Here is a 57671-nt window from a genome sequence, read left to right on the forward strand (position 1 = left end):
CGACCCTTACCGAGCATTTCAAGACCCACAAGAAAGACAACCACGGTCGCCGTGGCCTTTTGAAAATGGTCGCCCTGCGCCGCAAGCTGCTGGACTACACCAAAGCCAAAGATGAAGCCCGCTATCAGGACCTTATCAAGCGCCTTGGCATCCGCCGCTAAACGCACGGGTCGGTTACGATTTGAAACGCTCGCCACTCTGGCGGGCGTTTTGCGTTTTTGCAGTGGCGTCCGGTTCGGGTCCAAGAACGACGTAGGCGCGCATGCGCCATGCCCGACCTCGGGAGGGCCTCTGCACTTGGGAGTGTAGATGTTTCAATGCCGAACCCCCGTTCCAAGCGCTGCGCCTGTTGCGGGGATGCCCTCCCATGGGGGAGGTCGGGCATGGCGCATGCGCGCCGGGTTGCAATCAAAGGCGCGCCCCACTGATACAGCAAATTGCAACTTCGCCTTCATTACACCCCTCCCCCTTCCCAAACCCTGCAATCCGGTATATGGCGCAGCCATCTGAGACGTGATGCTTGATCCCGACATCGTGCAAAGGACAGGGATCGGCGGCAATGGGGCCGCCATGCAATAGGGCACTTGGAACGCCAAGATTGGCCCGGATAGGAAACGATAGATGTTTAACGAAGTGAAAAAATCCATTCAGTGGGGCGAAGAAACGCTGACACTGGAAACGGGCAAGGTTGCCCGTCAGGCAGATGGTTCCGTAATCGCCACATACGGCGAAACCTCTGTCATGGCCAACGTGACGTTCGCCAAACAGCAAAAGCCGGGGCAGGACTTCTTCCCGCTGACCGTGCACTACAACGAAAAGTATTACGCCGCCGGTAAAATCCCCGGTGGCTTCTTCAAGCGCGAAGCGCGTCCGACCGAAAAGGAAACGCTGACAAGCCGCCTGATCGACCGTCCGATCCGCCCGCTGTTCGTCGAAGGCTTCAAGAACGAAGTGCTGGTGATCTGCACCGTGCTGAGCCACGACCTTGTCAACGATCCCGATATGGTCGCGATGATCGCGGCCTCGGCCGCGCTGACAATCTCGGGCGCGCCCTTCATGGGCCCGATTGCCGCTTGCCGCGTTGGTTTCGAGGATGGCGAATACATCCTGAACCCTGAAATCGACGACATGCACAAGCTGCGCGAAAACCCCGATCAGCGCCTTGATCTGGTTGTGGCCGGCACCAAAGACGCCGTGATGATGGTTGAATCCGAAGCCTACGAACTGACCGAGGAAGAAATGCTCGGCGCGGTGAAATTCGCCCACGACCAAATCCAGCCCGTCATCGACCTGATCATTGATCTGGCCGAAGACTGCGCCAAAGAGCCATTTGATTTCCAGGCCCCCGATTACGGCGATCTGTCCGCCGCGGTCAAAAAGGCCGGCGAAAAGGCTATGCGCGCCGCATTCGCGATCACCGACAAGCAAGAGCGCACAACTGCTGTTGCCGAGGCCCGCGAGACCATCAAGGCCGCGCTGACCGAAGAGCAGCTGGCTGACGAAAACCTTGGGTCGGCCATGAAAAAGCTCGAAGCCAGCGTGCTGCGCGGTGACGTTGTGAAGAACGGCAAGCGTATCGACGGGCGTGCCCTTGATACGATCCGCCCGATCGTCAGCGAAGTGGGCATCCTGCCCCGCACCCACGGGTCGGCCCTGTTCACACGCGGCGAAACCCAAGGTCTGGTTGTGACCACTTTGGGTACCGGCGACGACGAACAGATGATCGACGCGCTGCACGGGACCTACAAGTCGAACTTCATGCTGCACTATAACTTCCCGCCCTATTCGGTTGGCGAAGTTGGCCGCTTTGGGTTCACGGGCCGCCGCGAAATCGGTCACGGCAAACTGGCATGGCGCGCCCTTCAGGCCGTTCTGCCCGCCGCCACCGATTTCCCCTATACGGTCCGCGTTGTGTCGGAAATCACCGAATCCAACGGCTCCTCGTCAATGGCATCCGTCTGCGGCGGTTCGCTGTCGATGATGGACGCTGGCGTGCCGCTCAAGGCACCGGTTGCCGGTGTCGCCATGGGCCTGATCCTCGAAGATGACGGTTCCTATGCGGTCCTGTCGGATATCCTTGGTGACGAAGACCACCTTGGCGACATGGACTTCAAGGTCGCTGGCACCGAAAACGGCATCACCTCCTTGCAGATGGATATCAAGGTCGCGGGCATCACGCCCGAAATCATGGAAAAGGCACTGGCACAGGCCAAGGCCGGCCGTCTGCACATCCTGGATGAAATGGGCAAGGCCCTCACCTCGGCCAGCGATTTCTCTGTTCACGCCCCGCGCATCGAAACGATGCAGGTGCCCACCGACAAGATCCGCGAAGTGATCGGGTCGGGCGGCAAGGTGATCCGCGAGATCGTCGAAGTGTCCGGCGCCAAGGTCGACATCAACGACGAAGGCATCATCAAGATCGCATCGCCAAACGGCGACTCGATCAAGAAAGCCTACGACATGATCTGGTCGATCGTTGCCGAACCCGAAGAAGGCAAAATCTACAAAGGCAACGTCGTAAAGATCGTCGACTTTGGTGCCTTCGTGAACTTCTTTGGCAAAAAGGACGGCCTTGTGCACGTCTCCCAGATCGAAAACCGCCGCCTGAACCACCCGTCCGATGTCCTGAAGGAAGGTCAGGACGTCTGGGTCAAGCTGCTGGGCTTTGATGATCGCGGCAAGGTGCGCCTGTCGATGAAAGTCGTCGATCAGGAAACCGGCGAAGAAGCGAAAGAAGAAAAGAAGGACGAGGAGTAATCTTTCAACTCTTTGGAAAATCAAATGGCCCCGATGGAAACATCGGGGCCTTTTTTACAACGGGCAGTCCGGTTTTGACCAATGTTGTGATTTGCCGTCACGCTTCAATCTGGCGCAGTTCCGCATCAATTCCCCATGACGCAGCGCAAAAAATCGGTCCTGATCCCTGCAACCGCTCGCAAAAGGGCGGAGAACCTGAAGGGACAGAACCATGAAAAAACCACTGGCCGAGTTTATCGGCACATTCACACTCGTGCTTTTTGGCTGCGGCGCAGCTGTGATCGCGGGGGCCGAGATCGGCTTTACCGGCATCAGCTTTGCCTTTGGCCTTGCTTTGATCGGGACGGCCTACGGCATCGGTGCCGTATCGGGCTGCCACATCAACCCCGCTGTCAGCCTTGGCGCCGTAGCGGCTGGCCGCATGACCATCGCCGAGGCAATCCCCTATATGATCGCGCAGGTCGCCGGTGCCGTTGTCGCCGCATTGGTGCTTATGATCATCGCATCTGGCACTGCGGGCTATGAAGGCGGGCTTGGCCAAAACGGCTGGGGCGAAGGCTATCTGGGTGAATACAACATGGTCGCGGCATTCGTGTTCGAGGTCGTCGCGACATTCATCTTCATGGTCGTGATCCTAGGCGCTACGGGCAAAGGCGCACCGGCTGGCATGGCCGGCCTCGCCATTGGTCTGACGCTGGTTGTGATCCACCTTGTCGGCATCAACGTGACAGGTGTTTCGGTGAACCCTGCACGGTCGATCGGGCCGGCATTGTTCGCAGGTGGCGCAGCACTTGGTCAGCTTTGGCTGTTCATCGTCGCGCCCATCATCGGCGCTGTGGCCGCCGGGCTACTGTTCAAGTCCGGCCTGCTTGACGCCGAGGACTAGAACTTGCACGCGCGCCGCAGGCTTTCTAGGTTTGCGGCGCGTTTCTTTTTAGGGGTATTTCATGCTGACTCGCCGTCATTTCATTCAAACCGGTGCCGCCACGGCCGCGATCACCGCAACACCTGTTTTTTCACAAGACGCCGCAACGCATGTCGTTCCAGAAGAATACATGCCCCGCATCGTCAATATTTCCAACGACTTTGCGCCCGGTGAAATCCACGTCGATCCCGGGGCCTTTGCCCTTTACTGGACACTGCCCGAAGGTCAGGCGATCCGCTATACGGTCGGCATAGGTCGCGCGGGCCTTTATGAGCGTGGCGATTTTACCATTGGCGCCAAGAAAGAGTGGCCAAGCTGGACCCCCACCCCCGACATGATCGAGCGTAACCCCGGTGCCTATGCCCGCTTTGAGGACGGCATGCCCGGTGGCCCCAGCAACCCGCTTGGTGCCCGCGCGCTGTATCTGTTTTCCCCCGGCATCGGTGACACGTTCCTGCGCATCCACGGCACGCCACAGCCTTGGACAATCGCCAGCGCCGTATCCAATGGATGCGTGCGGCTGGTCAACTCGCACATCGGACATTTGTATGAACAGGTGCCGATTGGCGCGCGCGCGGTTCTACACTGACGCCAAGCTGTCCTTGATCAACCGGCCGTCCTCCATCCCAAGGATCCGGTCCGCCATATCCAGAATGCGGTTGTCATGGGTCACCATCACCGTGGTCGTGCCACGCGCGCGGCCCAACGCCTTGAGCATCCGCACGACATTCACGCCACTGTCCTTGTCCAGCGCGGCCGTGGGTTCATCCGCAAAGATGATGTCGGGGTTGCCCACAAGCGCGCGCGCCACGGCAACCCGCTGTTTCTGACCGCCCGACAGGTTTTGCGGCAGATAGGTCATCCTGTCGCCCAAACCCACCAGCTCCAGCGCCTTGCGTGCCGCCTGCGTATAGGTCGGCCCGCGCAACCCGTGCACCTGCAATCCCATCAATACGTTCTGTTCAGCCGTCAGGCTTTCATGCAAGTTATGGGCCTGAAAAATGAATCCCAGGCGCTTGCGCAGCATTTCGTTTGTGGCCTTGGGCGCGCCGTTCAACTCGTGGCCCAGCAAACGCACTGATCCGTCCTGCACATCACGCAAGCAACCGGCCAGCGTCAGGATTGTCGTCTTGCCCGATCCCGACGGCCCCATCAGGATCGTCAGACCACCCCGCGCGATATTCAGGTCGAAATCATATATCGCCTGTTTGCGCGCCTCGCCCGTCCCGAACCAGTGGTTCAGCCCAGCGATCTGCAACACATCATCACCCATACCGCCCCCTAGAACAGATCGGCCGGATCGGCCGCGGCCAGTTTGCGTGTCGCCAATGCCCCCGACAGCGCGCAGGCCGCAAGCGTGCCAAAAAACACCTGAAACGCCATCGTGCCCGTCAACACAATCGGAAGCGTCGTGACCTCGCGCATCGCCGACAATAACCCGTAACCGATGATTGATCCCGGTATGAACCCAAAGACAGCCAGTATCAGCGCCTCCTCCAACACGACCCCAAGAAAGAACATCTGCCCGTATCCCATCGCCTTGAAGGTTGCGTATTCACGCATGTGATCGGCCACATCCGTGGACAGCACCTGATAAACGATGACGATCCCCACCAGGATGCCAATGACCACGCCGAACCCGAAAATGATCCCCGTCGGGCGCTGCGTGCTTTGATAGGTGATGTCCTCCTGAATGGCGGCGCCATAACTTCGGATGCGCAAGCTTTTGTCGGATATTTCACCACGCAGGCGTTCAGCCACAATCGCCGGGTCAGCCCCGCTTGCCACGTGCAGAAAGATGTGGTCCGGCGCACCCGCGCTTCGCCCACCCGACAGCCCCAGAAACGATTGGTCTGACATAATCATGTGGCCGTCACTCGCAAAACCGCCGCCCCCTTGAAAGGTATCGAACAGGGTCACGGTCTGGCCTGAAACCTCGAACGTTTGTGGCGTTTGCGGGCGAATACCTGCGGAAACATCAGGTGGCAAACCGCGCGTATTCATGTCAATGATAGCGCCGTTTTGCAGACGCAGCGGCGCAAGCTTGCGCTGCAAATCTTGCGAAAGAAACCCATCGTTGTTCGGATCAATCCCGAACGCCAGCAGCCCCAGGGTCAGGTCAGGCTGCTGCCAGTTCATCATGCCGATATAAACGGGCGTGGCGGCGATGACGTCGGGGTCGGCAAGGGCTTGAAACATCCACTGGCGCGCGACATTGCCGCCCTCGGTCAGCGCATTCGCATCCTGCGCGGAAATCATGATATCGGCGTTGAAAAAGTCATAAGGCCGCAGCGTTGCGGTTGCCATGGATGATGCCAAGCCAAGTTGCACAAACACAAGCACGTTGGCAAAGGCGACACCCGCAATCGCCGCTGCCAACCGCCCCTTGGAATGGGTCAGTTGCAGCCAGCCAATCGGCAAACGCCCGAACAGCGCGGCAAGCAGGCGGCTCATTGCATGGCTCGCGTGTCGATCCGTGCGATCACTTCAAGGTTGGTGTAACGGGCAGCAACCGCCGAGGCATCAGCGTCCAGTTCCACCAGCACCGTGACAACCCGCGCATCCGTGTTTGCCGCCGTTTCGTCCGACAGCACCGACTGGCGGCCAACCGTAAGGCCGATGCTGACGACCTGCCCTGACAGGGTGCGCTGGATCGCTTCGGCCACCAGTTCCACGGGCTGGCCAACCTCGACCATCGAAATGCGATCCTGATAAATCTCGACCTCGGCCATCATCACATCGGTGTCACCCATGGTCAGGATGCCGTCGCCGGGGGGTTTTTCACCGGCGCGGACATGCACGTCAAGCACCACACCATCAATCGGCGCGACGACCTCGGCGCGCGACAAATCTCGGCGTGCGCTGGCCAGATCACTGCGCGCGGCGTCCAGGTTGCGCTCGGCAACCAGAACATCCGGCTGCGCGTCAACATCGGCGCTTTCAAAACGGGCAAGCGTGGCGCGGGCGCGATCTACCGCACGATCTGCCTGCTGGCTGGCCGACTGCACCACATCAAGGGCGGCCTGCGTTGTCACACCCCGCTGAAACAGCTCTTGCGTGCGAGCCAGTTCCGATTGCGCCTCAAGCGCGGCAATCTCCGCCTGTTCAAGGCTGGCGCGGGCCTCATCAGTAGATATTTGCACGCCCTGACGGGTCTGAAGCAGGCTCGCAGCGCGCACCGCCACCGTGGCCTCGGCGCGCACGACTGCACTTTGCAACTGCGCCGCATTATCCAGCAGCGCAACCAGATCACCGGCCGCCACACGGTCGCCCTCGGCCACAAGAACCTGCGCAACGCGGGCGTCACCAGCGCCGTATGGCGGCGCAACGGTTGAAATGTCGCCACGCGGCATCAGGCGGGCAAGGCCGATGACATCGGTCACTTGCAGGGTCTGCATCACATCGTCGGGCAGGGTGATTTCCGGTGGTAGCGCGATTGGTGCGCTGGTCCCTGCCCCCGGTTGCAGGCCTGTCACCTCAAAGAACTTCTGCAGGCCCGGAGGTTGAAAATACATGCCAATGACCGCACCCAGAAACAGCAACGCCGGAATCGCCAGAAAACGTAGATACCGCCAGCGGCTTGGCTTGGGCGTTGCAGGCGGCGTGTCGCCCTGGCTGTCGTCGCGACGCACCACCAGATCGGGCAGGTCGGCGGATGCGCTGGGTTTACTGTCTTCCATCTAAACCATCCTGTTTAGTTTCATCCACACTACGCCTGCGTCATTGATTGTCCAGTGGTCCCAACGAAAAAGGCCCCGCAAGAACGGGGCCTTTCGTCGCAATCAGAGCTGCTTAGGACGGCAGCTTGGCCATCCGCAAATAGGGCAGCTTTGCATCAATCGACCCGTATTTTGCAATCGCATCGGCGTCTGAAACGGTGGTTGGCACGACAACGTCCTGCCCGACCTGCCAGTTTGCAGGGGTCGCCACGTTTTCACGCGCCGCCGTTTGCAACCCGTCAAGCGCGCGCAGCACTTCGGCAAAGTTGCGGCCCACGTTCATCGGATATGTCATCGACAGCTTCAGCTTTTTGTCAGGGCCGACGATAAAGACAACGCGTACGGTGGCGCTATCGGCAGGGGTGCGGCCATCGGGCAAATAGGCTTCGGCGGGCAGCATATCAAATGCCTTGGCAACCTTCAGGTCTTCGTCGGCAATGATCGGAAAACCGGCCTTGGCACCGCCGACCAACTCGATGTCAATCTTCCATTCCTTGTGTTCGGCAACGCCGTCCACGGAAATCCCCATCACCTTGGTGTCACGCTTGGCCCATTCATCGGCCAGTTGCGCGACAGCACCGAATTCAGTGGTGCAGACAGGGGTAAAATCCTTGGGGTGCGAAAACAGGATCGCCCATTTATCGCCGATCCATTCGTGCAGATCGAACGTGCCTTGGTCGGTTTCCACGGCCAGATTCGGGATCGTGTCGTTGATACGCAAGCTCATGTCGCAACTCCTTGTGCCAATGTCGCGGCCACTCGTATCGGCCGCCTTCCCAACCTATATAAGGGGGCGAAACGCACACTTCTACCGCCGCTTGCACCTTGATTTGCGCAGTGACAGTGTGTCGCAAATTCCATGGGAGGATCGTCATGATCGACAACCGCAAATTCTACATCAACGGCGCATGGGTGGACCCCGCCAAAGCCAATGATTTCAACGTCATCAACCCCTCGAACGAGGAAGTCTGCGCGACCATCTCCTTGGGTGATCAGGCCGACACAGACGCCGCCGTGGCCGCCGCCCGCGCCGCCTTTGACGATTGGGCCTTTACCCCAAAGGAAGATCGCATCGCCCTGATCAAGCGCCTGCTTGAGGTTTACAACGACCGTCAGGAAGAAATGGCGCAGGCCATGTCGATGGAAATGGGCGCCCCGATTTCCATGAGTCGCACCAATCAGGTTGGCGCCGGCAGCTGGCACCTTGAAGGGTTCCTCAAGGCATTTGACAAGTTCGAATTCGAGCGTGATTTCACCGCCACCGAAAAGACCCTGCTGGAACCCATCGGCGTTTGCGCGCTGATCACCCCGTGGAACTGGCCGATGAACCAGATCGTCCTCAAGGCGATCCCGGCCATGGCCGTGGGCTGCACTGTGGTGCTGAAGCCATCGGAAATTGCCCCGCTGTCAGGCCTGCTGTTTGCGGATTTCTGCGATCAGGCCGGTTTCCCCAAGGGCGTGTTCAACCTTGTTAACGGGGATGGCGTGGGTGTCGGCACGCAGCTTTCGACCCACCCCGAGGTCGACATGGTCAGCTTTACCGGATCGTCACGCGCCGGCATCGCCATTTCCAAGGCAGCGGCCGATACCCTGAAGCGCGTCAGCCTTGAACTGGGCGGCAAAGGCGCGAACATCCTGTTCGCCGATGCAGGCGAAAAGGCCATGCAATACAGCGCCGACCGGTGTTTCCGCAATTCCGGCCAGTCCTGCAACGCCCCGACCCGCCTGCTGGTCGAACGTTCCGTCTATGACCGCACCGTCGAGGTCGTGAGCGAAGCCGCGAAAAACACCCGCGTAGGCCCCGCCAGCGAAGAAGGCCAGCACATCGGACCCGTTGTCTCCGAGGCGCAATTCAACAAGATCCAAGGGCTGATCGAAGTCGGCATGAACGAGGCCCGACTGACCGCCGGTGGACTTGGCCGCCCCGACGGGCTGAACCGTGGTTTTTACGTCAGGCCCACGGTCTTTGCCGATGTGGACAACACCATGACCATCGCGCGCGAGGAAATCTTTGGCCCCGTCCTGTCGGTCATCCCCTTTGATACCGAGGCCGAGGCGATCGCGATTGCCAACGACACACCCTATGGTCTGACCAACTACATCCAGACCCCCGACGACGAAAAGCGCCAGCGCGTCGCACGGCGTCTGCGGTCGGGCATGGTGGAAACCAACGGTCAGGGCTTTGCCCAGGGCTCGCCCTTTGGTGGTTACAAACAATCGGGCAACGGGCGCGAAGGCGGCACTTTCGGGCTCGAGGATTTCCTTGAAGTCAAAGCCGTCAGTGCCTGGGTCTCCAAGTAAGCCACACCACTTGATCGCAACGGGCGCGGGGGAAACCCTGCGCCCGTTTTCATTGATGCGATGCAAGACGGGTGATCGGCGACACGCGGGTTGGCGTTGGAACCTTGCCGCTTTGGCGCTTTATGGTGGCCGTGTTCATCTTCCGGTCCCGCAACACGCATGGCGCGCAAATCGCCGACCCGTCGGGGCGGACCGTCGGTCACCCGGCGCCTGCGGCTTGATTCCGGGCGGAATGTTTCACCCTAAAACGGTGCCTTCGCCGTGATCCGCATCCCCTTGCCCCCGTCAGGATGGCGGAATTGCAAGGTTTCGGAATGCAGCATCATCCGGTCATGGTCACGCGCCGCGCCGGTGGCATAGAATGGATCACCCAAAATCGGATGGCCCAGCGCCAGCATATGCACCCGCAACTGGTGGGACCGTCCGGTTTTCGGCATCAACCGCACCCGCGTTTCCCCACCCCCGCGGCGCACCACGCGCCAGTCGGTCTGCGCCGGTTTGCCCGTCTCATGGCAGACCATTTGCAGCGGGCGGTTCGGCCAGTCCACGATCATCGGCAGATCGACCGTGCCGGTCTTTTCCGCCATCTCGCCCCAGACGCGTGCGACATAGGTTTTTTGGGTTTGGCGTTTTTCAAACTGCAGGCCCAGATGGCGCTGTGCATGGCGGGTCGCGGCAAAGATCATCACACCCGATGTGTCGCGGTCCAGCCGATGCACCAGCAGCGCCGTCGGAAACACCGCTTGCACGCGCGTGAGCAGGCAATCGGCCAGATGTTCACCCTTGCCCGGCACCGACAAAAGACCGGCGGGTTTATCGACCAGAATAACCTCTTGATCCTCGTGTAGGATCACCAGCGGGTCGGTCGGGGGATCGTAGTCACTACTGCTCATGGTCTGCGCCGGAACACCGATAGCAGATAGATCGCCACTGCCGCCCAGATCATCGGGAAGGCAATCGCGCGGGCGCGTCCGAACGGTTCGTCAAACAGGAACACCGCCACCAGAAAGATCATCGTCGGCGCGATATATTGCAGGATGGCGATGGTCGTCAGGCGCAGGCGTTTCGCCCCGTTTGCATAAAGCAACAACGGCACCGCCGTGACCACGCCACATCCCAAAAGCAACCAAAGATCGCTGACCGATGCGGCGAAATGGCTAGCACCTGTGCTTTCCAGCCAGCCCCAATAGACCAGTGCAGGAAACAGCAGGATCAACACCTCTAACAGAAACCCCTGATTGGGGCCGATCGGCAGCGCCTTTTTGCATAGCGCATAAAGCCCCCAAGACAGCGTCAGCCCCAGCGCCACAACCGGCAAACCACCTCGATCATAGGTCAGCACCAGCACCGCGCAGGCGGCCAGCGCGATAGCGACCAGTTGCAGGCGTGTCAGACGTTCGCCCAGAAACACCGCGCCCAGAAACATGCTGAACAGCGGGTTGATGTAATAGCCAAGTGCCGCCTCAAGCGCCTGCCCATTGCCAATCGCCCAAACGTAGATCCCCCAGTTGACGGAAATCAGACCCGCCGTCAAACACCCCAAAAGGATCGTGCGTGGCGACGTCAGTGCGGCGCGAATATCGGCCGTGCGGCCCAGAATGATCAATACCGCTGCCGCAATCGGCACCGACCAGATCACGCGATGCGCGACAACTTCGCTGGGTGGAATATGCGCCACCAGCTTCATGTAAAGCGGCAGAAATCCCCACAGCACATAGGCCGACATGGCAAAGGCCAGACCAGCGGGGCTGTCACCGCTTTGCACGGGTAAGGAGGCGTTGGGATGTCTCATAGCCTCTCATATCAGCGGTAAGGTGGGTTTCAACCCACCTTACGCCTTCACCCGCTCCGATTTGGGATCATACATCGGGCGCAACGATGCTTGGGCGTGCACACGTGTGCCCATCACGTCAATCTCGTAGGCGCTCGCCAGCACGTCCGCAGCACTTTCGCCCTTGGATGGCACATAGCCAAGCCCCATCGCACCGCCCAGATGGTGGCCATAAGCTCCCGACGACAGATAGCCGACAATCTCCCCGTCCCGCAGGATCGGTTCGTTGTGATAAAGCAGCGGTTCAGGGTCCGTGAGGCGGAACTGCACCATCCGCGCGTTCAGCCCCGCGTCCTTTTTGCGCAGCACCGCATCGCGCCCGATAAACGCCGGCTTGTCGGTTTTCACGGCAAAGCCAAGACCTGCCTCAAGCACATGATCCTCGCTCGTGATGTCATGACCAAAGTGGCGGAAACCCTTCTCGATCCGGCACGTATCCATCATGTGCATCCCGCAGAGTTTCGCGCCCAAATCCTGCCCCGCGCCGTGCAGCACCTCGAACACATGCGCGGCCATATCGGCGCTTATGTAAACCTCCCAGCCCAGCTCGCCCACATAGGTCACGCGATGCACGCGGGCGCGGGCCATGCCGATGTCGATGTCCTGCACCGTGCCAAAGGGGTTCACATCGTTGCCGAAATCGGCGGGCGATACGGCTTGTAACAGCCGCCGTGCGTTCGGGCCCATGACAGCCAGCACACCTTCGCCCGCTGTCACATCGGTAATGACCACGTTGAAATCACCCGTGTTACGGCGCATCCATGTTTCATCGGCCAGCCGCGTGGCCGCGGGTGTCACGACCAGATAGGCCGTTTCGGTCAGACGCGTCACGGTCACATCCGCCTCGATCCCGGCGCGGGAATTGAGGAATTGCGTATAGACGATCTTGCCCACCGGCACGTCAAATTCGCCACCACCGATATGGTTCAGAAATGCCGTGGCATCGCGCCCTTCAACGCGGATTTTCCCGAACGACGACATGTCATAGATGCCGACATTTTCACGCACCGCGCGGTGTTCGGCGGCGACATTGTCAAAGAAATTCTGCCGCTTCCAGCTATAAGCGTAAGCTGGGTCTTGACCCAGGTTACTGAACCAGTTTGCACGCTCCCACCCCGCGATTTCGCCCATGACGGCGCCCTGATCCAGCAGGTGCTGATGAAACGGCGTGCGGCGAATGCCGCGCGCCGTGGCCTTTTGCCGATAGGGGAAATGATCGGCGTAAAGCAGACCCAGCGTTTCCTTTGAGCGTTCAAACAGATAGGTCCTGCTGCCCTGAAACGGCTGCATCCGGCTGATATCCACATCCCCCAGATCAAACGGTTTTTCGCCCGTATCCATCCATTGCGCCAGCGCCATACCCGCGCCACCCGCCGACTGGATGCCGATAGAATTGAAACCGGCGGCGACCCAGACATTGTCCATTTCGGGCGCAAGCCCAAGGTGATAGGCATCGTCCGGTGTAAAGGATTCAGGCCCGTTAAAGAACGTGTGAATCCCCGCGTCGGCCAGCATCGGCATCCGGTTCACGGCGTGTTCAAGGATCGGCTCAAAGTGGTCGAAATCCTCGGGCAGTTGGTCGAACTCGAAATCAACGGGGATGCCGTCCATCGCCCAAGGTTTCGCATCGGGTTCAAACGCCCCCAGCAGAATCTTGCCCGCGTCCTCCTTGTAGTAGGCGCACTCATCGGGCACCCGCAGCACCGGCATTTGCGTCAGGCCAGTGATGGATTCGGTCACGATATAAAAGTGTTCGCAGGCGTGCAGCGGCACATTGGTGTTAAGCATCCGGCCTACTTCGTGGCCCCACATCCCCGCGCAGTTCACCACATGATCACAGACGATATGGCCCTGCGCGTCACCGCTTTCCCAATCAACGCCGGTGATGCGCCGCCTGTCGCGCGTGACACCCGTGGCCTTGGTGCGTTCCGCCACCACAGCGCCGTTCTGGCGCGCGCCCTTGGCCAGTGCCAGCGCAATATTGGCCGGATCGCCCTGCCCGTCCTTGTCCAGATAAACGCCCGCCGTGACACCTTCGATATTCAGATGCGGATACATCGCCTTGACCTCGTCCGGCGAAATCTCGGCAACATCAACACCAAAGGCACGTGCCATCGCGGCGGATCGGAAAATCTCCTCGCGGCGTTCATCCGTCAGGGCAACCGTGATCGACCCGCAGCGCTTGAACCCGGTGGCAACGCCGGTTTCAGCTTCAAGGTTTCCATAAAGCTCTTGGCTATACTTCGCCAGCTTCGTCATATTCGCCGTCGCGCGCAGTTGCGCGATCAACCCGGCCGCATGCCATGTCGTGCCACTGGTCAGCTGTTTGCGTTCCAGCAACACGATATCTTTCCAGCCCTGTTTGGCCAGATGATAGGCCACGGAACAGCCAATGACGCCGCCACCAATGATGACAACGCGGGCGTGGGCGGGAAGCGTCATGCCCTGATCCTTTCATTCGCAGGGTCCCAAAGCGGCTGATCTTCCTGCACAACCGCGCGGCACGCCTCGCCGAATATGTTGACTTGTAGTTCCATGCCTGCCACGGCCAGATCAGCCCGCACCATGCCCAGCGCGATGGATGCGCCAACACGGTGGCCATAGGCGCCTGACGTGGTTTCGCCCACAACTTCACCATCATGCCAAAGGGTCGACATATAGGGCGCGTCGCAATCGCCGGCATCAACGATCAGCGTCACAAACCGTTTCGCCACGCCGCGCTGGTGTTCGGCCATGATGGCCGCCTTGCCGGGAAAATCCTGCGGCTTGTCCAGCTTGATGAACCGGTCCAGCCCGCCTTCAAGCAGGGAATAGTCCGTCGACAAGTCACCCTTCCACGCGCGATAGCCCTTTTCGATCCGCAAGGAGTTCAGCGCGTACATACCGAACGGTTTCGCCCCCGCAGCCGTCAGCGCATCCCACATCGCGGGTGCATCATCGGGCGCACAGTGAATTTCCCAGCCCAATTCACCGGCAAAGGACACACGCAAAAGGGCAGCATCTTTGCCTGCGACCTTGCCGTCATGGCTAGTTGTCAGCCACCCTTGCGTCAGGTCATGATCCGTCAGTGGCCCTAGGATAGCGCGCGCGCGCGGTCCCGTGACCAGCAGGCACTCCGCGTCCTGCGTATGATCCGTCACGCTGATCCCGTCTGGCGCACCGGCGACCAGCACATCGAAATCATGCCATTGCGCCACCGCAGCAGTGATCAACCCCACCTCGTCATCCGAATGCACCATCACCGACATCTCCGTCAGGATGCGGCCACGGTCGTCAGGGAAATAGGCCAGTCCAACCCGCCCCGGTTTGGGCAGGGCCGAAGCCGTCAGGCGATCCACCCATGCGCGCGCGCCCTTTCCCGCGACCTTGAAGCGCGAAAAGCCGGTGATCGGGATAATCCCGCAGTGATCGCGCACCGCCTCGCATTCTTCGCGCACGCGGTCCTCCCACGGGCCTTTGCGGGTCCATGTGTGGGTTGCCTCCTCGGAAGTATCATCACCGGATTGCGCGAACCAGTTGGCGCGCTCCCACCCGTTATAGGGGCCAAACACCGCACCTGCATCGGCAAGACGGCTGTGCAACGTGCCTTGTTTCTTGTCGCGCCCCGCGGGCCATTCATGCTGCGGGAAATGCATGGCGTATTCGTGGCCATACACTTCCATCGCCTTTTTGTTGCAGTAGTCCTGATCCGTGTAATCGGTGTAGCGGCGCGGATCGCAGGCCCACATGTCCCACTCGGTCTGGCCTTCGATGATCCATTCGGCCATGACCTTGCCCGCGCCGCCCCCTTGGGTAATGCCAAACGTAAACACACACGCCTCGTAGGCATTGGGCACACCGGGCATCGGCCCCATCAGCGGCAACCCGTCTGGCGCATAGGGGATCGGGCCGTTGATCACGCGACCAACGCCAGCGGTGCCCAACAGCGGGACGCGGGCCATTGCATCCTCGATATACCACTCCAGCCGCTCCAGATCGTCGGGATAAAGCTGAAAGCTGAAATCCTCGGGCATCGGATCGTCCGGCGTCATCCAGTGGCCCTTGCAGTTGCGTTCATAGGGGCCAAGGTTCAGCCCGTTCTTGTCCTGGCGCAGATAGTAGGACGAATCCACGTCGCGCAGCAGCGGCACCTTGCGGCCCTGTTCCTTGGTCCAGGCGGCCAGTTCGGGGATTTCCTCGGTCAGGAAATACTGGTGGCTCATCGTGGCCATGGGAACCGTGCGCCCGCCATAAGGCTTGAACCATTCGCCCACGCGCTGCGCATAATATCCGGCGGCGTTCACCACCTTTTCGCAGCGGATATCACCCTTGTCCGTATGCACGATCCATTCATCGCCGTCACGGGAAACACCGGTCGCAGGGCAGAACCGTTCAATCCGCGCGCCCAGATTGCGCGCGCCCTTGGCCAATGCCTGCGTCAACTGCGCGGGATCAATATCACCATCATCAGGGTCCCAAAGACCGCCTGCCAGATCATGCGTTTCAATGAATGGATAGCGCTCCTTGATGTCGGACAGGTCCATCATCTCAAGGCTTAGGCCCTGATAATTGCCCATGGATTTCGCGCGTTCGAATTCCATCATCCGGTTCTTGTCATGGGCCAGCCGGACCGACCCGGTGACATGGTAATTCATCGGATAATCCACCGCATCCGCCAGCCCCGCATAAAGGCCCAGCGAATAGCGCTGCATATTCATGACCGCCCAGGACGTGCTGAACGACGGGCAATTGCCCGCCGCGTGCCACGTGGACCCGGCCGTCAGTTCGTTCTTTTCCAGCAACACGCAATCGGTCCACCCTGCCAGCGCAAGATGATACAGCGTCGATGTGCCGACGACACCGCCGCCAATGATGACCACACGGGCCGTTGTCGGGAATTCAGCCATTCTCTTGCTCCTCCTGGGGGGTGCTGTCCGTGATGTCGTAGTAATCGCCCTTGTCGGCGGTAAAGATGTGGCGCTCAAGATGCAGGCCCGTGGGACCATCCAGCGCCCCAAGGGCCACGCCGATGTCCGGCTCTCCGTGGCCCTTCCAGAACAGGAACGACCCGCATGTCGGGCAAAATCCGCGCTTGGCCGCATCGCTGGCGGCATACCAGCGCACGTCACCCGAAACGGTCAGATCGTCATCCATCACCTGCACGGCGGCCCAGTAATGGCCCGACATTTTCCGACACTGTGAACAATGGCAGGCAGCCGGATCACGCGCCGCGCCTTTGGCGACAAACGTCACATTTCCACACAAACAGGAACCTTGCAGCATGTTGACTCCTTAATAGACCGGCGGGGCGATGACCCAGATCGCGACACAGGGTTCGTCATATGGATTGATCCAGCGGAACGGCTCGCCGCGCACCCGAAAGCTGTCGCCCCTGGCCAGATGAAACACGCGCCCGTCAATCCAAAGATCAAGACGGCCGCTGATGATATAGCCGACCTCCTGGGTGGCGCGGGTGACGGGCGCATTGATGTCCGAATGGGGTTCAAAGGTGGAATGCACTACCTCGAAATCATCCGTGAGGTCCGGCGACAGCAATTCTTCAACCAGTCCCGCCGTGCGCGACCCGATCGGGCGGCGCGCATTCCGGCGCACGATATAGCCCTGCTCGTCCACGGGCGCAGCTGACCGGAACAGACTGCTGACGGATACATCTACCGCCGCCGCAATATGGCGCAGATCGGTGATCGATGGTTCGGACAAGTCGCGCTCCACCTGACTTAGCCACCCAACCGACCGGCCAAGTTGATCCGCCAGTTCCGCCAGCGTCAGCCCGCGTGCGCGACGCAACGCGCGCAGATCAGCACCCAGTGTGCGTTGGTCGGCAGGAAGATCATGCAGCATCAAACGCTCGTGAAAAAATCAGGTCATTTTTCACGCTGCCATGATTCCATGAAATCGCAAAGCAATATTTCACGGACCGCTGAAAACATCCCGCAAGATTGCCGCCAACGCATCGGCATCCACCTGCGTAAAGGCATCCGGCTGATCACTGTCGATATCAAACACGGCGATGACCTGCCCGGCGCTGTCAAAAACCGGCAGAACCAGTTCCGACCGCGTGGAATTGGCACAGGCGATATGGCCGGGAAAGGCATCAACATCCGACACCAACTGCACCTGCCCCGTGCGCGCCGCCGCACCACAAACCCCGCGGGAAAACGGAATCTGCAAGCAACCGTGCCCGCCTTGGTAGGGGCCGATTTTCAACATCTGCGGCCCCGTCACACGATAAAACCCGGTCCAGTCAAAGCGTGCATCGCTGTGATGCACCTCGCAGGTCACTGTCGCCATCAAGGCAACCGGATCGTCCTCGCCCTCGGTCAGGCTGGCGATGGTTTTGGACAGTGTCGCGTAATCAGGCATGGGCTTAACCTTTGACGGGTTTGGGATTCCGAATTTTTTTGAACACAAGACGGGCAAAGGCGCAATTGAAACGAATAGCCACAAAAGCGCCACGACTCGATCACACAGCCGCCCGAAACCAAGCGCATCCTGTTTCTTGTAGCTGCATAGGCTTCTCCCGGCGGCGCGTGAACAGCCCCCACCCAGTGCGGGCCGTCGGGATACTTCCCCTTTTGCGATCCCACGCATAGGATCGCCAGAAAACAGGGGGCTATATGCGCAATTTCCAACAACCCGGACGATCCGCCGTTTTTGCCAGCAATGGCATGTGCGCCACGTCTCATCCGCTGGCAGCCAAGGTTGCCGTGCAAATCCTTGAAGCAGGCGGCAACGCGATGGATGCCGCGATTGCGGGCGCGGTCTTGCTGGGAATATGCGAGCCGCAATCAACGGGCATCGGCGGCGACTGCTTTGCGCTGATTTCCCCACCTGACAGTGACGACATTATCGCGATGAACGGATCGGGCCGTGCACCTTCGGGCTATGATGCGGATGCCTTACGCGCGGCAGGTCATACCACTGTCCCACTCTATGATGTGGCCGCCGTTACCTTGCCCGGCGCGGTCGATGCAATCTGCCGCCTGTCCAAGGATTGGGGGCGGATCGGGCTGGCCTCGGCGCTCGCCCCCGCGATCTATTATGCAGAATCAGGCGTGCCAATCGCGCCTCGTGTTGCGCGTGATTATGCCCAAGAACACAGCGTGTTGCAGGGCGTGGCCAAGGACGCTTACCTTTGGAACGGCAAGCCGCCAAGCAGCGGCCAAGTGTTCCGCGCGCCCATGCAAGCCGAGGTTTTGCGCCGTGTCGCCACCGAGGGGCGTGCCGGGTTTTACGAAGGCGAAGTGGCCGAGGATCTGGTGAAATCGCTTCAGGCCATGGGCAGTAGCCACACGCTGGATGATTTTGCAAACGTGGCTTGCGATTACACAACACCCGTCAGTGGCGGCTACGCAGGGCTCGAACTGGTTGAACACCCGCCAAACGGCCAAGGTGCCACCGCGATCCTGATCCTGAATATCCTGTCACAGTTTGATCTGGCGGCAATGGACCCGCTGGGTAGCCAGCGCCTGCATATCGAGGCCGAAGCGACCAAGCTTGCCTATGACGCGCGCAACCGCTTTATCGCCGACCCCGATCACACCACCCGCGTCGATCACCTGCTGTCGATGGACACGGCCAAATCACTAGCCGCCCTGATTGATCCCAAACGCGCCCTTGCTGGCGACCTAAAGGGGGCCGAGGCCGTGCACAAAGACACCGTCTATATCACCGTCGTCGATCGTGATCGCATGGCCGTGTCCTTCATCTATTCGATCTTTCACAGCTTCGGGTCGGGGCTGGCCAGCGACAAATTCGGCATCCTGTTCCAGAACCGTGGCGCAGGCTTCACCCTTGAAAAGGGCCACCCGAACGAGGCGGGCGCGGGCAAGCGCCCGATGCACACCATTATTCCTGGAATACTGCGCAAAGACGGGCAAACAATCATGCCGTTTGGCGTCATGGGCGGGGCCTATCAGTCAACCGGCCACGCACGGTTCGTCAGCAACATCACCAATTTCGGAATGGACCTGCAGGCCGCGATTGATGCGCCGCGCGCGTTTGCCGATGGTGATGTGTTGAATGTCGAAACCGGATACGGGGATAACGTGATGCAGGAACTGGCCGATCTTGGTCACAACGTGCAGCGGCCCGCAGGCCCGATTGGCGGCGCGCAGGCGATCCGGATTCACGATGATGTTCTGGAAGGCGCCAGTGATCCGCGCAAGGATGGCTGCGCCCTGGGCTATTAATTCAACTGGAACTGCAGCGGATAGCCGCCGTCTTCAAACGGGCCGAACAGATCGTCCAGATCGGGGTGATCTACGGGTTCGCCGGAATAATCGGCAACAAGGTTCTGTTCGGACACATAGGCCACGTAATAAGACTGATCATTCTCGGCGAGCAGGTGATAGAACGGCTGATCTTTTTCAGGGCGCGCTTCTTCGGGGATGGCCTCGTACCATTCGTCGGTGTTTGCAAACATCGCGTCCACGTCAAACACCACCCCGCGAAAGGGGTGCTTGCGATGGCGGACAACCTGCCCAAGATGATATTTCGCGCGCGATTTCAGCATTAGATACAGCTCCCGTCCCGTTACTAGACGTTTGAACCGTCCCCTGTCCACGCCCGCGCGGTGTATTTCCGGGAAACAGTCTGTGAACACAACCCCAACAGTGCGCCAATCATCGCGCGCATGTTATGACAACCCTGTTTCCAGACAGCTTTTGTTCAGCTAGAATACGCGTAATAAAAACAAAACAAGCGAGAGGCAGATGAGCAAACTCTTTCGCGCGATGATACTACTGGTCTTGGTGGCTGGCTGCGGCAGCAGGGAATTCTCTGCCCCGCGCGAGATCGATAACGCCTGTAGTATCGTGCGCCAGCATCCCGATTACTTGCGCGCATTCCGCGCGACAGAACGCAATTGGGGCGTGCCGATCCCCACCCTGATGGCCATGATCTATCAAGAGAGCAAATTCATCGGCAATAACCGTCCGCCACACCAATATGCGCTGGGTGTGATCCCGACGGGGCGGCAATCCTCGGCCTATGGATACTCCCAAGCGCTTGACGGCACATGGGAAGAATACCAGCGCCAGCATGGCGGGCGCAGTTCGCGCCGCGATGATATCGGTGATGCGACCGATTTCATGGGTTGGTATATGGCGCAAACGGTCACGGAAACCGGCGTGCCCCTTTCCGATACGCGCAACCAATACCTCGCCTATCACGAAGGGCGCACGGGCTATAACCGCGGGTCTTACAACAGCAAGGCATGGCTAGTGCGGATCGCTGGCGAAGTCGCCGACCGCGCCGTGATGTATGACGCGCAACTGCGCAGCTGCAACCGCCGCTAGGGTTCGGAGAATGCGAAAAGGGGCGTCCGGTCGGGCGCCCCTTTCTTGTTACCACTTATCCGATGAAACCGGTCTAGGCGCGGCTCAAGGTAATCGCACCCCACCTCTGCGCTTTCCTAGTTCTGCCAGGCCCGCATTTCAGCCTGAATGTTGAACAGGATGTCACGGATATTGCCGCCTTTGGCCAGATCGCCCAGAATCACCGTTGTCTGGCCACCCACATCATCCGTGATCACCCACTGGCGCAATTCAACCGGATCACCGGTGAACACCAGCTGGATATTGCCGTATTCGGGGTGATCGGGGTCTTGGGCGGTCACGGTCGTGGTCGTGCCGTCACTGGTGTGGCCCGTCACCATGCTTGCGCGGGTCAGATCGACGTTGCGTGCCAGAATAATATTCAATGGCGTCTGATTGAGCGGATACCGGTCCGGCCCGTCATTCGAGCGCGCATCGAAAATCGCAACCTGACCGCCGCCAGCCACAACCAGCGACTGTTCGGGCGGCGCATATTCAAACCGCACCCGTCCGGGGCGCTTGATATAGATCGTGCCCGTCGAAATCGTGCCGTCCCCGTTGATCTGGGTGAACTCGCCCGTCGCCGTCTGCAACTGGTTGAGATACTGCGAGATCGCCCCCAGCGACAACTGCTGCGCTTGGGACGGTGCGGCAAGTGCGGCCAATCCAAGCGGCACAAGCAAGAAAAGAAGGCGTAACTGTTTCATAGACCCTACCTAAGTCGTTCGGGGCATCATTGCATCCCATCAGATAGGGGGAAAGATGGCGCATTACCCCCCGCTAGGCGATATCACGCCGGATGTTATGGGATAGCGATGGGTGCACGCGCCGAAAAACGGGGCCGCAGTGGCCCCGTCCTCTGAACGCTTACTGGCGTTCCGGAATCAGTATCTCGCGCTTGCCCACGTGGTTGGCTGGCGACACGATCCCTTCTTCTTCCATCTGTTCGACCAGTCGCGCGGCCTTGTTATAGCCGATCGCCAGTTTGCGCTGGATATAGCTGGTGGAACACTTGCGATCCTTGGCGACAATGGCCACGGCCGTGTCATAGAGCGCGTCCTCGCCATCGGTGTTGCCACCCAGCCCAAGCACCAGATCAATGCTGCTTTCGGTGTCTTCGTCCGGGCCTTCAACCACGCCGGACATGTATTCGGGCGGGCCGAACCCCTTGAGGTAATTGACGATTTCCTCGACTTCTTCGTCGCTACAGAACGGGCCGTGGACGCGGGTAATTTTCGCACCACCCGCCATATAAAGCATGTCACCCATGCCCAGCAGTTGTTCGGCACCTTGTTCACCAAGGATGGTGCGGCTGTCGATCTTGGACGTCACTTGAAACGAAATCCGCGTGGGGAAGTTCGCCTTGATCGTGCCGGTGATCACATCAACGGACGGGCGCTGTGTGGCCATGATCAGGTGGATACCCGATGCGCGCGCCATCTGCGCGAGGCGCTGGATACAGGCCTCGATCTCCTTGCCGGCAACCATCATCAAATCGGCCATCTCGTCAACGATCACGACGATATAGGGCATCGCCTCGGGGGCGAATTCTTCGGTTTCAAAGATCGGATCACCTGTGTCGTCATCAAATCCGGTTTGGACCGTGCGGCTGAACATCTCGTTCTTGGCCAGCGCATCGCGCACGCGGCCGTTATAGCCTTCGATGTTGCGCACACCCATCTTGGACATCTTGCGATAGCGTTCTTCCATCTCGCCCACGGTCCACTTCAACGCGACCACGGCCTTTTTCGGGTCGGTCACAACGGGGGACAGCAAATGCGGAATGCCATCATAAACCGACAGTTCCAGCATCTTGGGGTCAATCATGATCAGGCGGCATTCTTCGGGCGTCAGTTTGTAGAGCAGCGACAGGATCATGGTGTTGATCGCCACGGATTTACCCGAACCGGTCGTCCCTGCAATCAGCAGGTGGGGCATCTTGGCAAGGTTGGCGACAATCGGATCGCCGCCAATATCCTTACCCAAAGCCAGCGGCAGGCGCATGTTGCTATCGCCAAAGTCGCGGGCGGCTAGAATTTCGCGCAACACAACCATTTCACGGTTTTCGTTGGGCAATTCGATACCAATCACCGACCGACCGGGCACCGTGGACACACGTGCAGAAAGGGCCGACATCGAGCGCGCGATATCATCGGCCAGACCGATCACGCGTGACGCTTTCAAACCGGGTGCAGGCTCAAGCTCATACATCGTCACAACGGGGCCGGGGCGCACCGACACGATCTCGCCCTTGACGCCGTAATCATCCAGCACGCTTTCCAGCATCCGCGCATTTTCCTCAAGCGCATCATCAGACAGGTGATGGCGTTCCACCGTGTCAGGGCTGGTCAGCAGGCCAAGCGGCGGAATTTCATATTCAACCTGCTTTTCCTCGAATTGTAGGGCGGGCTGCGCTTCGGCTTTGGCCTTCTGGCTGGGCTGCACAGGCTTTTTCACCGGATGCTGCACAACCTTGCGGGCTTCTGGCGCGGCGAAAACCGGCTGCGCGGCAACAGACATTTCGGGGGCCGCCTCGAAGTCATCCTCGATCACATCCGTATCCATCGGCGCTTCGGCAAACGCGGCCATGACGGGGGGTTCCGCAGGCAGACCTTCGGGCGTGCGGTTGGTATCAAGCAACAGCGGATCCGGGCCACGGCGACGCGCAAGCGTGGGTTCGACACGGCCAACGGGGGCGGCAGGTTGCGGTGCAGCCTGCATCGGCTGGCGCACACGGCTGCGGATCACGTCACTGATCTTGCTCTTGATCCGGTCTTCGTCATGCGGTTGTTCGTCCAGATTAACACTAAGACGCGGTTCGACCAGCTCAGGTTCGGGCATGGTTTCGCGCTTGCGCAGCGAGGGCATCAACCCGCCCAGCAAACCACCCGATTGCGGTTCAGCGGCGCGTTCCGGGGCGGCCAAGGGCGCGTCCCGTGTCGGCATTGCGGGCGCGGCACGCACCACAGCGGCCACGCGGGCCGCTTCGCTTTTCGGATCAGGCACAGCGCGGTATGCAGCGGCTTCTTCTTCGGCTTCGGCGCGTTCGGCGGCAGCCTGCGCACGGCGGGCCTGCACGCTTGCATAGGTCCCTTGGGCGGCGCGCATCGATGCAGACGCCCCCTGCCCCAACAGGCGCAACAACAACGCATAAAGCATGATGAAACCGATCAACAGGAACCGGCCCAGCACCTTGATCTCGCGCCAGGTAAAGCCCAGCACAAACGCACCCAGCGCAACAACCGACACGCCGCTGATGAACGACATCAGCTTGACACCGAATGCGGCACTAAACGGCACCACGGTCAGGGCCATCGCCAGAACCGTATCACCAAACAGACCACCCAAACCAAAGCTGTGATCCCACCCGGCACCCGGCGCCAAAGTCGCGGCATAAACGGCCAGCACGGCAACTGCGATCGGTGCGAAAATCAAGCGGCCCAGCGCGCGTTCTTCGCCGTGATGCAACGCCAAACGTGCACCCCAAGCAACCAGCGTCACCGGTATGCCCCAGGCGCCCCAGCCAACAATCATGAATATCGGCGCAGCCACGGATGCCCCGAAACGGCCCAGCCAGTTCTGCACAGGCGCATCGGTGGCCGACATCCAGTTGGGATCATCGGGGTGATACGACACGATCATCATTGCGGCCAACACACCCAGCACGATCAGCCCAAGCCCCAGCAGTTCCTTGCCACGCTTTTCGATGGCCGCCTGCATGTTGCTGTCCAGCAATGGGTCGCGCTGTCGTGTCTGATAAGCCATGTTTTCGTGCCTCGCCTTAAACGTACAAACAGTCGCGGATCTGGGTCAGACCGCGCTGCATTTCTTGTGTTGGGGCCACCATCGCAACCCGAATGAATCCCGCGCCGGGGTTATGTCCCCCGACGTCGCGGCTTAGATATGCGCCGGGCAAAACCCGCACGCCTGTTTCTTTCCAAAGCCGCAGTGCTGCATCCTCGCCGTCATCAACGGGTAACCACAGAAAGAACCCCGCTTCGGGGCTGGAATAGCCATCAATGTGGCCCATAATCTTGTCGGCCACCTTGTATTTCTCGCCATAAAGCGCACGGTTTTCGATCACATGCGCCTCGTCGGCCCAAACCTTTTCGGCCACGCGCTGCAAGGGCAGCGGCAAGGGCGCGCCCGCATAGGCGCGCAACTGCCGCATCCGCGCGATACTTTGCACGCCACCAGCAGCAAAGCCAGACCGCAAACCGGGCAGGTTTGAGCGTTTTGACAGGGAATGAAACACCACGACCCGCTCCGGATCAGCGCCCATCTTGGCCGCAACTTCCAGCGCACCGGCAGGCGGGGCATCGCGGTAAATCTCGGAGTAGCATTCATCCGCAAAAATGCGGAAATCATGCTTTTCAGCCAGCGCAATCAGATCACGCCAGTAATCTTCGCCTGCGACAGCGCCCTGCGGATTGGACGGGCTACAGATATAAGCGATCGCCGTGCGATCCAGAATTTCAGTGTCTAATGCACCGTAATCGGGCAAGTTCCCGCTGTCCGGCGTGGCGGCCACATAAACAGGCTCGGCCCCCACAGACAGGGCTGCAACCGCATAAACCTGATAAAACGGATTCGGTGTCAGGACTACAGGGCGCTGACCATTCTTCGTTTCGGGGCACAGCGCCATCGCCGCATTATAAAGCCCCTCGCGGGTGCCGTTCAGCGCGATAATCTGGTCGGGTGCGACACTCACACCGTAACGTGTGTTCAGCCAGCCAGCGATAACCGCCAACAGCTCGGGCGAGCCTTCATTTGGCGGGTATTTCGCAAATTCACCGACGTGTTTGGCAAGGATATCACCAACCCAGACAGGAAAATCATGCTGCGGTTCACCGATCGTCATGGCAATGGGATCGCCGCCCGGTTCATGGACGTCAAGCAAAGCCCGCAAACGCGGGAACGCATAGGCCGGTAGGTTCGAAAACCGCTCGGGGTACAACATCGCTGCCTCTGGTTACGGGATCATTTGTGTCCCGCTTTTGTTCAAAGTAGCGCGCAACGCAGGGCGCTGTCCAGAAAAACACCGCGATATTTAGGGGTTGCAGGGTGCGATTGTGTCTTTTGGGTCAGGCGGTCAGGCCAAAACAGCCGCGACCGCAGCGCCAAGGCGCAGCAAACGCGCCTCTGAATCCGGCGCCGTATTCAGCATAAGACCCGTGCCCGGCTGGCCTGTTGGCACCGTTAACGCTGCCAATCCCATCAGGTTCGCCACCCGCGTGTTGCGCAAAGTCAGCAGGTTTTGCGCCTTGTAAAACGCGTCATCGCTGGTCAAACGGTCCAGATTGGGAGGCATATTTGCCGCTGTCGGGCAAATCACGGCATCAAACCCCGCTGTCGCCTTTGCATAGGCCGCGCGGATCGCATGCAGCCGCGTCCAGGCGTGCAAATAGTCGTGCGCCAGCACATCACGCCCCGCCCGGACACGTTCCAGAATCTGCGCAAACATCTTTTCGGGTGCGCCTTCAACCCGTTCGCGCCAGTTCGCATAGGCATCCGTGGTATAAAGAATGGCCGACAAATCAAAGGCTTCGATCAATTCAGGCACTTGGGCACGCACAATATCAACACCTGCGTCCTGCAACCGTTCAATCGCGCTTTGGTATGCGGCGGCGGGTTCTGGCGCGATGTCATCCATCACAATCGTGTCCAGCGCCACGAACCGCGCACCGGTCAGGTTCGCCCCTCGCAAATCGGCAGGTTTCGCCCCCTCAAGCACGGCCAGCATCATCGTCGTATCCTCGACCGTGCGGCAAAGCGGCCCTACTGTGTCGAACGTCAGGCACAGCGGCACGACACCTTGCAACGACAACCGCCCATGGGTGGTTTTCAGCCCCACCAGATCGTTCCAAGCGGCCGGAATCCGCACCGACCCGCCCGTATCCGACCCGACCGCCGCTGCCGCCAGCCCAAACGCAACCGAGGCCGCCGCACCCGACGACGACCCGCCCGGCACCGCGTCCGCATCGTTAACGCAAGGCGGGGTCGCGGTGATCGGGTTATACCCCAACCCGGAAAACGCGATTTCCGACATGTGGGTCTTGCCCAGACACACAAGGCCCGCCGCCGTTGCATTGCGCAACACCACGGCGTCCCTGTCCGGCACACGCCCTGCCATCAGCGCCGTGCCTGCCTCGGTTGCGACACCTGCCGTGTCAAACAGGTCTTTCCAAGACACCGGCACGCCATCAAGCACCGACAGCCGCTGACCGGCCTTCGCCCGAACAGCCGCTGCCCGCGCTTCGGCCCGTGCGCGATCATGCGTCACCCGCGCATAGATACGGTCGCGCAAAGGGTGGGCGTCAATCGCATCCAGATAGGTGTCGGTCAGCGCCACAGCATCAATTTCACCCGCGCCAATCCCGCGGCCCAAATCCGCCGCCGACATCCACAACCAGTCTTGCATAAAAGCCCCCGTTTTGCTGCAGGGTAGCGGCCAAGCAGCGCATGGACAATCCCGCGCGCGGCGTCTTATGCAGGGGCATGACACATGACACAGATATCGCGATCGTGGGTGGCGGGCTGAACGGGCCCGCCCTCGCGCTTGCCCTTGCCCAAAGCGGTTTTCGCGTCACCGTGATTGACGCGCTGCCACTTGATACGCGGCAGAACCCCGGTTTTGACGGGCGCGCCTATGCGCTTGCGCTTGCCTCGCAGCGATTGCTGAAAAACCTTGGCGTTTGGGGGGCTGTCGCCGGTCACGCCCAACCCATGTTGGAAATCAAGGTCACTGACGGGCGCGCGGGCGAAGGGCCAAGCCCGTGGATGCTACATTTCGATCATGCCGAAATCGAAGAAGGGCCGATGGGCTATATGGTCGAGGACCGTCATTTGCGCCGCGCCTTCCTTGATGCGCTGGCAGCTGATAACCGGATCACGCAGATCGCCAGCGAAACCGTGGTCGCACAACACATTGACGCAACGGGCGTCAAAGTCACGCTCGCATCGGGCAAAACGCTGACCGCTGCCTTGCTGATCGGATCAGACGGGCGGCGCAGCGGGACGGCTGAACGTGCCGGAATCACGCGCACGGGATGGAGTTATGGGCAAACTGGTGTTGTCTGCGCTGTCGCCCATGAAAAACCCCACGGCGGTATCGCGCACCAGTTCTTCATGCCGCATGGCCCTCTGGCGATCTTGCCGCTCACGGGCAATCGCAGTTCGATCGTCTGGAGCGAAACCGACGCCCGTGCCGCAGAATTGACCGCGATGGATGATGCCGGTTTTCTGAACGCCCTGCGCCCTGCCTTTGGCAGTTTCCTTGCTGAAATCTCGCTCGCGGGGGCGCGGTTCAGCTATCCGTTGAACCTGACGCTTGCCGACCATTTCATCGCCGACCGCGTGGCGCTGGTGGGTGACGCCGCCCACGGGATGCACCCGATTGCAGGCCAGGGGCTGAACGCAGGGCTGCGTGATGTGGCCGCGCTGGCCGAGGTGCTGTCAGACGCCCGCGCGCGCGGCGAAGACATCGGCGGCGCGCAGGTCATGCAGCGCTACCAGCAATGGCGGCGGTTCGACACGGCCACGCTTGCCGTGGCCACGGACACGTTCAACCGTCTGTTTTCAAACGACAACCCGCTGCTGCGCGGGATCCGCGACATCGGCATGGGCGTCGTCAACGCCATCCCCTCGGCGCGACGCTCCTTTATCCGCGAGGCAGCAGGCCTTAGCGGCGACTTGCCCCGCTTGATGAAAACCTGACGGCCCTGACCCGCGCCATCCGGCGCGAACCTAGGCCCCGGTTACGCGCGGATGCGCGTGCTCGTGGCCTGCGCCGGTTTGGGGCGCACGACAACGGCAGGGGTTTCGGACCGGTCCCAATACACTGGATTGTTCAGGATATCAGGTGGCAATCTGTCATGGCAGAACCTGCGCCGCCGCTGCATCTTGATTTCCACAAGGGCATCAAGCCCCACAGGATTCAACTGCCCCGACAGATACCCTGCGCGCAATTCATCTTCACGCAGTTTCAGCCGCCGTATTTGGGCACGGACCTGAGACAGTTCATCAGCAGGATATAGATTCTGGATCATGGCAACCTCCGCCCCGATCATGGGGGCAAAGTGGTTAACCGCTTGCTAATCCAGCTCGCGCGCTTCATCGACCAGCATTACGGGGATACCGCCGCGGATCGGATAGGCCAGATGCGCGGCTTTGGACATCAGCTCCTGGCTTTCAGCATCATAGGTCAGCGGCCCGTGGGTCTGCGGGCAGACCAGCGCCTCAAGCATTTTGGGGTCGAACGCGCGCGTGTCTGTCATTGCATGATCTCCTCGTGGTCGCCACCACGCATCGCAAATTCGATCAGCGTGAACAAGGTTTCGCGGCGGGTCGACAAGGATGGCGCTTCCAAAAGGGCCTGTTTGTCCTCGGGGTCAAACGGGCAAAGCATGGACAGGGAATTGATCAGCAATTCGTCGTCCGCCTCTTTCATACTGTCCCAATCGGTCGACAGCCCGCGCTCTTCAAAGAACCGCTCCAGCAGGTCCATCAGCTTGGCGCGATCAAAGTCGGGGTCTTTTTCGTCCGGCCCCAGATCACGGCCAAATCCGTCCCAGGACACATCGCAACGGCGATAGGGCGTAAATCCTTCCACCGCTTGCTGGATGCGAAACCGCGATATGCCCGACAGGGTGATCATATAGCGCCCATCCTCGGTTTCCGAAAACGCGGTGACGCGGCCCGCGCAACCGATGCCATGCAGCTTGCCGGCACCCTGCGGCCCGTCAAAGGGCTGCACCATCCCGATCAGGCGCGCAGGCGTTTTCAGCACATCGTCCAGCATCGCCAGATAACGGGGCTCGAACAGATGCAGCGGCAGGCGCGAGCGCGGCAAAAGTAGCGCGCCGGGCAATGGAAACACCGGAATCGTTTCGGGTAGGTCAATCTCTGTGATCATGTCCCTAACCTAGCCTGCAAAACCCGTCAGGCAAATATCATCGACGACAGTTTGCGCCGCCCGTTCAACGCGACCGGATCGGTGGGTTTCAGCGCATCGAAGATCGTGAACAATTGCGTTTTGGCAGCCGCATCATTCCAATCGCGGTCCCGGCGGAACAGTTCCAGCAATTCTGCGACCGCGCCTTCAACGTCACCGGATGCATGCAACGCCGTTGCCAGATCGAACCGCGCTTGATGATCATCCTCGTTCGCAGCGACCGCCGCGCGCAAATCGTCCAGCGGGCCAGCGTTGGCCGCCTGACGCGCCAGATCAATCTGGGCATGGGCCGCTTCGATTTCGGGCGCTTTGGAAATCTCGGCGGGCGCACCGTTCAACACGGCCTCGGCCTGATCTACCTGATCCAGTGCGATATGCGCGCGGGCAAGCCCGGCAAAGGCCGCGGCGTTATTGGCATCTTCTTCCAGAATCGCGGCAAAGGTTTCGACAGCATCGGCCGCTTCACCTTCGGCCAGCATCGTTTCGGCAGCTTCCAGCGCGTCGGCCAAACCGTTGTCCTCTTCGCCGCCAAGATCGGCGACCTTATTCACAAAGGCCTCGATCTCGGAAGGGGGCAGCGCGCCTTGAAACCCGTCAACCGGCTGGCCCTGATAAAACGCGTAAACGGTGGGAATAGACTGGACCTGCAACTGGCCTGCGACCTGTTGGTTCTGATCCACATCGACCTTCACCATCTTCACGCGCCCGCCTGCTTTGGTCACTGCCGCCTCAAGCGCGGGGCCAAGTGTCTTGCACGGCCCACACCACGGCGCCCAGAAGTCGACGATCACCGGTACTTCTTTACTGGCTTCGATCACGTCCTGCATGAACGTGGCATCGCCGCCGTCTTTGATCAGGTCTGTTGCTGGCGCATCCGCGCGCGTATCACCAAGGTTGAGCATATCCGCCCCCATCAATTGCTGTGTTGCGCCCTATATGGGCTGTGATGACCCAAAGGCCAAGGGGCAGGCTTTACCCAATTCGAATGGCGACATACCCTTGCGTAAAACAGGGGGGTCCGATGCCGACACTTTTGACTTTCGGCGACAGCAATACGCACGGCCAAGTGCCGTTCCGCGACACACGCGACTATCAGCGATTTGATGCGCTAACCCGCTGGCCCGCATTAGCAGCCCGTGCCCTTGGTGAAGACTGGACCCTGATCGAGGAAGGCTTGCCGGGCCGCACAACCGCAATGCCCGACCCGGTTATGGGCGCGCATATGGACGGGCGCGAGGGCTTGAAAATGGCGCTGGCCAGCCACGGCCCGATCGACTGGCTGACGATCATGTTGGGGACCAACGACAGCAAGGCGCGCTTTGGTGCATCGGCCGAAACAATCGCGGCCGGCTTTGCTGCGCTGGTCGATATCGCGACCCAAGAAGACATCCGGCAACGCCATGGCGGCTTTGATATTCTGCTGATCTGCCCGCCTACTTGTGTCGAGGCGGGCCTGCCTCGAGGATGAATTCATCGGCTGCGAAGCGAAATCGGGCGCACTTGCGCCCCTGCTGGCAGTCTATGCCAAAACGCGCGGCCTGCGTTTTCTGGACGCGGGCGGGCATATCGCAGTCAGCCCGTCAGACGGTGTGCATTTCGAACCTGAAAGCCACGCGGTATTGGCCCAAGCGGTGGCCGCGGCGATTGCTTAAAGGTCAAACGTCGCGAAAACCGGCGCGTGGTCGCTGGGTTGCTGCCATCCGCGCACATCGCGCAAGACGCGGCTGGAATGGGCCGCATTGGCAATATCCGGCGTGGCCCAAACATGATCAAGGCGGCGGCCCTTGTCGGCCCCGTCCCAATCGGCGGCGCGATAGGACCACCAGCTATAAAGGTTGCCCTGCGGAATATCCTGACGGGTGATATCAACCCATTTGCCCGCGTCCTGCGTCTGGGCAAGGTGTTCAACCTCGACCGGCGTGTGGCTGACGATTTTCAGCAGCTTCTTGTGATCCCAGACGTCATCTTCGCGCGGGGCAATGTTCAAGTCCCCGACAAGAATGGACTTTTCCGGCGCGTTCGCGTGGAAATGGTCGCGCATTTCCGTCAGGTAATCCAGTTTCTGCCCGAACTTGTCGTTGATCTCGCGGTCAGGCTTGTCACCGCCTGCAGGGACGTAGAAGTTATGCACCGTCACGCCGTTTTCCAGTCGTCCCGCGATGTGGCGGGCATGGCCAAGCGAGGCAAAATCCTCGGCCCCGACTTCTTCAATCGGCAGCTTCGAGAGGATCGCAACACCGTTATACCCCTTTTGGCCCCGCGCGACATAATGGGTATAGCCCAGCGCAGCAAACGCTTCCAAAGGCATCTTCTCCACCGGACTCTTGCACTCCTGCAAGCACAACACATCGGGCATTTCCTCGGTCATCAACCGCGCCACCAACCCCTCGCGCAGACGCACCGAATTGATGTTCCAGGTGGCAAGGGTGAATGACATCGGGAGGCTCCTGATTGGGTTTCGCGCGAAGCATAGCAGCGGGATTGGGGAGTGAAAGGGTGAGGGGGGAGGATTCTACTGAATGGCCGCTTTGAGCCCAACCTTCCCATTCGTCAGGACGCAGCGAATGGCTGCAAAAGATGGGCGGGTAGCTGGCAGCATACTTACTTCGCTTGAACCGAGTCATCAGCCAAATACGCATGCAACCCATCTAGCAACGCGCTCCATCCGTGCTTCCGACCCTCCGCACCGTCACTTGGAGGAATAACGCACATCTGTTCTTTGTAGTTTAATCGAGTTCCGCCGCCTTCGTCTTCAAAAAGAACCGTCGCAAGTGAAACCGTGTGGACCGTTCCGTTCATGGCCATGGAGTAAGCGTAGACGATGCGGGACTTTTCCTTGATCTCGAAAAACGTCGCTTCTTTCGTGTGTTCGCCCATGTCATTGCTGAAAGCTCCGCGTTCGACACCCCCGACACGAAAGTCCATCTCGGTGAGGCCATTCCCGAACCATTTGGACTTCATCTCGCGATCAGCCCATGCCGCCCAGACGTGGTCACGGCAATTCGGATAAATGCGTTCTATTTCAAAGCTGTCTGCACGTTGCTGTTCATCAGTCATTCCAGGTCTCCGTTTTGAGGAATTCTCCGAGGCGATCCAATTCGCTTTCGACACGGGCACGATGCAGACTTGCCCAGTCTTCAACCTGCGCCAAGGCATTCGGTCTGAGTGCAACGGTTCTCACACGGCCCTTTTTTATTGAGCGAACGACCCCCGCCGCTTCCAGCACCTTGAGGTGCTTCATGAACGACTGACGCGTCATTCCGTGCGGTTCGGCCAAGGATGAGACCGAAGCAGGGCCCTCAAGCAGTTGGGACACAACAGCCAAACGTGTTGGGTCAGAGAGCGCCCCGAAGATGGTAGGGAGGTGTGACGAATAGGTAGCCATGAGGCTGCATAACGCGAGCCTTTCTGAGAGTCAATAAAGGTAGCCAACTAGCTGCGTATTAGCAAAGCGGACCTTCCGCGGATGACGGCTTTGTCCCGCAAAGCGGACACCCAGGGCAGAAAAAAGCCCCAGCCAAAAGGCCGGGGCGAAGTCCAACAGGGAGGTCGGTGATTTACCCCATCACCACGGGGAACGCTTACTTGATAGGATACACCCGCATACCGCGATTTGATCCAGATCAAGCAACCAGACGATATCCGCCGCTTTCCGTCACAAGCAGGCGGGCGTTCGACGGATCGGGTTCGATTTTCTGACGCAGGCGGTAGATGTGGGTTTCCAGCGTGTGGGTTGTCACACCCGCATTATACCCCCAGACCTCGTGGAGCAGAATGTCGCGGGCCACAACACCTTCGGTCGCGCGATACAGGAACTTGAGGATATTCGTCTCTTTTTCCGTCAGGCGGATTTTCCTGTCCTCGTCCGTCAGCAGCATCTTTTGCGCCGGTTTGAAGGTATATGGCCCAAGCTGGAATACCGCATCTTCGGACTGTTCATGGGTGCGCAGCTGCGCGCGGATACGGGCCAAAAGAACGGGGAATTTGAAGGGCTTGGTGACATAATCATTGGCACCAGCATCAAGGCCCAGAATGGTGTCGCTGTCGCTATCATGGCCCGTCAGCATCAGGATCGGGCACTTCACGCCCTGTTTGCGCATCAGGCGGCACAATTCGCGGCCATCCGTGTCGGGCAGACCCACATCAAGGATCACAAGATCATACAGCGCCTCTTTGGCGCGGCTCATCGCTTCGGAACCGTTTCCAGCCTCGAAGACATCGAAATCTTCGGTGATGATCAACTGTTCGCTCAGCGCCTCGCGCAGGTCCTCGTCATCATCGACGAGCAGGATTTTCTTGAGTTGTGCCATGACAGCCTCCGGGTTTGTTGCATTACAGATGTGCCCAAGACACGGTTCGGGCAAGTGATGCTGCAAAACACTCACGCCCTCGTGTGGCAAATGCGGCAAATGTTTCACTTTGTGGCAAAATCCACTATCTGAAAGGCGAACAGGTTACGGAATAGCATGACATTTGCGCCCGACATCACAGAACGCCTTGCCCGCGCCCGTGCTGATTTGCGTATGGGCGTGCCGGTTGTCTTGCATGCGGCGAATGGGGCGGGTGCCGTCGTGCTGGCGGCTGAAACGCTTGATGCGGCGCGTTTGGCGCAGATTCGTGCCCTGGGTGATGGCGTTCTTGCGATCACATCATGGCGCGCTGAAACCCTGCGCGCGCGGGCCTATGACGGCGATGTCGCCCGGGTTGTCCTGCCACCTGATGTTGCACTGAACTGGGTGCGTGCGGTGGCCGACCCTGCGGACGATCTGAAATCACCGATGAAAGGCCCGCTGCGCAGCCAGCGTGATGGCACGGCCGATCTGCACCGCGCGGCGATTGCATTGGCCAAGGCGGCGCGCCTTTTGCCCGCGGCGGTGATTGCCCCTCTTACCGATACGGGCGCATTTGCAGCCGAACACGATCTGACCCGTCTGCCCGTCGAAGCGGCCCTGAACACCGCCCTTAGCCCCCTGAACCCCGTGATCAGCGCCCGCCTGCCGCTTGAGGTGTCCGAGGCAGGTCGCTTGCATATTTTCCGCCCCGATGACGGGGCCGAAGAACATTATGCGATCGAGATCGGTAGCCCGGATCGCGGCCAGCCCGTGCTGTCGCGTTTGCATTCGGCCTGCTTTACCGGTGATCTGCTGGGCAGCCTCAAATGCGACTGTGGCCCGCAACTGCGCGGTGCGCTGGCGCAGATGGGGGCCGAAGGCGCAGGTGTTTTGCTTTATCTGAATCAGGAAGGACGCGGGATTGGTCTTGCCAACAAGATGCGCGCCTATTCCTTGCAGGATCAGGGGTTTGATACGGTTGAGGCCAATCACCGTCTGGGATTCGAGGACGACGAGCGGGATTTTCGTATTGGCGCGGAAATCCTGAAACGGATGGGGTTTGCCAGTGTCCGCCTTCTTACCAATAACCCCGCCAAGGTCGCGCGGATGGAAGAAACCGGCATCAATGTCGTGGAACGTGTGCCGCTGAAAGTTGGTGAAAACCGCCACAACCATCACTATCTTGCGACAAAGGCCGCCAAATCAGGGCATTTGCTTTAGGATTTGGCGAACCGCAGCAGGATCGCCCCTGCCAGCGTCACAAAGGTGGACGCCACTTTGGCCAGATCCAGCCGTTCCTTCATAAAGAACACACCGATCAGCAGCGCAAAGATGATGCTGGTTTCCCGCAGGGCCGTGACCAGTGCGATGGGTGCTTGCGTGAACCCCCAGACCACCAGCGAATAGGCAGCGAAGGATGCAAAGCCACCCAGGACGAATGTGCGCGCGCCTTCGGTTGGTAATCGCGACAACACACCGGGGCGCTGCCAGCGCAAGTAGATCGCGAACACGACTGCGTTCAGCAGGGCCAGCACGCTGTAGAACCCAACAGCGGTCCCAGCGACACGCGCGCCCATGCCATCCACCAGTGAATAGCCGGCGATGAAACAGCCCGTCACCACGGCAAGTGCGGCGGCCTTGGGATTGCGCGCACCGTTCTGACCGCGCACCAGTCCAAGACTAAGGATACCAATACCGATCAACAGCACCGCCAGAGTTTCGGCCCCGCCCAGATGCACGTTCAAGAACAGCACCGACACGGCGGCAACGATCAACGGCGCGATGCCGCGCGCAATGGGGTAAACCTGGGTCAGATCGCCGATCTTGTAGGAATTGATCAAAAACACCTGATAACCAAAGTGCAAAACCATCCCGCCCGCCAGATAAGGCAGACTGGCAACCGTGGGCAGCGGCACAAAGCACAGGGCAACCAGTGCAAAGGGGGAGTGGCCGATGATCACGGCGGCCATGCTAAGTGTCTTGTCCTTGCCACCCTTGGCCATGGCATTCCACGATGCGTGCAGCACGGCGGCCAGAAGAACAGCAAGGATCACAGGTGTTGTCATCATGCCAGTTGCGCAAATCTGCGGCTGATTGGCAATCTATTGATTGGGATCAAGGTGCAAGCCCGACAATTGCACCATGCTTGACCAAACTGGAGGAGCTGCAATGACGACCCACAATAATCGCAAGGCCGAGCTGGAAAAGCGTCGCGCCGAACTGCACCAACGCATGATCGAGGCTGACGCCGAGCTTGATTCCCACACGAGCAAGGATTGGGAGGACAGCGCCACCGAACGCGAACAGGACGAGGTGTTCGAGGGGATCGGCCACGCGGCACAAGCTGAAATCGCGCAGATTGACGCCGCTTTGGCGCGACTTGCGAGCGGCGAATACGGTCATTGCGTCAAGTGCGGCACCAAAATCAGTGACCTGCGGCTTGATCTGCTGCCCGCAACCCCGTTCTGCAAGGATTGCGCCACCTGACGCCCCGTGCGTAATCTTGGCGCTATGACACCTTTCGATATGATCGTGACGCCGACCCATCTGCGCTTTCTGGGGCGTCGATTTCCCTGCACATGGGGCAAAGGCGGCATTTCCGATCACAAGAAAGAAGGCGATGGCGCAACACCGCGCGGGCAACACCGCCTGGTGGGGATGCTGTATCGGCCTGACCGGCTGGCGAAACCAAGCGATTGGGCCGTGCCGATCCGACCGGGCGATCGCTGGTCGGATGATGTGACCGACCCTTCTTATAATATGATGGTGCGCGCACCACACGATTTCAGCCACGAAAGGCTGGATCGCGCAGACCCGCTTTACGATCTGGTGATCCTGACCGATTGGAACTGGCCCTATGCGGTCAAAGGGCGCGGCTCGGCCATATTCATCCACCAGTGGCGGCGCGCAGGCTATCCAACCGAAGGCTGCATCGGGTTGCGGCGCGCCGATCTGCACTGGATCGCACCGCGAATCCGACACCGGACACGGCTGATCGTGCTTTAGGTCGCCACCCGTTCCCCGAAAATCGCCGAACCGACACGGATATGGGTGGCCCCCAGCGCAATCGCGCGTTCGAAATCGCTGCTCATCCCCATGGACAGACCTTTCAGCCCGTTGCGCGCGGCGATCTTGGCCAGCAAGGCGAAATGCAGCGAGGGTTCTTCATCGACGGGCGGAATGCACATCAATCCGCGCACGGGCAGGTCCATCGCCAGTGATTCCTGAATGAACCCATCGGCATCGGCGGGCAAAACGCCTGCCTTTTGCGTTTCCTCGCCGGTATTCACCTGCACGAACAAATCGGGGCATGTGCCCAACTCCTGTGCGAGCCGCGCCATCGTTTTGGCCAACTTGGGGCGGTCCAGCGTGTGGATGGCTTGGGCCAGTTCCATTGCCTGACGGGCCTTGTTGGTTTGTAGCGGGCCAATCAGATGCAGTTCGATCCCGTCATAACGCTCGCGAAAGGCGGGCCATTTGCCTGCGGCCTCTTGCACACGATTCTCGCCGAACACGCGGTGGCCTTCGTCCAGAATCGCCTGCACGCGTTCATTGGGCTGCACCTTGGACACAGCAATCAGGGTGGTTGACCCCGCAGCACGGGCGCTGGCGGCTTCTTGCTTGGCAACTTTGTCGCGTATCTCTGTCAGGGACATTCCCAGCCTCCTGTTATCGTTCGGGTTTTCCTTGTTCCCTTGGACATAAGGGGCAATCTGGCCGCTGTCATGGGCAAAACCGCCCAAATTGGTGTGTGGCACTGATGCATCATTTTTTTCGGACTGCCCGGAAATAGGCGCAATTGACTTGAGTGAACGGCCCGATGGGCGCAAAGACATCCTCAATGCTGGGCTATCTGGCATTCTGAGAATGCACAACACGAGGGAATATATCCATGAAAAGCATCCTTCTCGCCTCGACTGCCGTAATCGCCCTGGCTGGCGCTGCTGCAGCTGAAGTGTCCTTCGGTGGCGAAGCCACTCTGGGCTACAACGACAACACAACAACCGGTAACGACGGTTTCTATTGGGAAGCCAACGTTGCTGTGACCCTGTCGCAGGAACTGGACAACGGTCTGACCGCATCCGCAACCTTCGACTTCGACATTCTGGAAGACACTTCCGGCGGCTACACACTGGGTAAATACCTGGTTGCTGGCGGCTACGTCCTGTCGCTGGAATCCGAAACAGCTGGCCTGTTCTTCGGTGACACCGACCAGGCTGCTCAGACTCGCTGGGTTTCGGCTGGTGACATGGTCAACGACAATTTCTCCGAATCTGACGGCGAAATCGTTCTGCGCGGCGACATGTCGTTCGCAGGTTGGGACGCTTCCGTGTCCTACATCTGGGACGAAGCTGCTGACGGTGGCGACGATACACTCGACCAACTGTCGATCGGTGTTGCCGGTATGGTGGGTAACTTCACTGTTGCTCTGGCCTACCAGGCAGAAGACACAGACGTTGGCACAGCTTCCGGCGACTTCAACCCTGACGAAATCTTTGGTCTGTCGGTTGGCACATCGTTCGGCGGCGCAGACGTGACTTTCGCTTACGCTTCCAACAACACCATCAGCGAAGACTTCGATCGGTATCGAAGTTGCTTACCCAGTTGGTCCTGTGACCCTCGGCGCATACTTCGTATCCGAAGGCGGCGCACTGGTTGCTGACGGCTACGGTATCTCTGCTGAATACGCAGACGGCCCAATCGCTGTTTCCGTGAACTACGAAGTTCTGGACGATGGCCTTGCTGCAAACACAACTGCAGAAGACTGGTCGATCGAAGGTTCGTATGACGTAGGCAACGGCCTGACCGTTCTGGCCGGTGTTGCTGATGCAGGCGAAGACTTCTACGTAGCCGGTTCTTACGATCTGGGCGGCGGCGCGACACTTCTCGTGTCCTATGCTGACGACCAAGACACAGACTCCGGTGACGAAGTTGGCGATCCTGAGTATCAGGTCGGCACAACTGTCGAGGTTTCCTTCGAGTTCTAATCGAACCCCGAAGTTATCCTAAAGAGAGAGCGGTCCTTCGGGGCCGCTCTTTTCTTTTGGGCATATGACAGGCTATGCATGACGGGAAAATGAGGGGCAGGCAAACCTATGGCGATGATGAACAAACCCGCACTGGATCAGGCGTTCAAACGCGCAGCCGCCGCCCACAAGGCCGGCAATCTGGCCGAAGCAAAAGCCGGGTTCGAGCGCATAATCAAGGCCGTGCCGAACATGGCGCAGGCAAGGTTTCAACTGGCACGTATTCTGCTGGAAGCGGATGACGCAAAAGGTGCGGTTATCCATCTTGAAGCGGCCCGCAAGTCCGCCCCGAAACAGCCACCGGTCTGGCAACTTAGCGCGATAGCGCTTGGCGTACTTGGAGACACCGCGCGGATTGACAAATTCAACGCCGAACTGCGCGCCGCGCCCATCCCCGCCACCGTCAAATCCGATATCGCGGCAAAGATGAAATCCGACCGCCCCGCAGAATTCGGTGGTGCCCCCAAGGCAGAAATGGATGCGTTGATCGCAGCACTGGTGCGCCGGGATGGCGATCAGGCATTCGACATCGCGCAACGACTTGATACGGCGCACCCCGGCAACGCCCTGATCCTGAACGCCCTTGCAACGGCTTATGAATTGAAAGGTGACGCAACCGCCGCTGACGTCATTTTCCGCAAGGCCATTCGCACCGATCCCTATGCTGCCACCGTGCGCACCAATTACGCCCGCTACCTAAGCGAGCGCGAGCAGTTTCTGCCTGCGTCCCAACACCTTGAGCGGGCAACGCAACTTCAGCCCGACAACCCCAAACTGCTGATCATGTGGGCTGTTGCCCTTTGCGAAATCAAACAAGCCCGCCAGGCCGAGGAGGCCGCACACAAGGCAATTGAGCTGAGTGGCGGCGACCCCGAGGCCAAGCTTGCCCTTGCCCGCGCACAATCACTGAACCAAAAGCCTGACGCGGCGGTTGCCCTGTTCAACGAACTTGTCGCGGCAAATGCCTGCATGCCACGCGCATTGATTCAACGGGCCAACCATTATCAACACAGCGGTGATTTCGAAGCGTCCAACACCGATTATCTGGCCGCCCTCGCGCAAAAGCCCGATATGACGGAACTGTTCTATCAGATTGCCGTAGGGCGGAAATTTGCAGCTGATGATCCCGTCATTCCGATTCTGGAAGACCGTGCAAAAGCCGCATCACCCGATGGAATCGACGTAAATATCGCGTTTGCACTCAGCAAGATCTACGAAGACACCAAGCAATATGATCGGGTTTTCACCTACCTCAATGCGGCAAACGCGACGCTGGATGAGGCATGGAATCCGGACCGATATGGCAATTTTGAAAACCACGTCCACGAAATCGCGCTAAAGGTTGACCTTCAAAAGGTCGCAGCTAACTCGCCCAATCGTGCCAACCCCATTCTGGTAACAGGCTTGCCAAGGTCAGGAACGACGTTGACCGAACAGATCCTTGCGGCCCATTCCACGATGACAGGTGTCGGAGAGGCGCTCTGGTCACGCGCGGCCTTGCATCCTGTCATGGCCAGCAAGGCCGCTGCGGACTGGACGGAGAACGATCTGACCGCGGCCCTGAATACACTGGGCAGCGAATATGAACGGATGGCGCGCCAAGACTTTCCAAATGCCGGCCGCATGGTGGACAAGGCACTTGGAAACCACGAACAAATCGGCCTGTTGCGCGCGGCGATGCCCGATGCCCGCATTGTCGTTCTCAAGCGTGATCCAAGGGACAATCTGCTATCGATCTACAAGAACCGCTTTGCCGCAGGCAGCCTGAAATACAACACAGACATGCGTGCCCTTGCCCATTACTATTCCCGTTTCCTCAAGTGGCTGGATTACTGGCAAGACCTGTGGCCCGACAGTTTCCATGTCCTGGATTACGACAAACTGACCGCTGATCCCGAAGGTGAAGCGCGCAAACTTCTTGCCTATTGCGATCTGCCTTGGGAGGACGGCGTGCTGGACTTCCACAAGTCCGACAATTCCGTGCGCACCCTGTCGGTCTATCAGGTGCGCCAGCCGATTTACCGCAGTTCCGTGCGCAGTTGGGAACGTTATGCCGACGAACTTGCGCCACTGTTTGACGCACTCAAGGAATTTGGCGTGCCATTGCCTGACTAAGGCACGCGACAGACTCTTGTGAGGACTGGCAACATTGGCTAGGTATTCAGGGACAAATACATGGGGGCCGGGTTTTGGCACATATCCTTTCGTTTCGTTCGCTTATTGCTGCGGGTTCGCTGGCCGCGCTGACGGCCTGTGGCAGTTCCGGCAGCCTGGGTGGCAGCAACCCTTTTGGCAGTATCGGCAGCCTTGGCATTTCCGGTGGCGGTGCACGCGCGACTGATACTCCAACGCGGCAAGCCGTGCGCACACGCGGGGCCGAAAATGTAGCAGTAAACCGCTACCTTTGGGCCGCGTCGATTGATGTATTGAACTTCCTGCCGATCGAAAGCGTTGATCCGTTCACCGGCGTGATTTCGATGGGCTTTGGCACCCCGCCGGGTGGCAGCCGCAGCTATCGTGCAACGATTTACATCACCGATCCCGCACTTGATGCCCGTTCGCTCAACCTGTCGCTGCTGACGCGCGGCGGACCGGCAAGCGTCGAAACAACCCGCGCCGTCGAGGACGCGATCCTGTCACGCGCGCGCCAGCTACGGATTGCGGACGGACGGCTTTAGGCCCGCACGGCACCTTCCCTTGCGACCGCGCCGGGCCTGCAATACGCCCGGCGTTTCACATTCAAGGACCATATCCATGTCCCCCTACTCTCCTGCTGAAATCGAAGCCAAGTGGCAAGCCGCCTGGGACAAGGCCGGCACATTCAAAGCCGTGCGCACAGCCGACAAGCCGAAGTATTACGTGCTGGAAATGTTTCCCTATCCTTCGGGGCGCATTCATATCGGCCATGTGCGCAACTACACCATGGGCGATGTGATCGCGCGCTACAAACTGGCGACGGGCCACAACGTGCTGCACCCGATGGGGTTTGATGCCTTTGGGATGCCTGCTGAAAATGCGGCGATGGCATCCGGCGGCCACCCCAAGGATTGGACATACCAGAACATCGACGACATGGTCGCGCAGATGAAACCGCTGGGGTTCGGGCTTGACTGGTCGCGCATGTTCGCGACCTGTGATCCCGAATATTACGGCCAGCAGCAGGCCCTGTTCATCGACATGCTGGATGCGGGCCTGATTGACCGCAAGAATGCCACCGTGAACTGGGATCCGGTCGATATGACCGTGCTGGCCAACGAACAGGTGATCGACGGCAAAGGCTGGCGATCAGGGGCCGAGGTTGAGCGCAAAGACCTGACCCAGTGGTTCTTCAAGATTTCCGACATGGCCGAAGAACTGCTGGACGCGCTTGACGGGCTGGACGACTGGCCCGCCAAGGTCAAACTGATGCAAGCCAACTGGATTGGCAAATCGCGCGGCCTGCAATTCGCCTTTTCGATGATCGACGGCCCCGCGGGCCATGACCGGATCGAGGTTTACACAACCCGCCCCGACACCTTGATGGGCGCATCGTTCATCGGCATTTCGCCCGATCACCCGCTGGCCAAGCAGCTGGAACAGGACAACTCCGATCTGGCCGCCTTCAACGCGGAATGCCGCAAGGGTGGCACCACCGAAGAGGCGCTGGAAAAGGCCGACAAAATGGGGTTCGACACGGGCCTGCGTGTGCGCCACCCGTTTGATACCGCATGGGAACTGCCCGTTTATGTCGCCAACTTCATCCTGATGGACTATGGCACTGGCGCGATTTTCGGCTGCCCCGCCCATGACCAACGCGATTTCGACTTTGCCACGAAATACGGCCTGCCGATCATCCCGACCTTCCTGCCGTCAGCGGATAGCGACCCCGAACTGACCGAGGCCTTCGTTCCGACGAAAACCGAAATGGTCCATTGGGTCGCGCCGTTCAACTGGGACGCGGCGACCACCGGCGCCGATGCCATCGACGCCGCAATCGCGTTCTGCGAATCCAATGGCGTGGGCCAAGGTGTCACCAAATTCCGCCTGCGCGATTGGGGCCTGTCGCGGCAGCGCTATTGGGGTTGCCCGATCCCTGTTGTGCATTGCGATACCTGCGGCGTGGTGCCGGAAAAGAAGGACAACCTGCCCGTCGAGCTGCCCTATGATGTGACATTCGACATCCCCGGCAACCCGCTTGACCGCCACCCCACATGGCGTGATACGGCTTGCCCGTCTTGCGGGAAACCTGCCAAGCGGGAAACCGACACGATGGACACATTCGTGGATTCGTCATGGTATTTCGCGCGCTTTACCTCGCCCCATGCGGATACGCCCACGAGCGCCGAAGACGCCGCCTATTGGATGAACGTCGATCAATACATCGGCGGGATCGAACACGCGATCCTGCACCTGCTTTATTCGCGGTTCTTTGCCCGCGCGATGCAGAAAACCGGCCACCTGCCCGCCAAGGCGATCGAACCGTTTGATGCGCTGTTTACGCAAGGGATGGTGACGCATGCGATCTACAAAACAGCCGGCAAGGACGGGCGTCCCGTCTATCATTATCCCGAAACCGTTGAATTACGTGACGGGAGCGGGTTCCTCAAGGATGGCACGCAGGTCGAAATCATCCCCTCTGCCAAGATGTCCAAATCCAAAAACAACGTAGTGGATCCGGTCGCGATCATTGACCAATACGGGGCCGATACCGCCCGTTGGTTCGTGCTATCCGACAGCCCGCCGGAACGGGATGTGGAATGGACGGCATCGGGTGCCGAAGCGGCGTTCAAGCACCTGTCGCGCGTGCATCGGATTGCAAGCGACATCGCTGAAACCAGCGAAGCAGCCGCGCCCGAAGCTGACCAACAACTGCTCCGCGAGATGCACAAGACCATCTTTGATGTGACCCAAGGCGTCGAAAGCTTCGGCTTCAACGCCTCCATCGCCAAACTCTACGCCTTTACCAACACGCTTGCCAAATCCAAGGCGGGTGCGGACGCAAAACGCACAGCCATGCGCACGCTCGCGCAACTCATGTCACCCATGACGCCACACTTGGCCGAAGATATCTGGGCGATGCTGGGCGGTGAAGGCCTGATCGCCAACGCCCCCTGGCCCACGGCGGACGAGGCGATGCTGGTCGAGGATACCGTGACCCTGCCGATCCAGATCAACGGCAAGCGGCGGTCGGAAATCACCGTGGCCAAGGACATGCCAAAGGACGAGATTGAAAAACTTGTGCTGGCGGATCAAGCTGTGGTGCGCACCCTTGACGGGGCCGCGCCGAAAAAGCTGATCGTCGTGCCAGGAAGGATCGTCAATGTCGTCATCTAGCCCCGCCTTACCCCGCCGCGCCCTGATCCTTGGGGCGCTTGCCTTGGGCGGCTGCGGCTTTGCACCGGTTTACGGCACATCCGGTGCAGGCGGGGCGTTGCGCAACGCTGTCGATATCGAAACGCCTGCCACCCGTGAAGGGTTCCGCCTGCGCGCGCGCATTGAAGATCGGTTAGGGCGCACGGCATCGCCGCGCTATCGCTTGCGGGTCGCGCTGGATATCGATGCAAACCCAGTTGCAATCACGACCCAGCAAGATACGACGCGCTACAACCTGCCCGGCATCGCAACATGGACATTGATGGAAATGGGTGATGATACCGCCCTTGCCAGCGGTCAGGTCGACACATTTACCGCCTATTCCGCGGCCGGCACTACGGTTGCGACCCTTGAAGCCGAAGGCGATGCGCGCGACCGGCTTGGGACGGCCCTTGCCGATCTGATCATCACGCGGTTGATGATCGCCGCGCAGGACCTTTAGCGCGATGAAACTGAACCCGCGCGACGCATCCGGCTATTTTCGCAAGCCCGATCCTGACCGCACGGGCCTGTTGATTTTCGGCGCCGATGCCATGCGCGTCGCCCAACGACGCCAAGAGGTTATCGCCGCACTTGTTGGCCCCGAGGGCGAGGCCGAAATGCGGCTGACCCGTATCAACGCCGGTGATCTGCGCAAGGACCCCGCATTGCTGACTGACGCGATCAAGGCGCAGGGGTTTTTCCCGGGTGCGCGCGTCACTTTTGTCGAGGGGGCGACAGATGGGCTGGCCAAGGTAATTGGTGACGCGCTCGCGGATTGGCGGCAAGGCGATGCCCAAGTCATCGTGACCGCTGGCCAACTGACGGCCAAGTCCGCCCTGCGCAAACTGTTCGAGGCGCACACAAACGCCTATTGCGTGGGTCTTTACGACGATCCACCCTCGCGCGACGAGATCGAGGCGATTGTCAAAGCTGCAAACTTGCGGCCCCTGAGCCGCGATGCGATGGAGCAGCTGACGGTTCTGTCGCGGATGCTTGAACCCGGTGATTTTCGCCAAACGGTCGAAAAACTTGGGCTTTACAAACATGGCGACGACACCGAGGTCAGCATTGCCGACATCAGCGCCTGCGCGCCACAATCAAGCGAAGCGGCGCTGGATGATGTCCTCAATATCGTCGCTGAGGCCAAGGCCGACCAGATCGGTCCGACCCTGCGCAAGCTTTATGCCCAAGGTGTGAACCCTGTGGCGCTGTGTATTGGCGCAAACCGCCATTTTCGGGCGCTGCATACCGTTGTAAGTGATCCCGGTGGCGTGAATGCGGGCATAGGCCGGTTGCGCCCGCCTGTGTTTGGTCCGCGCCGTGACCGGATGGCGCGCCAGGCTAGCCAGTGGGGGCGTGCCAACCTGGAAGATGCGCTTGCCCACCTGATTGATACCGATCTTCAGCTACGCTCGGCCGATACGGCGCCAAAAGGTGCGCTGGTTGAACGAATGCTGATCCGCATCGCCATGTTGGCAAAGCGCACGGCGCGCTAGCCCGATCCGCGGTGGCAGAACCCAGACAACAAGCACAAGCTGACCCGTCAAAAGGACACATGCCGCCAGGTTTAGGCCAATCGCCGCGCCCGCGCCCGCGATGCCCAGGATGATGGCGGCAAAAAATCCGATGCTTGTCCAGACAACCGGACCTGCAATTCCACCAACTATGCCACGACCCACCGCAACCTTGACCCATGCCTCGCTAACGGCGCGCAGAACCAGTGCAAGCAACATCAGGCGTGCAAACCAAAGGTCGGACGGCAGCAGTTCGGGCCCGTTCGGCGACAGCGCATTTAGAACATCGGGCAACCAGATTGCGAGCGTCAATCCCGCCGCGCCAACCCCGGCCGCCTGCACCAAAGTCGCCCGCCAAAGCAGGCTATGTGCACCTGTTGGCCCCAAGCGCGCAGCCAGCCCGTCAAGCCCGATCAGCAGCACTGTCGCAAGCTGCCGCAAGTATCCCAGCACGACGAATATCAAGGCCAGTGTCACAAATTCCGGTGGTGGCAAAAGCACCCCGGCAACAATCACCGGCAACCGCAACGTGAACTGACCCGACAGCGCCAAAAGCCCGGTTTGGCGCAATAATACCCAAGGATTTATCGGGTGCGCAGCCTGTTGCGCGACTGGCCCCGCAGGCCAAAGCATAGCCAAACCCATCAGGCCAACCAGCGAAACGCATAGCGCTTGAAAGAACCAAAGCATCACTTGGTCAAGCGGACTATCGCCAGCCAAACGACTGACCAGCACAAAGCAGGCAAGCTCGGCGCAACGCCGCGCCGCTACATGGCAGGTGAATGTCAGCTGTTGGCCTGCAACAAGGAAAGCAGCCAATTTGGGTGCGAGGGCCGTGTGAACAAGCCCCCAGATCAGCGAACTTGCCAACCCCCATGCCAGAAGGTGTGGCGCGAACATGCCCTGCGTTGCGCTAAATACAACCCCTGCCCCAAGACCCCCGATTGTCACAATAGCCAACAGTAACCAGCGAATCTGTTGGTTGGCGCGGGCCTGACCGCGCACAAGTAGCGGCACCGAGACAGTTTCAGCGATATTTCCAGGCAGCATTGCAACCCAGCGCCACGCCAGAACCATCAGGTAAAGGCCAAGCAAATCCTGCCCCATGCCCGCGACAAGGCGGATCATCCAAAGGCCGATACCCAGCGTTACGAACAAACGGATTGCGTTAACAAGCGCGTTATTTAACAGGCGTTTCTGCATTTTTTCCTTGCGCGACGTCAACATGCGGTGACAAAAAGTGGCACGTTCTGGGAAGGCTATCATGTGAGCTGTTAACAATTGATGTTAGGCGGATCGCCGCGAGTAACCGGTTTAGCGCAAAAAATTTTGCGAACTGCGCGCTCTAGTTGTATAAGTTGTGGATTGAATGTTAACGAAGTGGCCGCCAGTTGTGATCGATTTTCTTGATAATCTCTCTCGACCAGCCAAGCGCGCCATTTTGTTGTTCATGGATGTTGCCCTGGTTCCTGTCGCGATCGTGTGTGCATTTGCGCTGCGTTACGGTATGCCAAATCCGGCACCGGTCGTCTTGAATGAAATCCCCCTTTTGCTGCTTGTGACGGTTCTGTCGGGTGGGATCATCAACGCTATGGGCTTGCCACGGATCAAACTTCAATCGCTCGAAGTGCAGGCGGTCGCGCGTATCGCCCTGACAGCGGCGATCCTTGCCGTATCTGCAATCGTCGCCAGCTATCTTATCGCATCGGGCGAGCCGCGCTCGGTTCCGCTGATATTCGGGGCGGTGTTTTTTGGCATGTCGCTTGGCACGCGGCTGATCGCGATTACCCTTCTCGAAAAGCTGCGTGAACGCGGCACCACTCGCCTTCCGGTTGCAATCTACGGCGCCGGATCGGCTGGTGTTCAACTGGCTGCTGCGCTGCGCAGTTCGCGCGAGGCGCGCGCGGTTGTCTTTGTCGATGACAATCCGTCCTACGATGGGCTGATGGTGGCGGGACTTCCCGTCAAGTCACCCAATGTCTTGCGCGGCATGGCCGATCAGGGACGCATCAAGCGGGTTCTGTTGGCCCTGCCGTCTGTCACATCTACGCGCAAAAACGAAATCCTGCGCCGTTTGTCGGACCTGCCCTGCGAGGTGCAGATGCTGCCATCCCACGGTGAATTGCTCGAGCGTGGCTCGATCGAAGAAAATCTGCGCACGGTCACACCCGATGAATTGCTGGGGCGCAACAAGGTTGACCTGAACGTGCCCGATGTTGCCAAGGCATATGCGGGCCGGTGCGTTTTGGTGACTGGCGCGGGAGGGTCCATCGGCTCGGAACTTTGCCGCCAGTTGCTGGACTGTCAGCCGCGCAAGATCATCCTTTATGACCACAGCGAATTTGCGCTTTATTCAGTCGAACGCGACCTGCGCAAGCTGCTGGTCGGCAAAAACATCGCCCTGCGCGCCCAACTTGGGTCCGTCACCGACAAGGACGGCGCGACCCGTGTTCTCCGCGAGAACAACGTCGAAATCGTGCTGCACGCCGCCGCCTACAAACACGTTCCCCTGGTCGAGGACAACGAGGTCGCCGGTGCGCGCAACAACGTGTTGGGCACGCATTGCATGGCCGAAGCAGCCTGTGAAGCAGGTGTCGAACGTTTCATTCTGGTGTCCACCGACAAGGCCGTGCGCCCGACCAATATCATGGGCGCGACCAAGCGCTTGGCGGAACTGGTCATCCAGGACATTCAAACCCGCCGACCCAAGACCAAACTGGCAATGGTCCGCTTTGGCAATGTGCTTGGGTCGTCGGGATCGGTTCTGCCCTTGTTTCAAAGCCAGATCGAAATCGGCGGCCCTGTCACCGTCACCCATTCAGACGTCACGCGCTTTTTCATGACAATCCCCGAAGCTGCGCGGCTTGTGCTTTTGGCCGGGGCCTATGCCGAAGGCGGCGATGTGTTCGTCCTTGATATGGGCAAGCCGATCAGGATCATCGACATGGCCCGCCGGATGATCGAACTTAGCGGACAGCGCGTCAAGGAAGACGGCGACATTGGCGGCATTGCAATCGAAGTGACAGGGCTACGCCCCGGCGAGAAGCTTTATGAAGAACTGCTGATTGACGACGAAAGCCTGCGCGCGACTCCGCACGAAAAGATCCTGCGGGCGCACGAGGATTATCTCTCCGAAATTGAAACGGCGGCGATGTTCCGCGACCTGCGCGAAGCTGTGACAACAGGCGACAAGGAACGCGTGCGCCGAAATGTTGCGAAATATGTGATCGGTTATCACCAGCAGGGTGTTGCATCCGCGTGATCAAAGCGCCCTGAATACTGCGAAACCCCGTCGATATTGTGTCACAATCGTCAGGTAACGACACAAGACCGCGCCCGCTATCAGGAGAGCCTTGCCCATGTGCAGCATTTGCCAAGCCATGAATCCCACAGAGGATTACACGTTTCACACCGTCCCGATGACATCAGGGCCGATGATGGCTGCACTCAGCGAAACAGGTGATGCAACGGGCACATTCCCCGGCATGGGCGCCTGGGGTGGCGACGTGATTGCCGATGGCGACACATTTGATGGCACGATCGCCAGCAACAGCGATGTGGACCTGATCCAGGTTGTCGTCGAAGCGGGCAGCACGTGGACCTTCCAGATGGAGGAGACAGGCACCAATGGCGGCAGCTTTGATCCCTACATGCAACTGTATGACGCCAGCGGCACATTGGTCGACAGCCAAAACACCTGGTCGATCAGTGGCGGTAACTACACCTCGATCATGAGCTACACAAACAGCGGCGCAACCGATCTGACTCTTTACCTAAGCGCCTCGGACTACGCCGGGTTTGGCGCGGGCAACGGCACCTATACGATCAGCGCTGACAAGGTGATTGACGGGCCTTACGGCGATTTCACCGTGACCGAAGTGGCCAACATGCTGACATCAGGCACGCGGTCTTACGGGCTTTCGACACAGACCTACGCGTGGGACGTTGATGTGGGTGATGCCCTCACAACGAACGACAGTATCGACGTCGACATATCGCGCCTTGATGCAACGGGACAACTGCTTGCCACTGCCGCGCTTGAAGCATGGTCGATGGCAGTCGGGATCGACTTCAACTTTACGTCCATGTCTTCTTCTGGTGGCTTTTCCACCAGCGGCAACGGCATTATCTTTTATGACAACGACGACGGGGCCTATGCAAACACACAGTTTTATACCTCGGGCGAAATCATCAATGCGTTTGTGAACGTCAGCACGGACTGGCTTTATGGGGGTGGGGGCATCTCGGCGCAGGGCACCACGATCGACAGCTATTCGTTCCAGACCTACATCCACGAAATCGGCCACGCCTTGGGGCTAAGCCATGGCGGGTTCTACAACAGCAGCGCAAATTACGCTGACGATGCGGCCTATGCGAACGACAGTTGGCAGATGTCGGCGATGTCCTATTTTTCGCAGACCGAGAATACGAGCATCACCGCCGACAAGGCCTATACCTTTACGCCGATGATCGCTGACATGCTGGCCGCGCAGATGTTATACGGCGTTGCCGGAGATTTGCGCACAGGCAACACGACCTATGGCGTGGGATCAACAGCGGGTGGCTATTACGACGATTTCGCCACCTATGCCGGCGACCTTGCGATCACAATCATCGACGACGGCGGGATCGACACGATCAGTTTCAGCACGACAGTTGCCAACCAGACGGTCAATCTGGGGGATGGCGAAATATCGGATGTGCAGGGGCTGATCGGCAATCTGATCATCAACACCGGCACGATCATCGAAAACTTCATTTCCGGGTCGGGCAACGACAACCTGACGGGCAACGCCGTCAAGAACGTCATCAGTGCCGGGAACGGCAACGATACGGTCGCGGGCCTTGATGGTGATGATATCCTGCACGGGAACGGCGGCGACGACATGATGACCGGCGACACCGGCGCGGACACGCTCAACGGTGGCAACGGTGCTGATACGCTGGATGGCGGCAGCGAGGATGATGTGATCCGCGGTCAGGGCGGCAATGACGACATCACTGGCGGGGATGGCAACGATTCAATCTTTACCGGTATCAACGACGACACGGCCTATGGCGGCGCGGGCAATGACAACATGCTTGGGCAGGGCCAGGTCGACACCCTGTTTGGCGGCGCGGGCAATGACACGCTTTCGGGTGGATCGGGCAATGACGTGCTTGATGGCGGCGCGGATGACGACACCCTTTATGGCAACGGAAACAACGACACGCTTTATGGTCAGGCCGGCGACGATTTCTTGCTGGGCGCAGCCGGATCAGACGTCTTGTTTGGCGGGGGCGGGCACGACACGCTGAACGGATCAACCGGCAGCGATGTGATCACCGGTGGCAGCGGCAACGACACGATGAATGGTGGCGACAATGCTGATACCTTTGTCTTTGGCACCGGCTTTGGCGATGACCGGATTAACGCCTATGAACAGGGTATTGATACGCTGCAACTGGATGATGCGATCTGGGGTGGTGGCTTGACGGCGCAGCAGGTTGTCGCAACCTATGGCAACCTGAACGGCGCAGGCACGATCCTGACGCTTGATTTCGGTAGCGGCAACATCATTGAGGTGCAGTCAGGCGGCGGCATCAACGACGCCACGCTCCACCTTGATCTGTCGATCGTCTAGTAGTTGTCGTAGCCAACGCCGTATGATGCATAGCCATACTGCTTGAGCCCCTTGGGATCGACCTGCGTCAGCATGGTGCCCAGCACCTTACCGCCCGCGCTTTCCAGCGCGCGGATGCCCTGACGCACCTGTTCGCGGCCCGTCTGATCCCAGCGCACGGCATAGATCACACCATCAACCTGACGGCACAGCACACGCGCATCCGGCACCGCCAGAACCGGGGGTGTGTCGATGATGATCACGTCAAAACGTGTGCGCAGGTCAGCGATGAAGTCATGGAACTTGTTTGATGAATAAAGGTCCGAAGCATTGGCGCCGGTTGCCTCGCCCTGAAGCACCGAAAAGCCGCCCTGATGGACAACGGCGTCATCCAGTGACACCTCGCCCATGAACACGGAAACCAGGCCGGCCTTGCCCTTGATGTCAAAGTAGTTCGAGAATACGCGCCGCCGAATGTCGCCTTCGATCAAAAGCACCTTCTTGCCCAGCGCGGCATAGTTGTTGGCCAGCATGATCGAATGGGTCGTTTTACCTTCGCCCGGTTGCGAGGATGTCACCATGATCACCTGCGGCGGGTTATCGACGTTGGACATCATCACCGAGGTGCGCAGGTTGCGCACCGCCTCGCCCGCCGGCGAATTTGGTGTCTCCTTGATAAATCGCATCAGGTTCTTGCGATCACGCGACGGCAGCAGCGGAATCTGCCCCAGGACAGCGTGCCCCGAAGCCGCCTCAAGCTCGTCAGCGGTGCGGAAGGTGTTTTGGCGATATTCACGCACCAGCACCAGCGCGATACCCAGCAGCAGACCAAAGACAAGCCCAAGCGGCAAAAGTGTCGACAAACGCGGCGACACAGGACCACCAGGAACAAACGCCGTGCTAAGGACGCGCGCATCTGCTTCCTGAATGCCTTGCTGCACGCTCGTCTCCTTGAGACGGTTCAGGAAATACTCGTAGATCAACCGGCTCGCCTCGGCCTCGCGGCGCAACTGTTGCAACATCACCAGATCCGCGGATTGCATCTCGATCTGGGCCTGCAAGTCTGCGACCGCCTGGGTCAGCGTTGTCGTTTGCATGGTGCTGCGATCAGCGACATTGCGTGCCGTGTCCAAAACGGCCGCGAACCGCTGTTCCGCCAGTTCTGCGTCGCGGGTGCCAGCCTGAACCCCCTGCCAGATCTGACGCAGGACCGTATCATCGGCAACCGCGACCATCTCGGCCATGTCGCCGCTGTTCTGAACCGCCACAAGGGCATCGACGCGTTGGGATGCTGTTTGCGCGCTTACCGTCACGCCAGCAAGCCGGTCGCGCAGATCCTTGAGTTGACGGTTCAGACCCTCAAGACCTTCGGGGCCGGCAAGGTCGGTCTCGGTTTCAAACTGCTGGACGGCGGCATCGGCATCTTCAAGTTCGACCTTGAGGCGGGACACGCGTTCGGTCAGCCATTCCGTTGCCCTTTCGGTTGCCGCAAATTTCAGGTCCACCTGATCCTGAATATAGGCCTCGGACAGGGTATTTGCGATCAAGGCGGACTTGCGCGCATCAAGCGTGACAACGGTAATGCGAAACACAAGGCTTTGGCGCACGTTGGTCACGTTAATCGCAGCCAGAACGCCATCAATCGTCAGGTCGCGCTGTTGTTCCTGTGACAGTTCACGCCGCGGCAAACCCAGCAGGCGTGCGATCGGTTCTTGGGGTTGCAGTGCCGGGTTAAATTCGGGGTCGCTTGTCAGGTCCAGCTGCGCCACCACCTTGCCGACAAGGTTGCGCGAACGCAGCACTTCGATTTCCGTGTAAACGGCCGCCGAATCCGCCCCCAAGGCGGAAATCACACTTTCCAGCTCAAGCACCTGCCCTTCGCGGCTTTCCAGCGCGATCACCGTGTGTGCCGAATAGCGGGGCTTGGCAAGTTCGAGCACATAATACGCTGTCGCGGCCACAAACAGAACAACCATGAACCCGATCAGGATTTTTCCGCGCCACAGGATCGCAAGCACATCAAGCGGTGACAGGCCACCACCGCGCAGGTTCTCTTGCAAGGACGCTTGATCAGGTCGCACTGCCAGCGATGGATTTGGAGTATTCATGACCAACGGACCCAGATTGTTCGATTTACGCCTTCTAGGCCAACAACTGCCAAGTTTGAAGGGGAATACGCGGTCAGTTTACGCATGCCCGACCCCGTGCAGATGGGCGCGTGCGCCCAAACTGCCCATAATGCTGATGAAAAGCACCACCGCCCCCAGCAAAACGGCTTCGGTTACAAGCTGGAACGAAAACGCCCCAAGTGAAGAGTTGAGCAACAGGCTGACCTTGGACACAATCAGCAAACGAAACAGCAAGCCGCCAAGCGTCATGCTGCGCGCCTGCAACATCTGCTTTTCAATGCGCAGGAATGCGGTCATCACAGCGGCAAACAGCATGATCCCCAAGGGAATGCCGAACGACAGGATGCTTTCAAGCAGAAAGCCCGGTGTAACACCGTTCTGGGCACGATAAAGATAGACCTGTTCGGCGATAATCGGGCCCGTTTCCTTGTAAAATATGATCTGGTCACCCAGAAACGGTTCAAAGATGAAGCCAAATACAATCGGCCCCATCCATGGCTGCAGTTCAGCCCATGACATCACTGCGCCGATCTTGGCAAAGTCGAGGAAATACCGCGACTGCACCGCTTTTTCGACGCCAAACAAAAGCGCGTCACTCAGGGATGTCAGTTCGGCATTGGGCCGCAACGCGGAAATCAGGATCAGCGCGGGAAGAATGAACGCCGCCAACCGCAAGAAGCGCCGTATATTGAAGGTGCCCAATATCAGCTGCAAATAGATGACTTCCAAAACAAAGCTGATCAGAATTGCGCGTTGGGAAAAGACAACCGCAGGACCAATGACCGCCAAGACAACAACAAGAAACATGAGCTTGTCGATCAGGCTGCCCGTCTGGACCACGCGGATATAAAAGATCGCCGCAATCAAGTGGCAAAACACGGCAAGACGCAACAGGACCCAGGTCAGACCCCTCTCGCCCAACTCGGACCGTTTGCCGGATAAATCCTCGATCAGGGCCTCGGCACCCAAAGACACGACCGCAAGCACGGCGGCGGCAACAAACACGGGCGCAATCAGGTAGATTGACCAATGCACCAGGGGGGCCTGCTGGCGGTCACTGGACACGTGATGAAGCGGCCCGGACACCGCAAAGGCAATGAAAGTCGCAAGGGTGGCGGCGACAACAATCGTCAAACCCAGCGAAATAACCCGCGCCGGTTCCGCATATCCAAAGAAGTGAACGACAGCGTCCGCGCCCAGCGCCGGTGCGTCGGTTGCATAAAGCACGTAAGGCAGCCGCACCGTAAACTCGAATACCGCCAGAACCACAACGAACAACAACAGCGGCGAAATGATCCGTCGGTCTTTGGTCATTTGCGAACAGCCCCCATTAGGAATGCAAACGCAGCAGCAGACCCTGCATAGGCGATGTAAAGCACCATAAGCGAAATTTCCCAAGGACCAAACAGGCATAGGGCCGCGGCCACGGCGACCAACACCAGTTTGGCCACAAATGCCAGACGATACCCTTGCACACGGTTGGTCATGTAGAGGAACAACAGGCCGATCCGGTCGCACATGACAGCGCCAATCAGGATCGACGGCAAGATCACGGGCGCATTGACGGCGGGAAAGGCAACGGCATTCAACGGTTGCCATGCCACCAGAACAAAAACGCCGTAAGCCAAGCCCGCGCCGCAGAACAGGAAAACGCGACGGACAAAACCAGCCGTATCAAACGCGCGCCGTTCGCGGTCGAAAATCGCGCGCGCATCGGCGCGGTAGATCACGGCAAACAGCGTCGAAATCGGACTAAGAACCCAAGTGGCACAGACGCCGGACACAATGATCATCGTTTGCAGATCAAGGTGGGACAGCATGTAGCGATCCCATTGGAACGTGAACCCCGTCACGGCAAAGAACGCAAGCAACCACACCAGTTCGCCGCGTGCGGGAACAAAGGCGGGGGGCCTGGCCTGCGCCACACCCGACCACCGCGCCGCAATGGCAGGAACAACCGCGAACAGGACCGACCCGCCAAGAAATGCGACGGGTCCACCGAATTGCAACAATAGCCAAACCATGCCAAGCCGCGACACTGCCGTCAAAGCCGGCACAGCGGCGTGCGCAATGCCCGACCTGTCAAACTGCAATCCCGCCAGTGTCGTCGTGCCACGAAATGTCAACGGGATAGCCAGCGCATATAGCAGCGTATCAAACCAGGGGATCATACCCGCCCCGATCAGACGCAACAGCGCGACACCCAGCACGAATGCCGCAATATCAAGCGTGGCGTCGCCGCGGCCAATGTGGGTCATGCGAAACCGCAACTGCATCCGAAACTGCGACAGCAATGCCGTCAGTGGAAAGAACACAGCCTGAAACAGGAAAAACTGCGCGGCCTGCGGTTCGTCCCCGGACCGGACAATCAGAACGACAATGATCAGCGACGCGATCAGGTTCGCCGCAACATACACCGCCGAGACAGCAAGCCGTGTCATGCGTAGCCAAACCGGTCAAGCAATGCACCGGCGTCCTTTTCGACAAGCGCAGCCTGCTTGGCCGAGAGCACATCCTGCCAGCCGCCAACCTTGCCCTTGCGCACGAAATGCGCGCCATCTTTTCCCGTGCGCTGTTTCAGAATTTTGTTGATGTCATGGGCCGCGGCAACGCGGCGCAAGCGGTCGGCGGGCACTGCAAGGCCCAGCCCGTCAAAGATACCGGTCAGCGCCGCAACCGTATCTTCGCGCAGGTCCTCGTAACGCACGATCAAGGTGCCCTCGCGCGATGGGTCACGATAAAAACCACCCCATGTGTAGGCCGGCACAATCGGATCCGTGACCATCCTTTCGATAAACCTGTCGCGCGCCGCAGCTTCGGTTTCGGCACCCGCAAAGACATGCTTGTTCATCAGGTTGACCGCCGGACTGTTAAAGCCATCACCCTGAAACGTCCGGCGACAATGGTGGAAATAGGATTCCGCCACATCGCGCGGATCGCGCACAACTGTGATCTGTCGGGGTGCGGCCAGTGACAGGCGGTGATGCTTGATAATCGCATTGCCAAACCACGGGTAGGTGTTGTCATCAAAGCGCCAATCCAGACAATCCGACAACATCCGACACAGCCACGTCCCCCCCGATTTCGGAAATTCGTTCACGTTGATTGCCTGAAACATCAACGGATTCACCCTTTGATGCACACGCCGCCAGAGGGACCTGACAAGAACCGGATGGCGCTCGATCAGCTTAAACATCGCCCACCTGCGCAATCAAATGTCTCCATTTGCCAAGGATGATCGGCTGTTCAACCGCGCGCGCATGATACGCCTGCACGTGCGGGCGCAGATCCGACCCTGCCAGCAGATCGCTGAGGGCGTTGGCAATGGCATCGGGCGTGGGCGCTGCAGGCACAACGCCAAGCTTTTCATCTGTGATCGTCTGCGCTAGCTGGCTGTCGGGTTCGACCAGCGCAAGCATGGGCAGGCCCAGTCCGATATACGTCAGCACCTTGGACGGATAGGACACGCGATAGATATCCGCAGAGAGCGAGACCAAACCCACGTCGGCGCCCGCGATCAACCCGCGCGCCTGCGCAAAGGGCAGGAACGGTCCAAACCGCACCTGCGGATGGTCGCCCCAGCGCGCGGTCAGGTCGACCAGCGCATCGCCGTCTCCCAAAAACAGCAGTTCGGTGTCCGGTGTTCCGCTGATTGCCTGCACGGCCCCTTCGGCCAGCAAGGGCAGGTTCTGGAACCGGCCAAGGTTCCCGGCAAAGATAACGCGCCGCACACCATCGGGTTTGCGCAGGTTTTCCGGCGCTGCGTCATTTGCTGCAAAGGTATCAAGCGCCACATTGTTGATGATGGCGATTTCAGGCAACGCGCCGCTGGTTCCGTCAATTACCGTTTGGCGCATATCCTGCGACAGAACGACAATCGCCGCCGCCGATCTGCGCGCGATCCCGTCAAGCCAGCGCATGATCCCGACA

The 57671-nt window shown here is 59.5% G+C and carries 54 protein-coding genes (2 of these 54 running past the window's edge); 22 read left to right on the forward strand and 32 right to left on the reverse strand.

From position 1 onward, the window contains the following. From rpsO to SJY21_RS09320, 4 genes are all read left to right on the forward strand, one after another. Positions 1-161, forward strand: the 3' portion of a protein-coding gene (rpsO, locus tag SJY21_RS09305) for a 30S ribosomal protein S15 (RefSeq protein ID WP_148056714.1). 109 nt of this gene lie to the left of the window's left edge; only the last 161 of its 270 coding nucleotides appear in the window; its start codon lies beyond the left edge, outside the window; its stop codon occupies positions 159-161. A gap of 460 nt (positions 162-621) precedes the next feature. Further along, positions 622-2757: a polyribonucleotide nucleotidyltransferase gene (gene pnp, locus SJY21_RS09310; RefSeq protein WP_377509376.1), complete on the forward strand. Its 2136-nt coding sequence runs from the start codon at positions 622-624 to the stop codon at positions 2755-2757. A gap of 211 nt (positions 2758-2968) precedes the next feature. Continuing rightward, positions 2969-3643, forward strand: a complete 675-nt coding sequence (locus SJY21_RS09315; RefSeq protein WP_377509379.1) for an aquaporin — start codon at positions 2969-2971, stop codon at positions 3641-3643. Positions 3644-3704: 61 nt separating this feature from the next. After that, the gene (locus SJY21_RS09320) at positions 3705-4271 is read left to right on the forward strand and encodes a L,D-transpeptidase (protein WP_377509382.1); all 567 of its coding nucleotides are present in this window, start codon (positions 3705-3707) and stop codon (positions 4269-4271) included. On the opposite strand, the gene SJY21_RS09325 is transcribed toward SJY21_RS09320, so the two are convergent. The 4 genes from SJY21_RS09325 to SJY21_RS09340 form a co-directional block, all read right to left on the reverse strand. Then, the gene (locus tag SJY21_RS09325) at positions 4263-4955 is read right to left on the reverse strand and encodes an ATP-binding cassette domain-containing protein (RefSeq protein ID WP_377509385.1); all 693 of its coding nucleotides are present in this window, start codon (positions 4953-4955) and stop codon (positions 4263-4265) included. The genes SJY21_RS09320 and SJY21_RS09325 overlap by 9 nt on opposite strands. Positions 4956-4963: 8 nt before the next feature. After that, entirely contained in the window at positions 4964-6136 is a 1173-nt protein-coding gene (locus tag SJY21_RS09330) for an FtsX-like permease family protein (RefSeq protein ID WP_377509388.1), read from the reverse strand. Next, complete coding sequence (locus SJY21_RS09335; RefSeq protein WP_377509391.1) at positions 6133-7362, reverse strand: HlyD family efflux transporter periplasmic adaptor subunit; 1230 nt, start codon at positions 7360-7362, stop codon at positions 6133-6135. The genes SJY21_RS09330 and SJY21_RS09335 overlap by 4 nt, the downstream gene beginning before the upstream one ends. A gap of 112 nt (positions 7363-7474) precedes the next feature. Next, positions 7475-8128 (reverse strand): peroxiredoxin, encoded by a 654-nt coding sequence (locus tag SJY21_RS09340; RefSeq protein WP_377509394.1) that lies wholly within the window; start codon positions 8126-8128, stop codon positions 7475-7477. Positions 8129-8274: 146 nt separating this feature from the next. On the opposite strand from SJY21_RS09340, the gene SJY21_RS09345 reads away from it, so the two are divergent. Next, complete coding sequence (locus tag SJY21_RS09345; protein WP_377509397.1) at positions 8275-9702, forward strand: aldehyde dehydrogenase family protein; 1428 nt, start codon at positions 8275-8277, stop codon at positions 9700-9702. Between the two features lie 242 nt (positions 9703-9944). On the opposite strand, the gene SJY21_RS09350 is transcribed toward SJY21_RS09345, so the two are convergent. From SJY21_RS09350 to SJY21_RS09380, 7 genes are all read right to left on the reverse strand, one after another. Further along, the gene (locus tag SJY21_RS09350) at positions 9945-10595 is read right to left on the reverse strand and encodes an RluA family pseudouridine synthase (protein WP_377509400.1); all 651 of its coding nucleotides are present in this window, start codon (positions 10593-10595) and stop codon (positions 9945-9947) included. Then, positions 10592-11494 carry an EamA family transporter RarD gene (gene rarD, locus SJY21_RS09355; protein ID WP_377509403.1) on the reverse strand — a complete coding sequence of 301 codons (903 nt, stop codon included), beginning with the start codon at positions 11492-11494 and terminating at the stop codon, positions 10592-10594. Before rarD ends, SJY21_RS09350 begins: the two co-directional genes overlap by 4 nt. Before the next feature lie 39 nt (positions 11495-11533). Continuing rightward, a complete protein-coding gene (locus SJY21_RS09360) occupies positions 11534-13975 on the reverse strand; it encodes an FAD-dependent oxidoreductase (protein WP_377509406.1) in 2442 nt (813 codons plus the stop codon). Then, positions 13972-16419: an FAD-dependent oxidoreductase gene (locus SJY21_RS09365; RefSeq protein WP_377509409.1), complete on the reverse strand. Its 2448-nt coding sequence runs from the start codon at positions 16417-16419 to the stop codon at positions 13972-13974. Before SJY21_RS09365 ends, SJY21_RS09360 begins: the two co-directional genes overlap by 4 nt. Beyond that, positions 16412-16795: a GFA family protein gene (locus SJY21_RS09370; RefSeq protein ID WP_377509412.1), complete on the reverse strand. Its 384-nt coding sequence runs from the start codon at positions 16793-16795 to the stop codon at positions 16412-16414. Before SJY21_RS09370 ends, SJY21_RS09365 begins: the two co-directional genes overlap by 8 nt. A 9-nt stretch (positions 16796-16804) precedes the next feature. Beyond that, complete coding sequence (locus tag SJY21_RS09375; RefSeq protein WP_377509415.1) at positions 16805-17374, reverse strand: helix-turn-helix domain-containing protein; 570 nt, start codon at positions 17372-17374, stop codon at positions 16805-16807. A gap of 69 nt (positions 17375-17443) precedes the next feature. Beyond that, positions 17444-17896: a GAF domain-containing protein gene (locus SJY21_RS09380; protein WP_377509418.1), complete on the reverse strand. Its 453-nt coding sequence runs from the start codon at positions 17894-17896 to the stop codon at positions 17444-17446. Between the two features lie 254 nt (positions 17897-18150). Between SJY21_RS09380 and SJY21_RS09385 the strand changes: the two genes are divergently transcribed. Next, positions 18151-19725, forward strand: a complete 1575-nt coding sequence (locus SJY21_RS09385) for a gamma-glutamyltransferase family protein (RefSeq protein ID WP_377509421.1) — start codon at positions 18151-18153, stop codon at positions 19723-19725. Here the strand turns inward: SJY21_RS09385 and hspQ are convergent. After that, positions 19722-20048 carry a heat shock protein HspQ gene (gene hspQ / locus SJY21_RS09390; protein WP_377509424.1) on the reverse strand — a complete coding sequence of 109 codons (327 nt, stop codon included), beginning with the start codon at positions 20046-20048 and terminating at the stop codon, positions 19722-19724. The two genes, SJY21_RS09385 and hspQ, sit on opposite strands and share 4 nt — an antisense overlap. A gap of 199 nt (positions 20049-20247) precedes the next feature. On the opposite strand from hspQ, the gene SJY21_RS09395 reads away from it, so the two are divergent. Next, entirely contained in the window at positions 20248-20832 is a 585-nt protein-coding gene (locus SJY21_RS09395) for a lytic transglycosylase (protein ID WP_377509427.1), read from the forward strand. A gap of 116 nt (positions 20833-20948) precedes the next feature. Here the strand turns inward: SJY21_RS09395 and SJY21_RS09400 are convergent, their stop codons facing one another. The 4 genes from SJY21_RS09400 to SJY21_RS09415 form a co-directional block, all read right to left on the reverse strand. After that, positions 20949-21557, reverse strand: a complete 609-nt coding sequence (locus SJY21_RS09400) for an outer membrane lipoprotein carrier protein LolA (protein WP_377509430.1) — start codon at positions 21555-21557, stop codon at positions 20949-20951. A gap of 160 nt (positions 21558-21717) precedes the next feature. Beyond that, entirely contained in the window at positions 21718-24615 is a 2898-nt protein-coding gene (locus SJY21_RS09405) for a DNA translocase FtsK 4TM domain-containing protein (protein WP_377509433.1), read from the reverse strand. A gap of 16 nt (positions 24616-24631) precedes the next feature. Then, positions 24632-25810, reverse strand: coding sequence for an aminotransferase class I/II-fold pyridoxal phosphate-dependent enzyme (locus SJY21_RS09410; protein ID WP_377509436.1), 1179 nt, complete (start codon positions 25808-25810; stop codon positions 24632-24634). 132 nt (positions 25811-25942) lie between these two features. After that, entirely contained in the window at positions 25943-27271 is a 1329-nt protein-coding gene (locus tag SJY21_RS09415; protein WP_377509439.1) for an amidase, read from the reverse strand. Between the two features lie 41 nt (positions 27272-27312). Between SJY21_RS09415 and SJY21_RS09420 the strand changes: the two genes are divergently transcribed. Then, positions 27313-28566, forward strand: a complete 1254-nt coding sequence (locus tag SJY21_RS09420) for a UbiH/UbiF/VisC/COQ6 family ubiquinone biosynthesis hydroxylase (protein WP_377509442.1) — start codon at positions 27313-27315, stop codon at positions 28564-28566. A 41-nt stretch (positions 28567-28607) separates the two neighbouring features. On the opposite strand, the gene SJY21_RS09425 is transcribed toward SJY21_RS09420, so the two are convergent. Genes SJY21_RS09425 through trxA form a run of 4 tightly spaced genes read right to left on the reverse strand, consistent with a single transcriptional unit; the run spans position 28608 to position 30705 of the window. Further along, positions 28608-28898: a hypothetical protein gene (locus tag SJY21_RS09425; protein ID WP_377509445.1), complete on the reverse strand. Its 291-nt coding sequence runs from the start codon at positions 28896-28898 to the stop codon at positions 28608-28610. 45 nt (positions 28899-28943) lie between these two features. After that, positions 28944-29126 carry a Trm112 family protein gene (locus SJY21_RS09430; protein WP_377509448.1) on the reverse strand — a complete coding sequence of 61 codons (183 nt, stop codon included), beginning with the start codon at positions 29124-29126 and terminating at the stop codon, positions 28944-28946. Next, on the reverse strand, positions 29123-29764 hold the full coding sequence (locus tag SJY21_RS09435) for an LON peptidase substrate-binding domain-containing protein (protein WP_377509451.1): 642 nt from the start codon (positions 29762-29764) through the stop codon (positions 29123-29125). The genes SJY21_RS09430 and SJY21_RS09435 overlap by 4 nt, the downstream gene beginning before the upstream one ends. Before the next feature lie 26 nt (positions 29765-29790). Then, entirely contained in the window at positions 29791-30705 is a 915-nt protein-coding gene (gene trxA, locus SJY21_RS09440; RefSeq protein ID WP_377509454.1) for a thioredoxin, read from the reverse strand. A gap of 119 nt (positions 30706-30824) precedes the next feature. Between trxA and SJY21_RS09445 the strand changes: the two genes are divergently transcribed. Both SJY21_RS09445 and SJY21_RS09450 read left to right on the forward strand, forming a co-directional pair. Continuing rightward, positions 30825-31271 (forward strand): GDSL-type esterase/lipase family protein, encoded by a 447-nt coding sequence (locus SJY21_RS09445; protein WP_377509457.1) that lies wholly within the window; start codon positions 30825-30827, stop codon positions 31269-31271. Next, complete coding sequence (locus SJY21_RS09450; RefSeq protein ID WP_377509460.1) at positions 31243-31455, forward strand: hypothetical protein; 213 nt, start codon at positions 31243-31245, stop codon at positions 31453-31455. Before SJY21_RS09445 ends, SJY21_RS09450 begins: the two co-directional genes overlap by 29 nt. On the opposite strand, the gene SJY21_RS09455 is transcribed toward SJY21_RS09450, so the two are convergent. The 4 genes from SJY21_RS09455 to SJY21_RS09470 all read right to left on the reverse strand — a co-directional run bounded on the left by SJY21_RS09455 (position 31452) and on the right by SJY21_RS09470 (position 34113). Next, on the reverse strand, positions 31452-32240 hold the full coding sequence (locus SJY21_RS09455) for an exodeoxyribonuclease III (RefSeq protein WP_377509463.1): 789 nt from the start codon (positions 32238-32240) through the stop codon (positions 31452-31454). The genes SJY21_RS09450 and SJY21_RS09455 overlap by 4 nt on opposite strands. Positions 32241-32404: 164 nt before the next feature. Continuing rightward, a complete protein-coding gene (locus SJY21_RS09460; RefSeq protein ID WP_377509466.1) occupies positions 32405-32860 on the reverse strand; it encodes an SRPBCC domain-containing protein in 456 nt (151 codons plus the stop codon). Continuing rightward, on the reverse strand, positions 32853-33188 hold the full coding sequence (locus tag SJY21_RS09465) for an ArsR/SmtB family transcription factor (protein WP_377509469.1): 336 nt from the start codon (positions 33186-33188) through the stop codon (positions 32853-32855). Before SJY21_RS09465 ends, SJY21_RS09460 begins: the two co-directional genes overlap by 8 nt. Positions 33189-33426: 238 nt before the next feature. Next, the gene (locus tag SJY21_RS09470; RefSeq protein WP_377509472.1) at positions 33427-34113 is read right to left on the reverse strand and encodes a response regulator transcription factor; all 687 of its coding nucleotides are present in this window, start codon (positions 34111-34113) and stop codon (positions 33427-33429) included. Positions 34114-34269: 156 nt separating this feature from the next. Here SJY21_RS09470 and ribA point away from each other — a divergent pair, with 156 nt between their 5' ends. Next, a complete protein-coding gene (gene ribA, locus SJY21_RS09475) occupies positions 34270-35355 on the forward strand; it encodes a GTP cyclohydrolase II (RefSeq protein WP_377509475.1) in 1086 nt (361 codons plus the stop codon). Here ribA and SJY21_RS09480 read toward each other — a convergent pair. Further along, positions 35352-36200: an EamA family transporter gene (locus SJY21_RS09480; RefSeq protein WP_377509478.1), complete on the reverse strand. Its 849-nt coding sequence runs from the start codon at positions 36198-36200 to the stop codon at positions 35352-35354. The two genes, ribA and SJY21_RS09480, sit on opposite strands and share 4 nt — an antisense overlap. Before the next feature lie 103 nt (positions 36201-36303). Between SJY21_RS09480 and SJY21_RS09485 the strand changes: the two genes are divergently transcribed. Both SJY21_RS09485 and SJY21_RS09490 read left to right on the forward strand, forming a co-directional pair. After that, positions 36304-36621, forward strand: a complete 318-nt coding sequence (locus SJY21_RS09485; protein WP_377509481.1) for a TraR/DksA family transcriptional regulator — start codon at positions 36304-36306, stop codon at positions 36619-36621. A gap of 24 nt (positions 36622-36645) precedes the next feature. Further along, a complete protein-coding gene (locus SJY21_RS09490) occupies positions 36646-37140 on the forward strand; it encodes a L,D-transpeptidase (RefSeq protein WP_377509484.1) in 495 nt (164 codons plus the stop codon). Here SJY21_RS09490 and SJY21_RS09495 read toward each other — a convergent pair. Further along, positions 37137-37790, reverse strand: coding sequence for a YggS family pyridoxal phosphate-dependent enzyme (locus SJY21_RS09495; RefSeq protein WP_377509487.1), 654 nt, complete (start codon positions 37788-37790; stop codon positions 37137-37139). The genes SJY21_RS09490 and SJY21_RS09495 overlap by 4 nt on opposite strands. Before the next feature lie 236 nt (positions 37791-38026). Here SJY21_RS09495 and SJY21_RS09500 point away from each other — a divergent pair, with 236 nt between their 5' ends. The 7 genes from SJY21_RS09500 (at position 38027) to holA (ending at position 45991) form a co-directional block, all read left to right on the forward strand. Beyond that, positions 38027-38797, forward strand: coding sequence for a porin (locus tag SJY21_RS09500; protein ID WP_377509490.1), 771 nt, complete (start codon positions 38027-38029; stop codon positions 38795-38797). After that, the gene (locus SJY21_RS09505) at positions 38748-39122 is read left to right on the forward strand and encodes a hypothetical protein (protein WP_377509493.1); all 375 of its coding nucleotides are present in this window, start codon (positions 38748-38750) and stop codon (positions 39120-39122) included. The genes SJY21_RS09500 and SJY21_RS09505 overlap by 50 nt, the downstream gene beginning before the upstream one ends. 114 nt (positions 39123-39236) lie before the next feature. After that, positions 39237-41276 (forward strand): sulfotransferase, encoded by a 2040-nt coding sequence (locus SJY21_RS09510; protein ID WP_377509496.1) that lies wholly within the window; start codon positions 39237-39239, stop codon positions 41274-41276. An 83-nt stretch (positions 41277-41359) separates the two neighbouring features. Continuing rightward, positions 41360-41839 carry a DUF3576 domain-containing protein gene (locus SJY21_RS09515; RefSeq protein ID WP_377513204.1) on the forward strand — a complete coding sequence of 160 codons (480 nt, stop codon included), beginning with the start codon at positions 41360-41362 and terminating at the stop codon, positions 41837-41839. Between the two features lie 76 nt (positions 41840-41915). Beyond that, positions 41916-44474, forward strand: a complete 2559-nt coding sequence (leuS, locus tag SJY21_RS09520) for a leucine--tRNA ligase (protein ID WP_377509499.1) — start codon at positions 41916-41918, stop codon at positions 44472-44474. Then, complete coding sequence (locus SJY21_RS09525) at positions 44461-44955, forward strand: hypothetical protein (RefSeq protein WP_377509502.1); 495 nt, start codon at positions 44461-44463, stop codon at positions 44953-44955. Before leuS ends, SJY21_RS09525 begins: the two co-directional genes overlap by 14 nt. 4 nt (positions 44956-44959) lie before the next feature. Continuing rightward, positions 44960-45991, forward strand: a complete 1032-nt coding sequence (gene holA / locus SJY21_RS09530) for a DNA polymerase III subunit delta (protein ID WP_377509505.1) — start codon at positions 44960-44962, stop codon at positions 45989-45991. Here the strand turns inward: holA and SJY21_RS09535 are convergent. Continuing rightward, entirely contained in the window at positions 45902-47212 is a 1311-nt protein-coding gene (locus tag SJY21_RS09535) for a hypothetical protein (protein ID WP_377509513.1), read from the reverse strand. The two genes, holA and SJY21_RS09535, sit on opposite strands and share 90 nt — an antisense overlap. A gap of 247 nt (positions 47213-47459) precedes the next feature. Between SJY21_RS09535 and SJY21_RS09540 the strand changes: the two genes are divergently transcribed. Both SJY21_RS09540 and SJY21_RS09545 read left to right on the forward strand, forming a co-directional pair. Continuing rightward, entirely contained in the window at positions 47460-49271 is a 1812-nt protein-coding gene (locus SJY21_RS09540) for a polysaccharide biosynthesis protein (protein ID WP_377509516.1), read from the forward strand. 118 nt (positions 49272-49389) lie between these two features. Beyond that, positions 49390-51633: a M10 family metallopeptidase C-terminal domain-containing protein gene (locus SJY21_RS09545; RefSeq protein ID WP_377509518.1), complete on the forward strand. Its 2244-nt coding sequence runs from the start codon at positions 49390-49392 to the stop codon at positions 51631-51633. Here SJY21_RS09545 and SJY21_RS09550 read toward each other — a convergent pair. The 5 genes from SJY21_RS09550 to SJY21_RS09570 all read right to left on the reverse strand — a co-directional run. Continuing rightward, positions 51630-53720 (reverse strand): polysaccharide biosynthesis tyrosine autokinase, encoded by a 2091-nt coding sequence (locus SJY21_RS09550; protein WP_377509520.1) that lies wholly within the window; start codon positions 53718-53720, stop codon positions 51630-51632. The genes SJY21_RS09545 and SJY21_RS09550 overlap by 4 nt on opposite strands. A 78-nt stretch (positions 53721-53798) precedes the next feature. Then, positions 53799-55055, reverse strand: a complete 1257-nt coding sequence (locus SJY21_RS09555) for a hypothetical protein (protein WP_377509523.1) — start codon at positions 55053-55055, stop codon at positions 53799-53801. Further along, positions 55052-56182, reverse strand: a complete 1131-nt coding sequence (locus SJY21_RS09560) for a hypothetical protein (RefSeq protein ID WP_377509526.1) — start codon at positions 56180-56182, stop codon at positions 55052-55054. The genes SJY21_RS09555 and SJY21_RS09560 overlap by 4 nt, the downstream gene beginning before the upstream one ends. Further along, positions 56179-56937 carry a sulfotransferase domain-containing protein gene (locus SJY21_RS09565; RefSeq protein ID WP_377509529.1) on the reverse strand — a complete coding sequence of 253 codons (759 nt, stop codon included), beginning with the start codon at positions 56935-56937 and terminating at the stop codon, positions 56179-56181. The genes SJY21_RS09560 and SJY21_RS09565 overlap by 4 nt, the downstream gene beginning before the upstream one ends. Next, on the reverse strand, positions 56930-57671 hold the 3' portion of the coding sequence (locus SJY21_RS09570; RefSeq protein WP_377509532.1) for a glycosyltransferase family 4 protein. 446 nt of this gene lie beyond the right edge of the window; 742 of the gene's 1188 nt are visible here — the last part of the coding sequence; its start codon lies off the right edge, out of view; its stop codon occupies positions 56930-56932. The genes SJY21_RS09565 and SJY21_RS09570 overlap by 8 nt, the downstream gene beginning before the upstream one ends.

The organism is Octadecabacter sp. R77987 (assembly GCF_042466115.1).
Taxonomy (GTDB): Bacteria; Pseudomonadota; Alphaproteobacteria; order Rhodobacterales; family Rhodobacteraceae; genus SW4.

Coding starts and splice junctions, on each gene's coding strand:
- pnp (WP_377509376.1), top strand. CDS start 622: ATGTTTAACGAAGTGAAAAAATCCATTCAGTGGGGCGAAGAAACGCTG.
- SJY21_RS09315 (WP_377509379.1), top strand. CDS start 2,969: ATGAAAAAACCACTGGCCGAGTTTATCGGCACATTCACACTCGTGCTT.
- SJY21_RS09320 (WP_377509382.1), top strand. CDS start 3,705: ATGCTGACTCGCCGTCATTTCATTCAAACCGGTGCCGCCACGGCCGCG.
- SJY21_RS09325 (WP_377509385.1), bottom strand. CDS start 4,955: ATGGGTGATGATGTGTTGCAGATCGCTGGGCTGAACCACTGGTTCGGG.
- SJY21_RS09330 (WP_377509388.1), bottom strand. CDS start 6,136: ATGAGCCGCCTGCTTGCCGCGCTGTTCGGGCGTTTGCCGATTGGCTGG.
- SJY21_RS09335 (WP_377509391.1), bottom strand. CDS start 7,362: ATGGAAGACAGTAAACCCAGCGCATCCGCCGACCTGCCCGATCTGGTG.
- SJY21_RS09340 (WP_377509394.1), bottom strand. CDS start 8,128: ATGAGCTTGCGTATCAACGACACGATCCCGAATCTGGCCGTGGAAACC.
- SJY21_RS09345 (WP_377509397.1), top strand. CDS start 8,275: ATGATCGACAACCGCAAATTCTACATCAACGGCGCATGGGTGGACCCC.
- SJY21_RS09350 (WP_377509400.1), bottom strand. CDS start 10,595: ATGAGCAGTAGTGACTACGATCCCCCGACCGACCCGCTGGTGATCCTA.
- rarD (WP_377509403.1), bottom strand. CDS start 11,494: ATGAGACATCCCAACGCCTCCTTACCCGTGCAAAGCGGTGACAGCCCC.
- SJY21_RS09360 (WP_377509406.1), bottom strand. CDS start 13,975: ATGACGCTTCCCGCCCACGCCCGCGTTGTCATCATTGGTGGCGGCGTC.
- SJY21_RS09365 (WP_377509409.1), bottom strand. CDS start 16,419: ATGGCTGAATTCCCGACAACGGCCCGTGTGGTCATCATTGGCGGCGGT.
- SJY21_RS09370 (WP_377509412.1), bottom strand. CDS start 16,795: ATGCTGCAAGGTTCCTGTTTGTGTGGAAATGTGACGTTTGTCGCCAAA.
- SJY21_RS09375 (WP_377509415.1), bottom strand. CDS start 17,374: ATGCTGCATGATCTTCCTGCCGACCAACGCACACTGGGTGCTGATCTG.
- SJY21_RS09380 (WP_377509418.1), bottom strand. CDS start 17,896: ATGCCTGATTACGCGACACTGTCCAAAACCATCGCCAGCCTGACCGAG.
- SJY21_RS09385 (WP_377509421.1), top strand. CDS start 18,151: ATGCGCAATTTCCAACAACCCGGACGATCCGCCGTTTTTGCCAGCAAT.
- hspQ (WP_377509424.1), bottom strand. CDS start 20,048: ATGCTGAAATCGCGCGCGAAATATCATCTTGGGCAGGTTGTCCGCCAT.
- SJY21_RS09395 (WP_377509427.1), top strand. CDS start 20,248: ATGAGCAAACTCTTTCGCGCGATGATACTACTGGTCTTGGTGGCTGGC.
- SJY21_RS09400 (WP_377509430.1), bottom strand. CDS start 21,557: ATGAAACAGTTACGCCTTCTTTTCTTGCTTGTGCCGCTTGGATTGGCC.
- SJY21_RS09405 (WP_377509433.1), bottom strand. CDS start 24,615: ATGGCTTATCAGACACGACAGCGCGACCCATTGCTGGACAGCAACATG.
- SJY21_RS09410 (WP_377509436.1), bottom strand. CDS start 25,810: ATGTTGTACCCCGAGCGGTTTTCGAACCTACCGGCCTATGCGTTCCCG.
- SJY21_RS09415 (WP_377509439.1), bottom strand. CDS start 27,271: ATGCAAGACTGGTTGTGGATGTCGGCGGCGGATTTGGGCCGCGGGATT.
- SJY21_RS09420 (WP_377509442.1), top strand. CDS start 27,313: ATGGACAATCCCGCGCGCGGCGTCTTATGCAGGGGCATGACACATGAC.
- SJY21_RS09425 (WP_377509445.1), bottom strand. CDS start 28,898: ATGATCCAGAATCTATATCCTGCTGATGAACTGTCTCAGGTCCGTGCC.
- SJY21_RS09430 (WP_377509448.1), bottom strand. CDS start 29,126: ATGACAGACACGCGCGCGTTCGACCCCAAAATGCTTGAGGCGCTGGTC.
- SJY21_RS09435 (WP_377509451.1), bottom strand. CDS start 29,764: ATGATCACAGAGATTGACCTACCCGAAACGATTCCGGTGTTTCCATTG.
- trxA (WP_377509454.1), bottom strand. CDS start 30,705: ATGCTCAACCTTGGTGATACGCGCGCGGATGCGCCAGCAACAGACCTG.
- SJY21_RS09445 (WP_377509457.1), top strand. CDS start 30,825: ATGCCGACACTTTTGACTTTCGGCGACAGCAATACGCACGGCCAAGTG.
- SJY21_RS09455 (WP_377509463.1), bottom strand. CDS start 32,240: ATGTCATTCACCCTTGCCACCTGGAACATCAATTCGGTGCGTCTGCGC.
- SJY21_RS09460 (WP_377509466.1), bottom strand. CDS start 32,860: ATGACTGATGAACAGCAACGTGCAGACAGCTTTGAAATAGAACGCATT.
- SJY21_RS09465 (WP_377509469.1), bottom strand. CDS start 33,188: ATGGCTACCTATTCGTCACACCTCCCTACCATCTTCGGGGCGCTCTCT.
- SJY21_RS09470 (WP_377509472.1), bottom strand. CDS start 34,113: ATGGCACAACTCAAGAAAATCCTGCTCGTCGATGATGACGAGGACCTG.
- ribA (WP_377509475.1), top strand. CDS start 34,270: ATGACATTTGCGCCCGACATCACAGAACGCCTTGCCCGCGCCCGTGCT.
- SJY21_RS09480 (WP_377509478.1), bottom strand. CDS start 36,200: ATGACAACACCTGTGATCCTTGCTGTTCTTCTGGCCGCCGTGCTGCAC.
- SJY21_RS09485 (WP_377509481.1), top strand. CDS start 36,304: ATGACGACCCACAATAATCGCAAGGCCGAGCTGGAAAAGCGTCGCGCC.
- SJY21_RS09490 (WP_377509484.1), top strand. CDS start 36,646: ATGACACCTTTCGATATGATCGTGACGCCGACCCATCTGCGCTTTCTG.
- SJY21_RS09495 (WP_377509487.1), bottom strand. CDS start 37,790: ATGTCCCTGACAGAGATACGCGACAAAGTTGCCAAGCAAGAAGCCGCC.
- SJY21_RS09500 (WP_377509490.1), top strand. CDS start 38,027: ATGAAAAGCATCCTTCTCGCCTCGACTGCCGTAATCGCCCTGGCTGGC.
- SJY21_RS09510 (WP_377509496.1), top strand. CDS start 39,237: ATGATGAACAAACCCGCACTGGATCAGGCGTTCAAACGCGCAGCCGCC.
- leuS (WP_377509499.1), top strand. CDS start 41,916: ATGTCCCCCTACTCTCCTGCTGAAATCGAAGCCAAGTGGCAAGCCGCC.
- SJY21_RS09525 (WP_377509502.1), top strand. CDS start 44,461: ATGTCGTCATCTAGCCCCGCCTTACCCCGCCGCGCCCTGATCCTTGGG.
- holA (WP_377509505.1), top strand. CDS start 44,960: ATGAAACTGAACCCGCGCGACGCATCCGGCTATTTTCGCAAGCCCGAT.
- SJY21_RS09535 (WP_377509513.1), bottom strand. CDS start 47,212: ATGCAGAAACGCCTGTTAAATAACGCGCTTGTTAACGCAATCCGTTTG.
- SJY21_RS09540 (WP_377509516.1), top strand. CDS start 47,460: ATGGATGTTGCCCTGGTTCCTGTCGCGATCGTGTGTGCATTTGCGCTG.
- SJY21_RS09545 (WP_377509518.1), top strand. CDS start 49,390: ATGAATCCCACAGAGGATTACACGTTTCACACCGTCCCGATGACATCA.
- SJY21_RS09550 (WP_377509520.1), bottom strand. CDS start 53,720: ATGAATACTCCAAATCCATCGCTGGCAGTGCGACCTGATCAAGCGTCC.
- SJY21_RS09555 (WP_377509523.1), bottom strand. CDS start 55,055: ATGACCAAAGACCGACGGATCATTTCGCCGCTGTTGTTGTTCGTTGTG.
- SJY21_RS09560 (WP_377509526.1), bottom strand. CDS start 56,182: ATGACACGGCTTGCTGTCTCGGCGGTGTATGTTGCGGCGAACCTGATC.
- SJY21_RS09565 (WP_377509529.1), bottom strand. CDS start 56,937: ATGTTTAAGCTGATCGAGCGCCATCCGGTTCTTGTCAGGTCCCTCTGG.